Below are 57,671 nucleotides of genomic sequence, written 5' to 3' on the forward strand. Positions count from 1 at the left end.
CCCCAAGGCCCGAACGGATCATCCGAATGGATGCCGCCTCAGTGAGGCTTTCATATATTCCGCAATTTTCCAAGCTATGTTCGCGTTTCCAACTTGGCCTCGCTGGCGAGTTCATTTGGCCGGGGGCGGCCCGTCCGCTTACAGAATATGTCCGTCGAAAGCGGACAATCTGGCGATGCACACCGATAACTGAACGCCAAACAAGGGCACCGTATTTCGATCGAGCTAGTCCTGTTTGAAGGAGATTCGGAAATCTCCAACGAACGAAAATGGCGCCCAAGCGTTAGGGTGAGCGAAGGTGTCCGGGTTGGCATCCCGGCTCCGGTCGTTTCTAATTGCCAACATGGCCCCCCGCACTGCGTCGGCCGCACTGCTATGGGATGTCTCCCGTTGACGCCGGATGGCGTCCACGGTCAGCCGCGCAGCCACATCGTCCCGTACCGGCCAATGCGAAACCAGCAGCGAGCGGGCGCCGGCATAAAGGAACGACCGCGCCAAGCCGGAGAGACCCGGCGCACCTTCCAGACCGTCGCTCCCGGCGGTATTGCAGGCGGACAGAATGACCCAGTCCGCCTGCATTCGTAGCGCCGCAATCTCCGAAGATGACAGATATCCGTCATCGGTGGTCGAGGGGTCCGCAGGTGGTGTCATTACGAGCCCCGGCTCGGTCGCCCCGCGAATCTCCCCTGCCAGAATGCCGTGCGTTGCAAATGCGATCACCGACGCATCCTTAAACGCGGTCTGCTTCACCTTGGCCTCGGTCGCAGCGCCGGCGAGAAATAGTTCGGACGCGCGAGGACCGAATATCTCCGAAATATCGTTCAGTTCGCGAGCCGTTCCCGGGAGGCGATTCATCGAGCGCAAACGCATGATGTCGACCTCGGAGTCTTGGGAACGAAATGAGCCAGGCGCCGGTGTGCGGAAGACGGCCTGCGCCGGGGGGAATCGCATGCGCTCCTTACCCCGCGCCAGCGACCGGCCCTGCAATAGAGGATCGCCGAAGCCGATGAACCTTTGCCGTTCGGAGCCATCCGCACCCGGCGCAGCGCCGCGGATCAGGGCGAGCGATTGAACCGACGGCAGGATGCTGATCGCATAGTCGTCGACGAGCCAAGTCGTGTTTCGAAGCGCCACGGGGTCGGCGTCATCGCCTGCGGGCGCGCGTGTCACGAGCACGGACATCGGTAGGCTGCTGAGCGCACCGCCCTGAACGAAGAAAATATGCTTGCGGCCTTGCAGAATGGCGGACACCGGCTCGATGAGCTCGCGATAGAGCTGCCAGGCGATGCGCCGATGATAGGGAAAGCGATCGCCGTCTTCATTGGCCCAGCGAATTTCGGTTTGCGGGTCGACGGCGACACCGGCGCCCAGATCCCAGAGGAGTCGGTGTATCTGAAATTCAAGCCCCGGCGAGGCGTGCGTCGCCGCTACCCACTTATAACCCTCGTGATTGACCGCGAAAACGTGAGTCTGCCCACCGTCGGGCACCAGCATCACCAACGCCTCGTCGGGCGCCAGCAGCCGCATCGCGTCGGCGACCGGCAGCGCCGCCGGTTGGATGAACGAAAAATAGGCGGGAAACTCGCTTTGCAGCCCTTGGTTTATCTCCTCGAGTTCGGCCCGCGCGGTGATGAAGCGATCGCTGTCGAACGCGGGCCCGCCTGGCAATCTCGCACTTTCGGCAAAGCGGCGGCTCAGCGTCTGGATTTCCTCGCGAAGAAATTCGCGTCGGCGAACCAGTTGTCCGAGATCGTCGGACATCGATCCGGCGACATTTCGCGCCGCGGCCATGGCCTGCGACTTGCTGGCGGAACTGACGAGCGACGCCTGAAGCGCGGCGAAGGCAAGATCGGCATCGGCTTCAACCGGGTCCGACTGTGTGCGATTCTTCAGGAGCGATTGAGCAACGAGACGATAGGTCGGAGCGAGTTCCGCATCGCTCTCCTGGCCCTCCGCCCCCGTCAGTTCGCCCTCCTGCCGGCGTTTCATCTCAGCCGCCTCATAGAGCTGCCGCGCCGTTTCGCCGGCCGTGGGTCTCAGCCTGTCGTTCCGCAATCGATAACGCAGCTGCCGCTGCAGAAAGGGAATGTTCGAATATCCTTCTGCCTTGATCGAGAGGCGCCCGACCGCGGTGAACAACCGGTCCATCCGGTCCGTCCATTCAGGCGCGCGGTCGGTCTTGTCCATTTCCCACAGTTCGAATTTGGAGACGAGGACCTTGAACATGTAAAATCCGTACGGTGAGCCGGGGTCGTCGAGCGTAGCCGCCCGGTCGGCTATCGCCTCCAGGACGTCGCGTTTCTTGACTTCCTCCTTACCCGCCAGTGCGTGATCGAACGCCGCCACCAGCGCCGCGGGATGGTTCGGACCGTCTTTGCGCGCCGTAAGGACCGCAACATACTCGAGCAGCTTCGCCCGCTTGGCGGGAGCCGCTCGTTCGGCCAGGGTCGAGGCGAGCACAAGCGTTTCAGCGGCCTGATCGCCTCGCGCGCGCCGGGTTGCCTGAAACGCTTGACGATACAAGCTGTCCGCTTGCCTCCCGAGCCGTTTCTCTTCGCCTGCCGCAAAGTCTTCCGCCCGATCGCGCGCCTGAAGCCATCCTTCGTACCGACCGGCAAGCCATGCGAGACCGTCGGCGAAAGCGGGATGACGCGGGCCGAAGAGTGCTTTCTCCACGCGCAGCGCCTCGCGGGCGCGCTCGACACTGGCCGCCGCTATCGCAAGGCGGTCATCTGCGGCCGGGCTCTGCGGCTGAGCCAGATCGAGGAAGAACAGGGCAACGGGGTAGCGCGGATCATATGGGCCAGCGCTTTTTTCCAAGCGCTCGACGTACAGCGCCTGCCATTGCAGCGCTTCGGCTTTATTGCCGTGCAGGATGTGAAAAAGGGCCAGTGCGCGCAGGTCTTGCAGCCCTCGGGGTCCGGTTTCTCCGAACTCGCCGCCCTCGGCGACGAGCCGTTGTTTAAGGGCTTGGGAAAGCTCTTCCTTATTGCCGCGACGTTCGGCGCACTCGGCGATCAGTGCAAGAGCACGCTGTGATCCGTCGCTGAGGAAGCCGGTGTAGGAATGGGCCAGTTCCTGCGCTTCTGATGCCGCGACCACGCAGTCCTCGAAGCGCATTTCGCGCAGAGCCAGTTCAGCGGCCGTGATGCGTGCGTTCACGCTCTCGAGAACGATCGCGTGAGACAGCAGCGGTGCGCGGGAATGACGGGCTGGAGGCGACTCGGGGATTGCTGCGAGCGCCGCGCCGCTAGAAAGCATGGCTGCGATACCGAGCAAGAGAACCGATAAATGTCGGCTGCGTCGAAGTGCGAGCAAGATTTTCCCCCGTTGCCCTAATGGCGGAATAATCTGCGAAAATGCACCGGTCAAATTTTGAAATCGTTCCGCAGGCTACTGAAGCTTAGCGGCAAGTGGCCGGTAGCTGCCTGTCGGCATTCAGTGAGCAGACGCTGGATAGCTGACATTACCAACGTCACCCGAAGGTCAGGCTCGTGCCTTGATCGTTCCGCGGCGATAGTCGAAGTGCATGATGTCCTTAGCGCCATTATAGACGCCGCCCCATAACATCCCGACTTCGGCGAGCGCGATCACAAGGTCACGAGGCAGGTCCATGTAGCCTTTCCGCCATGGCGCGGAATGATTTGGGAAATCCCAATATTTGATGACACTGCGGTCCGTCTTGATCCACTTTTGCCACCATTCGAGTGGATGATTGTAGCCCGCCGCACGCGCCTGCAGGACGAGTTGACCAAGCTCGCCGCCCTCGAGATTGTCGGCGAGACTGAGATAGCGCGCGAGTGCCTGCGAGGCTTCGTGGTGGATGTCCCAGGCACGGGCGACCGCGACCGGCCCGCTCCCTTCGACGAGCGGCTTCGGTCCCGCAACTCCGAGCGCGCGACCGTGGATGAGCTGCATGGCGCGATCAATGATATAGGGTGATCGATTATATTCGAACTTCGAGATTTTTTCGCCCTTGGCCCTCTTCGCTTTCTGGTTTCCGATGAACGGGTTCGTGTCGTGGTTGATATCGACGGCCATCCCATAACAGTGCATGCTGATCTGACCACCGCCGGTCGCCTTCTTCGGAGGACGGAGGCCCGCAATATGAGTAATGCCCATATCTTGGCCTAGCTGTTTCGCAGTTTTTCCCGGATATTTGGCGAGCAGCGCCGCCTCTGCCTTGCGCAGAACGGTAAGGAATTCCCGGTGCACGCCGGCAGCGCTGCCGCCACTCGCGCGGATACGGACGCCCAGGAAAGTCGCATCGGGAACCATGCCGCCAAACCATTCGGCAACGCTCGTGCCGTTGGCATGAAGCGCCCGCGCCAGCGCCGCCCGGTCGGTTTCCGATCCCGCACTTTGCGCCTGCTCGATGGCAGCGCCTATTCCGTCCTTACGGCGCGCCTCATGCTCTTCGAGAAATTCAGCCTCGTCGAGCGGCTCAGTCTGATAATCTTCGAATTCTCCGGTCTCGCCGAACTCTCCGGTCTCGCCCATCGCCTCCGACGCGGTCGCATAGGGACGGTCCGGGCTGGGAATGCGCACGTCGAGCAGGGCCTTGTCGCGCGGGGCGGGGCCGCCGGTAAACCAATGCTTTCGCACGCGCACATTTTCAGCCCATTTCGGCGATGATGTTGCCGCCAGAACATCGGCAATGATGTTGAGCTGATCTCTTTCGGTCAGCGACCATGCAGGCAACATCGTCTTCAAGAAAGACAGGCGTTGGTCGATAAGCAGCTGGCGTGTGGGTACCTTCTTGCCGCCCACAACGAACTTCTTCGTCAGCCACCATTGGCCGTGGCTCGAGACGGCATCAAACATGAACGCAAAAGCCATTTCACTCTTGAACCCGAATTTGCGGCAATATTCATCGGCCTTCTTCAGCATTGGGCGGACGAAACGAACCTGGATCCGGCGAAACGCTTCATCCTCTGAAAGCGCCTTGAAATAGGATTTCCAGGGCTCCTTGATCGACCAGACGGTCTTGTGGCCCTTCGACGTTTTCACGACCTTTCGGTCGTTCATCGTCTCGACGGCGAATTTATGCCCAACCTTCTTGTCGGCCTGAACCGCCTTCAAAAAGACGTCGGCATCGCTGCCGAAAATCCGCGCCCAGCCAGCGGACTCTTCTTTCGCAAAAGCGAGGAGCAAAGGCTGCAGACTGCCCGTGCCGATCGTCCAGTTAACCAGGCCGAAGGACAGGCCCTGCCCATCGAAGTTGCCGGTGAGGCCGTAAAATTTATACGGTCCTCCGGTCTCGAGCGTCGCGGTGATTTCGAGCGCTTTCGCCTCGGCGGGGTTCAGACCCATCGCCAGGAACGGCGACGCGCCAGGCGCCTCGTCCTCGAACTCCGTCTCTTCGAAAGACTGTTCACTCTCACTGCTTTCGTCTTCCCACTCCGAATCGCGCATGTCGCCGAATGCGTCGAAGCGGCCGTATTCGTCTTCATCTTCTTCATCGCCGCGTTCGAACTCGCTCGCCGCTTCGAGTTCGGCGAGCAGAGTTTCGTCGAGATATTCCTCTTCGGCATCGGATCCGACGCCGGCCTCGTGCCACACCGTCTCGAAACCGGAATCGACCTGTTCGAGCCACCCTTCGGCTTCGGCCTCTCGCACGGGCGCAGCGGCGCGCGGTACGGTCATCATGTCGAGCGCGAAACAGGCATAGCTGTCGGCGTTGTCGAGCGCCTGACCGGCGGTCAGCCGGTTATATTCAGCCTTCCAGCAATAAGCATGGTCATCGATCCCTTTGTACCGATGTGCAACCTCATGAATGATGATCCGGTCACGCGTGCGTTCGGGTTCCCGATCGAAGCGGCAATGGCCAGGACGCGGATCGAAGCAGACATTGACGGCGCCGAACCCGCCGAACCATTGGCTCGTCGCAGCATAGCCGCACAACTTTCCGCCAGGGTCGGCGGCGCATTCGGTTCGGCATTCGAAGCGGACGCCGTCCTTCAGCGCCTTGCCAATTCCCATGAGATTGGTGAGGATCGTCCTGAGGTCGTCGTGATCGGCCGTATGAAAATGCTTCGCGAGCAACGCCCGCATCTGCGGATGCATCCGGTCGGGGCGGCCATAGGCGCTGCCCACGAAGGCGGCGGCGTTGTTGACGGCCTTCAGCGCTCGGTCGGCGGACGCGGCCAGCACGGTCCGGGCGCCGGCGGGACAATGGGAGAAGCTATGCGCCGGCACTTCATTCTCAAAGGCCGGCTCTTCCCGATCGACCCCGCCTGCCTCGTCGCTCCGGGCGCCGGGCGTCGCCATTTCGCGCAAGAGCAACGGAATATAGATTTTGGGAACATCACAATGCCGGACCTTCGCATGGTTGGCGATCGGCCAGAGCTTGACCCCGCCGCCGGAGGTCGCAGCGGTGAATTTGTCCGTGGGGCTACAGGTCCGGTAGACGATATGGACACCGAGCGCCGGCTTCGATCCGGCCAGAGCCCGATATTTGTCGAGCGGGAAGCTGCCGTAACTCGCATCGAGAGCCCAATATTGTGCGAGGCTGGCGAGCGCGCCGCTCGCCATCGCCGATCGGCCGGCTTCGCTGGCGAGCGGGTTGAGCACGCCAAAAGCCCGCGAATGACCAGCGATTGCGAGCCGGTCGAGGCGGGGCGCAGTGCCGCCGAACTTCTTGCCAACCTCGGCCAGCGCCTCGGCCATGAACGCATTGAAGCGTTCCGCCTTCTCAAGCCCGTGCGCCGACCAGGCCGCGCTGCCCGACTGCTGGAACAAGGGAACGACGAGAATGGTCGGACGCGATGCAGACGTCACGGCATCCGCAAGTTTGAAGAGGCCGCTCGATACGATACCCTGCGGCAGTATCTTGGGCACGCCGCATGGCGAAAGAAGCCCGTGGACGTAAAAGAGGACGTCCGCGTTGCTCTGCCTCTCGGCAGCAGGCGGAACGAAGAGCGCCACCTTCGCCTTCGCGGCCGCCGATGCGTAGCTCCACAGAGTGCCAACGACCGCCGGCGCCTCGCTGGCAAAGCCCAGACTATCATAATGGTCGAACGCCTCGAGGGCCTCATAGCTTTCATCGTCCCCGATGAGCGCTTCCGCTTCATCGCTTTCGCCGACCCACTCATCTTGAGGCGCCTCGTGACGCCCGCAGGGCGCGCCCGAACGGCACCGGCATGACCCGTCGCTGCCGCCGGCCTCCTCTTCAAAATCGAGCCAGGTCAGCGATTCTTCGGGCATGGTTTCGGCAAAGCGAAAGGGCGCCTCGCCATAGTCGAAACGGTCGAAGCCCCCGCCGATGCCGTTCTTGGTCAGCGGTTCGGCCTCGAAAGGGAGTTCGAGACCGAGCGAGTCCACCGCCGCTCCGCGCTCCTGTCTGGGATCGTACATCGCTTGGCCTTCCCTTGCTGTCCTTGCCCGATCGCGAAGCGGCCTATCGGACCGCGACGAGACGCGGCCGATTGCTGTCGACGGGCTTGCCGCGCGCCTTCAAGTCCTTGCCGGTTGCAGCCGCCCATTCCGTGATGACACGGCGGCTTTCGGAGCCGATCGGTTTCGGCGGATTTGCTCCAGCCCCCTGAGGCGGCTGCGAGAGATACAGCGCCCAAGCGTAGTCTGGCCCACTGACGATGCCTGCTTCGATGGCGCGCAGGAAGGTCGACAAATCCGCGGCCATGGCAAAAAAGGACGCCGACTGACTGTGCGCGGGAAGGCCGACGCGATCGCCGATCAACCGCAAGCGATCGCCGGCACTCGTCGCCTGCGCGCGCAGATCGACGATCAGCGGCGAATCGATGCTGACGGTGAGGTCGGCCCAGCCCAAGGCGGTCGCAGCCGCCAGTTCCTCGCGCAGCAGCATGTCCGACTTCCGGCGCGTACCGAGTTCGTAGCGTAGTTGCTCGGCAATGCGATAGATACGATCGTCGTCGGAACTGTTGGCACCCGACGTGTTGCGCTCGTTGCTCATGGCCTGCCACAGTTCGAACAGCAATTCCTCGAACAGCGTCACGAAGCCGGTGTTAGCGGCGTTCGCCTTGACATATTTCGGCGATCCATTGCCTTCGTCGCCGAACGCGAGGTCGAGCCCGAACAGGCGCCAATAGGCATTGCGGCGCACCGCTTCCGGATCGTCGCGGATCGAGCTCGTCGAAAGCCAGGTCGACAGCGGATTGGCCGCTCCGAACAGCAGCGCTTCCGTCGCATTGAGCCATCTTTGTGTACCCGGCGACGGGATGCCGAGCGCCTCGCCTGCCCGATACTCGCGCACCACGCGGCGCAGGATTTGGACCGCCCTCGTATTCTCGAGAACATAGGCATAGCCAAGATGATCCCACGGCAGGCTACCCGCTACGGGCAGGTTCGAGAAGTCACCCGTCGACCAGAGATTCTGGCGAGCAAGGCTGACCTGCGTGATATTGGCCGCGTCCCACACCTGCTCCATCCGCAGCATCAGGTCGAAAGGATCGGCAGAAAGCACCAGCCCGGCTGCATTGTCCCTGGTTTCGCCGCGATCGACGAGGCTCTGCACGAGTTGCAGGATCATGACGCTTGCTCCTTCGCTGACTGATCGTCCGACGCGATCGATTTGGTCTCGTCCAGATTGAAATTGGGCCGATTCAGCGACAGGCGAATGTCGCGCAGGCTTGCGGCGGCCTTTTCGGGCAAGACGGCCCGCACGGGGGCGAGCGCGCGCAGCGGCGCGAGTTTGTCCTCGAGCTGATCCTTGATATCGTCGAACCCCTTGGTGAAGATATGTTCGATCGAACTGGCTTGAGCGAGCTTGCCGACAAACTCCTTGAGATTTTCGAGTTCGCGCCGAAGCTCTGCGTTTTCGCCCTGCTCCGCATATCCCGAACCGTCATCGGTTCCTTTAATGCCTCTTCCTGCCATGTTCACTTCCCTTCGTCGTCATGCAGCTATGGGGACATCCCTCAGCCAGGCCCGCGCCCGATCGATCCAAAGCGTTGCGGTTTCGGGCCGCTCGGCCTCTCGCAGCCCGGCGAGCGCTACAATCCGGATGCCCTCGGCGTCGCGCCAATGGGCCGAGGTCCACAGCGCAGCCCCGGCCCGCCGTTCGAGGTCGGCAAGCCCCGCAGGCGAGACGCGCGCAGGATCGATCACCTCCGACATCGGCCGATCGCCCAGCGCCGGAATTTTCGTCGCGAAGCAGGCGGCAGCGATCCGCGGCATCGCCGCCTTGGAGCGTAAGAGCAAAGGTTGGAGCGTGGCGTCGGCTCTGGCAGCGGGAAAATGCGCTTCCATTGCGTTCTGCAGCGCGTTCCACGGCCCTTCAGCGCCGAAACAGGACCTCGAAAACTGACATCCCAACAGGGTTCGAAGCCAGCCGACCGGATGCGGATCGCCGACCGGCCAGCGCAGGATCGTCCGGGCATCGCCGACGACGTCGTAGAGCGCGGCAACCGAAGCGTAGCCGGTGTGCAGAAAGGCGAAGACATCGGCGGCGATTTCGGACGCCCAGGGCGTCCACATCGCTTGCAACTCCTTGTCGTCCGCCAAAGCTTTGGCGAGAGAAGCGCGAAGGGCCTCGACCCAGCCGGTCAGAAACGCGACTTGATGACCGACTTCGTGGAACAGCGACGTCGGACGATAGAGATTGTGACGGACAATCTTTATCGCCGCGACGGGCATGACGGCCCCAGGCGCCCACAGCCGGACGCCGGCGCGCAGGATCGATGCGCCCGTTCCCTTGTCCTGATAGACCAGCACTTGCGGGATCGGCTTTCCGGCACGCTGCAAGACGGGCGCCATGCTCTGGACGGCCAGGCGGTCGAGGGTCGTCAAGGCCGCCGCCAGAACCGGACTGGTTCTTGAATTGACGGCGTCTCCCAGAAAGTCGAGCGTGGTGTCGACTTGGGTGTACCGATGTCGAAACCGCTGGACGGCCGCGGCCGCCCGCGGGAGGAGGGACGCCTCCTGCCGGGCGCTCGCGACCAGCGCCGCCGTTCCCTCGCCAAGAGCGATCAGCTCCTCGACGACCTTGTGCAATTGCGTCCGAAGCGGGGTCCCGATATCGCGCTCGACCGAGCGCCACGCCCCGATCGAGGCGAATTCCTCCGCGTCGCGAAACGTCCGGGCGGAGGCAAGCCAATGCGCGACCTGCCGTCCCAGATCCGCGGCGACCAGCGCCTGCGTTATCGACACCGGGCTTGTCATGGCCGCTTCTTGCCCGGGTTCACCGTGATTGTGATCGCAGGCGTTCCGCTCGGCACGGCGGCGGCGTTGATCGCCGGGCCAGCGGGCTGGTTCAGACCCGGGACGCCGCTCAATCGCACCCTGATCGTCACCCCCGCGTCGGGATGCGCAACGGCGCGTACGAAGGCTTCGGAGTTTGCGGCAACCCATTTCGAGAGCGCGGGCAGTACCCAGGACCTGATGCGGCGGCGCAGATGCTGGCGTGCGGCGGGCGAGACCTTGTTCGGGCTCGCGGCAAAATCTTCGAAATCCTCGCCGCCCTCGCGCGCGACCATGTTGTTCGCCGGCGCGCCCGACCGATGGCGCCGGATATGTTTAAAGGCGTCGGTGAGCTTTTGCAGCAGCGCAGCCGGTCCCCGCCCTTGCCGGATCGCATCCGCCAGTTGCTGGGCCTCGACCTCGGCGATGTAGAAGCCGACGCTGATGCGCGCCTGCGGCCGGTGGACCGAGATCCACGCTCGGCTAGGAGCAAGCCGGAGCGCGTCCCTTCGGCCGGCAGGGGGCGCCAGCCCGTTTGCACCGCCGACCGGTTCCAGGCGATAAAGCCGTTGTCCCGCCGCGATCCGGTGCCGTGATTTCAAGAAACGCGACGGGACGGCAACGCCGAGGCGCGGTTCGCGCAGCAGCAGCCCTGCAGCATAAGGCGTCAGGGGATGCATGGGCGATGTGCCGCGGACAGCTTTCCGGTCGGTCCGGACCATATTCGGTACCGTTGTCCCGGCCTTTGCCTGATAGACGTGCACGCGCGCCTTGACCGGAAAGGCCGCTCCAGCCGCGCGCATCGCTGCGCCGACGGTGGAGCCGCCGAATGCGGGAAGCTCGTCAGCAACTTGCTCACTCAGCTCGACTTCGGGGATCATACTATATTTGGCATAGGATCGAGCACTGCGCGGATGATGCGAAATGAAGGTGCCTCCGAGCGTCGGCGCCTGCTGGAGATTGGCGCGAACGAATTGCGAGGGGAAATGCGTGGCGACGGCCTGGCCGAAGGCTTCGGCGGCTGCGAGCTGCATCAGCCCCTCATCTTCGAAAACATAATCCTCATTCTCGGCGAGGCGGCGAACCGTGTCTTCGACGACGCTGGCGAGTGCGTTCGAACCGGCGAAGTTCGGGCCGGCCTCGGCGCTATATTCGCTCTCGGCTTCGAGCGAGGCCATCTGCAGTCCGGCGTTGACGATCGCGGCCGAAAGCGGTCCCGACTGCGTGGGGCCGACCCACTTGCCTATGAGCTGCCCCAGATATTTGGCCAGGAAATTGACCACCTTAGGCCGTCCGATCAACTTGATCCCTAGGCGGAGCGCGCCCAATATGGCGGGAATGAACTGCTCGACGACAGGCGCCAGATTTTCGTCTTCGCCTGCCTCTTGCAAGCGATCGACCATTGTCTGGCGGGCTTGGGCCAGCCGTTCAAGTTCGTGGCTTTCGTCGACGGCTCCGCCGCTTTGCGTGTCAAAGCCTTCGTGCTCGAACTCCCCTGACGGGTCCTCGATGATGGCTTCGGCCAGCGCTGTGTCGAACGATTGGGCGATCGCCTCCATGTCGACCGAGCTGGCCGGGGACATCGGCGCCTCTTCCATATCTTCCATCTCGGCTTCGGCCTTTTTCGCGGCCCCGGCAATTTTGTCGGCAAGCTGGCGTGCCGCCGGCTGAAGCAGCGCCGGAAGCCGCCCGATGGCAAAGGACAGGACGCGTTTCAGCAGGGGGTCGATCAAGCCGCGCAGCTTCTTGAGTAGCGGCGCGATGAGCGGACTGGCGACGACAGCGCCGACCTTTTTGGCCGCATTCGCGACCGAGCTCACCGCCTTCTTGGCTTTGCGGATCAGGCCGCCGATGAACTCTTCGCCTGCGGGGGACAAATCGGCGGGAGCCGGATCGAACCGGTCGAGAACTTCGGCAAGACTGTCGGGGGCTAAGGAGCCCAGATCGAGTCCGGCAAGTCCAGTTTCCAGGGCGCTCAAATATTGCTCGGCCTCGAACCCGACCGCCGACAGGTGCGCGGCGGCAAAGCGCTCGCGCTCAGGCGACGAGCCATAAGCCTCACCCGCGAAGCGTTCGGACACATATTGCTCGGTTTCTTCGGCCAGATACGCGACGGCTTCGTCAAATTCCTCGTCGTGGAGTTCGGCTAGGACTTCGGCGAGCATCTGGTCGCTTTCAGTCTCTCCGATCAGATCCTGTTCGCGATCGACGAACGGCGTCAGGCTGTTGTTCCAGGCAGCGAAACCTATGGCCGGTGCCGGTGGCGCCGGACGTTCCAGAAGGAGCTCTGCAAAGGGGTTTTCCACGCGGGAGGCCGGGGCCCATTCCTGCTCATTGACGTCGTCGATCGCTTTCATGTCGCCACTCCGCTGCTGGGAATATGAGTCGCAGCGATTAGAGCAGATGCGCCGTTGCGAACCGTATGCGCGTTCATCGCTTGGGCGTGCCGTTCGCGGCCCTTTCGCGTTTCGCGTTCGGGCATTCCCTGTTCCGGATTTGGCAGCGCGGCATGACCAATGCGTCCACGAGCCGTCCGCCAAACGTCCACAGCGCCGCCGCGCTCCAAAGGACGCGCAAGCGGGCATTGCCGAGATGGTAAAGTCAGCTTGCGGCGAGCGGTACGCGGTCGCAGAACGCCATTCGCTCGACAAGTTCGGCGTTGGGCATAACTCCGAGTTCTTCGTCGAGACGCTTCGCCAGAGCCTTGTAACACAGCATCGCATCGTAGCGGTTACGCTGGGCAAGATGCGCTTCGATCAACGCTTCGACGGCGGACTCGCGGAGCGGCTCTGCAACAACGGCAGCAGAGCCGGCCTGGGTCGCCAGCGCATGCAGGCCTTGTGCCGCCATTGTCCGGCACGCTGCCTCAAGTGCCTGGACGCGAAGCATGCGGAACGCCTCATGTGCGGGCAACACCCATTCCTCGTGCCAACCAGGGAGAATATCGTTCGAGAGGAGCCCGATCTCGTCAAATGTCAGCGCTTCGCCGTTGAGCGCTCGCGCCGCTGCTTGATGGGCCTGCGGCAAGTCGCATTCGGCCTCTAGCATCAACTCGTCCCCAACCGCGGTTACCCAACCACGCGGCAGGTGCCACAGCGAGCGGCGCAGATTGGCGCGTCCGGCGTCCTCGGGTATGTCGGGCCACAATTCCTCCGCAGCGGTGCCGCGCGACACCGACTGGCCGCGTAGCGCCATGTAGGCGAGGATTCGCCGAGCCGGCAGCGACAACTGGACCAGCGGACGAACGCCCAGCCGTCCCACAATCGCCACCATCTGATGAACCGAACCCATGACCGCAAGCCCCCTGAACGCGCATCGAAAAGCGCTTCAGCAACGACGTTTGTTTGTGCCACATCTTTCTGCGGCTACGGCCCAGTCATGTTTTGAAGATCATATGAGCTGAGCCAATTAGCAGCCTTGCGACTCATCCCAAGCAATAGAGGTTATCGAAGGCCCCAACGCTAAGCAAGGCTGCCCATCCCAAAATGATCACTACCGATGAGGTAACTACAATTGCTGACCGGTGCACCCTACGGACACCCGCTTGCGTCATCGCACTATATAAGGTCGCTACGGAACTCGTGCGGAACTGGCCGTTTGGAGACTGTCTGCTTCTAGAGGCAAGTTTCGAGAAGCAGACATCCGTATCTCGATATAGCAGACGATGCCCGAACATCCGATGAATGCGGTTCGCGAAAACAGTTGCCGCCTGCCGCATTTTTTGGCGGCATTGTGGCCGGTTGCGGAACGGCCGTCCGTTGAATCAAATCAGGACGAACTAGCCACGCTGCGAGTCCAGTGCCTCATGCTCCGTGACGACCTGCTGCGCCTTGGCGTAGCTTTCGATGAGGATCTGATAGGGCGGGAAAATCTTCGTATAGATCTCGGTGCGAGCCTGTCATAATGTCCGCGACGATCTGCGCGCAATCCGCAGCGGCATGGAGCTCGGTCCGGTTACGGTCAACCGGCCTTCGCCATTCTGGCGAGATCGCGGGCGAAAGCCGAAAAGCCCGCGGTGAGAATGATCGCCGCGAGCGGCAGCGCGATACCCGTCACCAAGGCGATCGAATAGCGCAGCGCGCCGTCGTCGTCGAAGAGATGATCGGTGAGCAAGGCCATCAGCATCGGCCCGAAACCGAGCCCGGTCAGGTTGACGACAAAGAAATAGAGCGCGGTGACGCGCGCGCGATATTCGTTCGGCGTGATGAACTGCAGCGCCACGGTGCCGACTCCGTGCATCGTCAGCATCGGGAAAGCGAGCGCGAGCATGACGAAGGCGAGCGTCGCGTCCGGCATCAGCGCCGCCGCGAGCAACGGCGGCCCGCCGAGCAGGATCGACAGGCGCATCACGCGCAGATGCGCGTCGGGAACGCCGCGCGCGAACATCCGGTCGGCGAGCGTCCCGCCCATCACGAGCCCCGCCGCGCCGCCGGTCGCCATGATCAGGCCGAACCAGAAACCGGCCTGCGATACGTCCATGCCATAGGTGCGCGCGAAGAAGGTCGGCACCCACGCAATCACGCCGTACATCACGAGCCCGATCAGCGACATGCCCGCGAACAGCGCCCCCAGCGCGGCGCGCTGCGCCTTCAGATGCGCGAGGAAGCCGGGGGCCGCCGCGCCCCGCGTTCCGGCCTGCTGCAGTCCGCGCCGCAGCGGTTCGCGCACGGTCAGCAGCAACAGGCAGACGAGCAGCCCCGGCGCGGCGACCCACAGGAAGATCGTGCGCCACGCCTCGACCGGGCCGATCAGTGGCAGGTCGACCATCGGCGACGCGAGCACCGCCTGCACGACAAAGGACCCGAGAATCATCGCGACGCCCGACCCAAGCGGCACGCCGATCGAATAGACCGCCATCGCGCGCGCGAGCTTGTCGCGCGGGAACATGTCGCTGAGCATCGAATAGGCGGCGGGCGACAGCGCTGCCTCGCCTACCCCGACCCCCATGCGGGCGAGGAACAGCGTCGCATAACTGCCCGCAAAGCCGCAACCCGCGGTCATGACACTCCATAGTGCAACGCCGGCGACGATCAGGTTGCGCCGGTTCCAGCGATCGGCGATCCACGCGATCGGCAGCCCGAGCAGGGTGTAAAAAAGCGCGAAGGCGAGCCCGATGAGCAGGCTGACCTCGGTATCCGAGATATCGAGCGCAGCGCGGATCGGCGCGACGAGCAGGCTGAGAATCATCCGGTCGATAAAGGACAGCGTATAGGCGAGCAGCAGGACGCCGACGACGTACCAGCTATAGGCGGGACGCGGCCAGTCGGGCGATGCGCCTCCCGCTTCGGCGACAGGCACGTCCTGCGATATGACTCCCGCGCGCTCCGTCGCCATCGGTCATCTTCTCCCGAATGCCGCTCGCTCTTGCACCGCAAGTCGGTCTGCTATATACAAACACTTACTTAGATAACTAAGTAATTTTGCAGCCGAGTCAAGCATGATCGGCCACGGATAAAAACAATGTGTTGGGAGACGCGAGATGACCTATTTCCGAAGGAAGCAGTCCGTCCTTTTCCTCACCGGCGCGGCGATCGCCGCCCTGCCTGCGGCAGCCGCCGCGCAGGACGCTGCCGACGATACGAGCGGCGACATCATCGTCACCGCGCAGCGACAGGAACAGCGGCTTCAGGATGTTCCCGTCTCGGTCACCGCCTTCGGCGCCGAGCAGCTTCGCGACAACAGCATCGAAACGGTGCAGGACATCGCGATCCGCACTCCGGGCCTTGCGGTGAGCGCGGTCGACCCGATCAACACCAACTTCGCGATGCGCGGCATCGGCAGCGCGCCGGGGATCAGCCAGAACGCCGGCGGCGACCCGTCGGTGGTCGTCTTCGTAGACGGCGTCTATGCCGGACGCGGTGGCACCCCCGACCTCGACGCGCTCGACCTCGAACGCGTCGAGGTGCTGCGCGGGCCGCAGGGCACGCTGTTCGGCAAGAATGCGATCGGCGGCCTCGTGCAGTTCATCAGCCGCAAGCCGACCGACGAGACCAGCTTCTTTTTCGAGGGCACCTACGGCAATTACGACCGCTTCGGTGTCATCGCGCGCGGCAATATGGCGCTCACCGACAAAATCTATCTGTCGGCGGGGCTGTCGCACAAGCAGCGCGACGGCTTCGAATATAACGAGACGACGGGCAACGACGTCAACGACCTCAACCTGACGACCGGGCGGCTCGCTTTGCGTTTCGTGCCGACCGACACGCTCGACATCGTCCTGCGCGCCGACGTGTCGCATCAGGACCAGAAGGGCAATCCGCGCCACAATAATTGCGACACCAGCTTTCAGGGCGGCATCCACTGCGTCGGCATCAACCCCGATCCGCGCGTCGTGAACGCCTATATCGACGGCGAGGTCAAACGGACGATCCAGACCTATTCGGCCGAGGCCAATCTCGACCTGCCGTTCGGGACGCTGACCTCGCTCACCGCGCTGCGCAAGGTGAAGTTCAACTTCGTCACTCCCTTCTTCAGCAACCCGATCAACCCGCCGGCGCAGATCGAATCGACGAGCTTCGGCGAGGAGGACAACAGCCAGTTCAGCCAGGAACTGCGCCTGTCCTTCGACGCATGGGGCGGCCGCCTGAAGGGTCAGACAGGCGTCTATTTCCTGAAGGAGAATAACGACCGCGTCGAAGGGCAGATCCAGGATTTTCCGAGCCCCGCCAATTCGGGGATCGGCATTTATCCGCAATCGGTCAATGCGCGCAGCATCGCGGTTTTCGGGCAGGTCGATGTCGAGATCGTGCCGTCGCTGACCGCGACGCTCGGCGCGCGCATGACGTGGGAGCGCAAGAGCGGCCGCTTCGCGGGCTTCAAGGCCGACAGCGGTCCCGGCCTGCCGCCGCCGCTGGGATCGCTCGCCGGCTATGACGTGAATGGCAAGAAGAACTGGAAGGCCTTCACGCCGCGCTTCGCGCTCAACTGGAAGGCCACCGACGACATCCTGCTCTACGGCTCGGTCGCGCGCGGCTACAAGAGCGGCGGTTTCCAAGGGCTCTCGGGAACCGCGGCGGGTGCCTCGACCCCTTATGACCCCGAATTCGCATGGGGTTATGAAATCGGCGCAAAGACCGACTGGTTCGACCGCCGTCTGCGGCTCAATGTTGCTGCGTTCCGCACCGACTATTCGGACCTCCAGATTTCGCAGCTCGTCCCGCTGTGCTGCGTCGTCGTCAGCAATGCGGCGAAGGCGCGCATCAAGGGGATCGAAATCGAAGCCGTCGCGCGGCCGTTCGAGGGTTTCCAGATCGACGGCAGCTATGCGTATCTCGATGCGAAGTTCACCGAATATACGATCCCGGGCCTGAACTATACCGGCAACCAGCTGCCGCGCTCGCCGAAGAACAAGTTCAACATCGGCGGCCAGTTCGAAACCCCGGTCGCCGACCTGTCGGCAAAGCTGCGCGTCGACTACAGCTGGGTCGACGACGCCTTTTTCGAGGCGTCGAACATCCCGCAGCAGCTCTGGCCTTCGCACGACAATCTGGATGCGCGCCTGTCGCTCTCGGGACCCGACGATCGTTGGGAAGTCTCGCTGTGGGGCAAGAATCTGACCGACGAGTTGACGCCGACCTATGTTACCTATTTCGGCCCCTTCCGCCAGATCCTGACGCCTTACGCGCCGCCGCGCACCTATGGCGTAACGGTCGCATTCAAGATGTGACCCGCGGGCGCGGCGACACCTCTTTCGCCGCCGCGCCCCTTCCCCTGCATTCATCGAAAGGATGACCGATGGAAGGACCCCGTTTCCGCTATCTTTGTTCCTACAAGGCCAGCTTCACCGAGCCGCAGCAGATGATCGGCAAGGCGCATTTCGGGCGCCGTATGATCGCCGCGCTGACCGGCGGCGAGGTCACGGGCGAACGGCTGCACGGCCGCGTGATGCCGAGCGGCGGCGACTGGGCGACGATCGACGACAATGACACGCTGCGGCTCGACGCACGCATCACGATGGAAACGCACGACGGCGCGCTGATCTATGTCTCCTATCGCGGTGTGCTGCGCCCGCTGTCGGCCGCGCACAAACATGCGCGGGGCGGCGGCCCGCGGACACCGGAGGAAAAGGCCGAGGTCTATTTCCGTACGACGCCGATGTTCGAGACCGGCGACGAGCGTTACCTATGGCTCAACGACATCGTCGCCGTCGGGCTCGGCGCCAGCATCGGCGGCGCGGTACGCTACGATATATTCGAGTTGCTCTAGGAGGGTCCGATCGCCGGCGAAATCGGGCTTCCCGGAGCGAGTAGCGGACCTCGTGGCCGCTCGCCAGAAAACGCAGGCCGACCCTCTCGGTATAAACGAGATGCTCCGCTATGGAGCCGGATCAGGCCGATTATTGCGTGTCGGGGAGCGCCTTCCCCCGTCTGCCACGCTACAGGAATGGCTGGCCAGACAGGCGTTCCTGCCCCGGTTCATGTGGGTCAGATTGAATCTCCGAATGGCGCGCAGCGCGTGAGGGATCGCGAGGAATTCGAGGATGAAGATATCCGACCCGCGCGGGAACGAATAACTCAAGTCGTCCGGGGCCGGCACGCACCGGTCGAGAAGCACCTGGTCGATCTTCCCCTGTGTGAGCGACCCATCCCTCGTCTGATTTCGATCTGTCCAAGAGCAGGCCCAGATGTCCGCTATGAGGCGCAAAGCGGCCGCTAGGGAACACCCCCACTCCTATTCCGCATTCTCGCGCTTCGGGAAACGGCCGGTCACGATCTGCGCTCCTTTGCACAAAACATCGAGGTGATCAGACCAGTGCTGCATCATCTTGACCCGCTCTTCCCAATATTCGCCGCGCGCATAGGCACGGCGCACGCCACCTTCTTGGTGGGCGAGCTGGCGCTCGATTGCGTCAACCGACCAGGTTCCCATTTCGTTGAGCAACGTTGCGGCCGTCGCCCGAAAACCATGGGCAGTCATTTGGCCTTGGCTATAACCCAAGCGCCGCAATGCCGCGTTGATGCTATTCTCCGACATCGGCCGCCACCGGCTTCGGAACGACGGAAATAGATACTTCCCGTCACCGGTCAGAGCATCAAGCTCCTCCAATATTGCCATGACCTGCTTGGACAGCGGCACGCGATGGGGACGCCGCATCTTCATTTTCTCCGCCGGAATCGACCAGACGCACTTTTCGATGTCGAACTCGTCCCATTCCGCCTGCCGAAGTTCGCCAGGCCGAACAAACACGTGTGGAGTCATCCGGAGAGCGAGCAGCGTGATCGCGTGGCCTGAATGGCCCTCAATCGCCCGCATCAACGCACCGACCTCTTTGGCAGTCGTGATTGCGGACAGGTGTTTGGGCTTAGGGGTGATGAGGGCTCCCCGCAAATCGGCAGCGACATCACGCTGGGCACGCGCGGTGGCAATCGCGTAGCGGAACACACGACTTATCACGCTACGCATGCGCCGAGCGCTTTCATAGCGACCTTCGGCTTCTACCTTGCGTAGGGCAGCGAGCACGTCTTGCGCTCCGATCTCATCGATCGCACGATTGCCAATGGACCGATAAGCTTTGGCGAGCAGCCACCGGATTTTCTCCAGCGTGATTTCGGCCAGCCCTTCTCGTTCCTGCTTCTTAACCCACTCCTCCGCAATTATCTTGAAGGTGTTGGCTGCTGCGCCGATCGATGCGGCACGCTCTTTGCGCTTTTCCGCCGAGGGATCGTTCCCCGCAGCAAGAGTTTTTCGCGCCTTGGCTAAAAGATGCCCCGCCTCGTCCAGTTCGACATCCGGCCAAATTCCAAAGGCAACGGTCTTGTGCTTGTTCAGATAGCGATAGTTCCATCTCCACAGCCTCCTGCCATTGGGCTGCACCAGCAGGTAAAGGCCGTCCATATCGGCAAGCTTATAGGGCTTCTCTCTTGGCCGCGCTTCCCTCACGATCCTGTTCGTCAGCGCCACGGTGCAAACTCCAGTCCATCGCGCCGGCAGGATGCCATCAAAAACACCCAAAAGGGTGATGGACGGGTCAGGGTATCGCCTCGAACGGCCCCGGATCCCGGCGGATTTCATTTTGAAGTTATAGCAGAAAAAGCTAGGTTTTTCTAGCGCTTCCGCAGACGCCTCTGGACATCCCCGGAAGAACAAATGGTGCCCAGAAGAGGACTCGAACCTCCACGACCTTGCGATCGCCAGCACCTGAAGCTGGTGCGTCTACCAATTCCGCCATCTGGGCACGGGGTAGGAGCGGGCGCTTAGCGGCGCGCCTAGCGGCTTGTCAACCGCGGCGCGCCAACCGATGCACATTTTATCGCAAAGGCGCCGCTTTGGCATGGCAGGGCCGCCTTCGGCCCTTGCCCCCTTCCCCGCTTCGCGGCATGGGGAACGCGCATGGCGCGCCTCGCGCCAGCCAGAGAATCGACAACAGGCGGACGCGATGCGGAAATTCGACGGACAATTGATCACGGTGCTGGGCGGCGGCGGCTTCCTTGGCCGCTATGTCGTGCAAAGGCTGCTTGCGCGCGGCGCGCGCGTCCGCATCGCGCAGCGCGAACCGCGCGCCGCGACCTTCCTGAAACCGCTGGGCGGGCTCGGCCAGACGCAGTTCGTCGCCGCGGACGTCCGCGACCCCGCCAGCGTCCTCCGCGCGGTGCAGGGCAGCGACGCGGTGATCAACCTCGCCGGTGCGTTCGACGATATGCAGGCGGTGCAGGCCGACGGCGCGGGGCATGTCGCGGCCGCGGCCAAGGCGGCGGGCGCCAGTTCGCTCGTCCATGTGTCGGCGATCGGCGCCGATCGCGCCAGCGCATCGGTTTACGGCCGCAGCAAGGGCGATGGCGAGGCGGCGGTACGCGCGGCCTTTGCCGATGCCGCAATCCTGCGCCCCTCGATCATCTTCGGCCGCGAGGACCAGTTCATCAATCGCTTCGCCGCGATGATCCGCATGTCGCCCGTCGTCCCGGTGATCGCGCCGGGCGCGAAGTTCCAGCCCGCCTATGTCGGCGACGTTGCCGACGCGGTCGTCGCCGCGCTGGAAGACAAGGCCGTGGGCAAGACGTTCGAGATCGGCGGGCCGCAGGTGCTGACCATGGCCGAACTGCTGCGCTGGATCGCCGAAGCGACGGGGCGCAAGCCGCTGTTCGTCGATGTCCCCGACGTCGCCGCCTCGGCGCTTGCGACCGGTTTCGGCTGGGCGCCCGGCGCGCCGATCACCAAGGACCAGTGGCTGATGCTGCAGCATGACAATGTCGTCGCGGAGGGCGCCGCGGGGCTGACCGAACTAGGCGTTACCGCAACCTCGCTGGCGTCGGTCGCCGACGACTGGCTCGTCCAATATCGCCGTCACGGCCGCTTTGCACAGCTCGCCTCGCACTGATGACTATCTGGCTGACCGTCATCATCCTCGGCATCGTCGAGGGTCTGACCGAATTCCTGCCCGTCTCCTCGACGGGCCACCTCATCCTCGCGACCGAGCTGCTCGGTTATGACGCATCGCGCTGGGCGATCTTCAACATCGCGATCCAGCCAGGCGCGATCCTCGCGATCGTCGTGCTGTACCGGCAATTGTTCTGGGACATGTTCACCGGCTTCTTCCGCCGCGATCCGGTGGCGATCGCCTTTGTCCGCAATCTGCTGCTCGCCTTCTTCCCGGCGGTCGTGCTGGGGCTCGCGCTCGGCGACTATATCGAACTGTTGCTCGAAAATGCCGTGGTCGTCGCCTGGGCGCTGATCATCGGCGGATTTGCCATCCTGCTCGTCGAACGCTTCGCCAAGCCGAAGGAGAGCGGCGGCGTCGCCGCGCTGTCGACGCGGCAGTCGATCCTGATCGGCCTCGTCCAGTGCATCGCGATGATCCCGGGCGTCAGCCGCTCGGGCGCGACGATCCTCGGCGCGATGTCGTTCGGCGTCGACCGCAAGACCGCCGCCGAGTTCAGCTTCTTCCTTGCGCTGCCGACGCTGAGCGGCGCAACCGTGCTGCAACTGTTCAAGCACCGCGACGCGATCAGCAGCAACGACCTTGGGCTGATCGCGGTCGGTGCGTTCGTTTCTTTCGTCGTGGCATGGGCGGTGATCAAGGGGTTTCTGGCCGTGGTGACGCGCTATGGCTTCGCACCCTTTGCCTGGTATCGAATCATCGTCGGCGGCGCCGCGCTGATCTGGCTCGCGATGAGATAGGACCAAATCGGTACTAATTTGCGAAAGATAATTGCGCAGAGCGGTTTCGACATCGTTTTGATGTCAATTTAAGGTCAGTAATATTGACCTATCTCGATATTCTTCCGTGACAGGCCGTTTGGCGGCATGCAATTCGCCCTTCAGCGAAGGGGAAATAGCAATGGCTGCCGACAGCATGCTCCAATTTGTGGGGCGTGAACAACATTATCCGGACAAGCGCTCCGCCGAAGACCGCGCGCGCGACTTTCGCGAGATTGCGGAACGCTATGCCGCGCCCGACGCCGACGCGCAGGCCGCGCGCTGTTCGCAGTGCGGCGTGCCCTATTGCTCGGTGCACTGCCCGCTGCACAATCACATTCCCGACTGGCTGCGCCTGACCGCCGAAGGCCGGCTGCGCGAGGCCTATGAACTCAGCAACGCGACCTCGACGATGCCCGAGATCTGCGGCCGCATCTGCCCGCAGGATCGCCTGTGCGAAGGCAATTGCGTCATCGAATTTTCGGGCCATGGCGCGGTCACGATCGGCAGCGTCGAAAAATATATCACTGACACCGCCTGGGCTGAGGGCTGGGTCGAACCGCTGCACCCCGGCGCGGCGACGGGCCAGTCGGTCGGCATCGTCGGCGCGGGGCCCGCGGGGCTGACCGCCGCCGAATATCTGCGCGTCCAGGGGCATGAGGTGCATGTCTATGACCGCCACGACCGCGCCGGCGGCCTCCTCACCTATGGCATCCCCGGCTTCAAGCTGGAGAAGGATGTGGTGATGCGCCGCATCGACCGGCTCGCGACAGGCGGTATCCATTTCCACCTCGGTTTCGAGGTCGGCGGCGACGCGACGCTCGACGAGCTCCGGCAAAAGCACGACGCGCTGCTGATCGCGACCGGCGTCTACAAGGCGCGCGAGATCAACGTGCCCGGCAATGGCGCCGAGGGGGTGATCGCCGCGCTCGACTATCTGATCGCGTCGAACCGCAAGGGCTTTGGCGACGAAGTTCCCGCATTTGACGATGGCCGGCTGAATGCCGAGGGCAAGCATGTCGTCGTGATCGGCGGCGGCGACACCGCAATGGACTGCGTCCGCACCGCCGTCCGCCAGGGCGCAAGGTCGGTCAAATGCCTCTATCGCCGCGACCGCGAGAATATGCCGGGATCGCTGCGCGAAGTGTCGAACGCCGAGGAGGAAGGCGTCGAATTCGTCTGGTTGTCGGCGCCCGAAAGCTTCACCGCCGACAAAAGCGTCAAGCAAGTTGCCGTCGCGGGGATGCGCCTCGGCGCGCCCGACGCGAGCGGCCGCCGCAGTCCCGAGGCCGATCCCGGCCGCAAGTTCGATGTGCCCGCCGACATGGTGATCAAGGCGCTGGGCTTCGACCCCGAGGAGCTGCCGCACCTGTTCGGTTCGCCCGATCTGTCGGTCACGCGCTGGGGCACGCTGCGCGTCGATCACCAGACGATGATGACCAGTTTGCCGGGGGTTTTTGCGGCGGGCGACATCGTCCGCGGCGCCAGCCTGGTCGTCTGGGGCATCCGCGACGGACGCGATGTCAGCGAGCAGATGTCGAAATGGTTGAAAGCGAAGGCGAAAAGCGAAAAGAAGGCAGCATGACCAACAGGGGAAAGATCATGCTTATGCCAAGATGGAAATCCGCGCTGTTCGGCGTCGCACTCGTTGCGATGCCGATTTCGGCGCGCGCCGAGATACCTGCGACTGTCACCCAGCCTACTGCCGAGCGACTGACGGCCGCAGAGCAATTGATGTCGACCATGATGCCTCCCGGACAACGCGATGCCATGGTCGAGCAGATGATAACCGCGATAATGGCCAATTTCACGCCCAGCATCAGAGAGCGCCTCGAGACGGACGGCGCGCTCAAAAATCCTGACGTCGCGAAGCTTTTCGATCGCTTTATCGCGCGTCAAACACAGTTGGCGATCGATCAGCTCAAGGCCCAAATGCCGGAATTGATCGAAGCCATGTCGCGGGCCTACGCGCGACGCTTCACCGCCGCGCAAATGGAAGAAATGCACGCCTTCTTTCGCACGCCGACCGGTCAGCTTTACGTGACGGAATCCACGGGGATCATGTCCGATCCCGACGTTGCCGCATGGCAGCGCAATTCGATGACGAAAAGCATGGAAAAGCTGCCCGAGGAACTGAAAACGCTGCAAGAGGAACTGGAAAAAATATTGGGTCGTCCCATCGAGGAGGAAAAAGCGTGACCACGAAAATCCTGGGAAGGACCCGAGCCATGACCACTCTGAAATCGATACTACTCGCCGGGGCGATCGCGATGCTGCCGCTGGGCGCGCAGGCCTATGCCGCGCCGGAGGAGGCGCCGGTGGCCGAAGCCGTTATCGCAGACGAAGCGCAGACCGAGACCGACAGCGAAGCCTCTGCCGAAGCGTCGAAGGCGAAAATGCAGCGCGAGATGGACGAAGCCGTCGCGCTCATCGAAAAGATGTTCGACACGAACAGCCTGCCGCCGATCGAGCCCGCACGGCTCGCACTCGGGCAAAAAACGATGAGCGCGCTGATCCCCGCCGGCAGCCTCGAGAAGATGATCGACAATCTGTACGGCAAGATGTTCAAGACGATCATGGGCGAGATGGGCGGCCAGTCCGACCTGATGATCTCGATCAACACCGGGGTCGATAATGAAAAGATTTCGGCGCTCGACGAGGCGACGAAGGTCAAGATCGCCGACATGTTCGACCCGCACCGCAAGGAACGTGAGGAGCAGATCACCAAGGTCATCAAGCCGCTGATCAGCGAAGCGCTGGCCGACATGGAAACGCCGATGCGCGACGGCATGGCCAAGGCCTATGCCCGCAAGTTCACCGCGGCGCAGCTCACCGACCTCAACAGCTTTCTCGCGACCCCGACGGGCAGCCTCTATGCCGGCGAATGGATGGCGCTGCAGGCCGATCCCGAAGTGATGGTCGCCGTGATGCGGGCGCTTCCCCCGCTGGTCACCAAATTCATCGATCGTGCGCCAACGATCGAGAAGGACATGAAGGAGCTGCCCAAGGAAAAGCAGCTCTCCGACATGAGTGACAAGGAGCTTTCGAAGCTCGCGAAGCTGATGAAGGTCGATGTGAAGGTGCTGAAAGAACAGCGCGACATGTGGAAAACCGACGCCGTCGAAGCAACCGACGATGCCGCGATGGCGACCGAGGCGGATGCGGCGGATGCCAGCTCGACGGACGATTATGCCGCTGATGCTGCCGCCGAAGCGGCGGATGCCGCTGCCATTGCCGCCGAGGGTGAAGCGATGGACCCCGCCTATGACCGCAGCAACTGGTCGGCCGCCGACCTGAAGCGCGTCGAGGACCTTGAGACTGCATATGAAAACGCGTCGATCGCAGCACAAGAAGCCGCCGAGGAGGCGGCCGCCAACGCGCGCAAGAAGCTGCCAGATTAAAGCCATGCGTCATCCCGGCGAAGGCCGGGATCTCGACGGTCGAGTTAGAACACACCGATGAGATCCCGGCCCTCGCCGGATGACGATCAGGGAAACAGAACCCGACAGGACGAATAAGATGACCCATTATCCCACCCCCGAGCACGCACGGCTTGCCGCCGAAGGCATGTATCGCCCCGACATGGAATCGGATGCCTGCGGCGTCGGGCTCGTTGCGGCGACCGACGGCAAGGCGTCGCGCCGCGTCGTCGAGGCGGCGATCGAGGCGCTGCGCGCGGTCTGGCACCGCGGCGCGGTCGATGCCGACGGCAAAACGGGTGACGGCGCGGGCATCCATGTCGACCTGCCGGTGCGCTTCTTCGACGATGCGATCGCCGCGTCGGGGCACAAGGTGCGCCCGAACCGCCTCGCGGTCGGCATGGTCTTCCTGCCGCGCACCGACCTCGGCGCGCAGGAGGAATGCCGCACAATCGTCGAGGCCGAGATCATCGACGCGGGCTTCACCATCTATGGCTGGCGCCAGGTGCCGGTCGACGTGTCGGTGATCGGCGACAAGGCGCAGCGCACGCGCCCCGAGATCGAGCAGATCATGATCGCGGGGCCCCTGCCCGACGAGCAGTCGCTCGCCGAGTTCGAAAAGCAGCTCTATCTCGTCCGCCGCCGCATCGAGAAAAAGGTCATCGCGGCGCAGATCGCCGACTTCTACATCTGCAGCCTGTCGTGCCGCTCGATCATCTACAAGGGCCTCTTCCTCGCCGAAAGCCTCGCCGATTTCTTCCCCGACCTCACGAGCAAGCTGTTCGAAAGCCGGGTGGCGATCTTCCATCAGCGCTATTCGACCAACACCTTCCCGCAATGGTGGCTCGCCCAGCCGTTCCGCTGCCTCGCGCATAATGGCGAGATCAACACGATCCGCGGCAACAAGAACTGGATGAAGAGCCACGAGATCAAGATGGCGAGCCTCGCGTTCGGCGAGCATTCGGAAGACATCAAGCCGGTGATCCCGGCGGGCGCCAGCGACACCGCCGCGCTCGACGCGGTGTTCGAAACGCTGTGCCGCGCCGGCCGCGACGCGCCGACCGCAAAGCTGATCCTCGTTCCCGAAGCGTGGACCAACGAATGCGACGTGCCCGACAACCACCGCGCGATGTATAGCTATCTCGCCAGCGTCATGGAGCCGTGGGATGGCCCCGCCGCGCTCGCGATGACCGACGGCCGCTGGGCGGTTGCCGGCATGGACCGCAACGCGCTGCGTCCGCTGCGCTACACGCTGACCGCCGACAATCTGCTCGTCGTTGGCTCGGAAAGCGGCATGGTGCTGCTGCCCGAGGCGAGCATCCGCAAGAAAGGCCGCCTCGGCCCCGGCCAGATGATCGCCGTCGACCTCGAAGAAGGCGTTTTGTACGAAGATCTCGCGATCAAGGACAAGATCGCCGACGCGCAGGACTATCGCTCACGCGTCCGGGGCTTCCGCACCATGGCCGACCTGCCCAAGGGCGGAAAGTCGAGCCTGCCCGTCTTCGACCGCAGCGAACTGCTCCGCCGCCAGGTCGCCGCCGGGCTGACCATGGAGGATATGGAACTGATCCTCTCACCCATGGTCGAGGACGCCAAGGAAGCGATCGGATCGATGGGCGACGACACGCCGCTCGCCGTCATTTCGGACAAGCCACGCCACGTCGCGCAATTCTTTCGCCAGAATTTCAGCCAGGTCACCAACCCGCCGATCGACAGCTTGCGCGAACGCCATGTGATGAGCCTGAAGACGCGTTTCGCCAATCTCGCCAACATCCTCGATGAAAAGGGGCAGAGCGAGCATGTGCTCGTCATCGATTCGCCGGTGCTGGTCGGCGACGACTGGGATCGCCTCCGCGCCTATTTCGGCGATGCGGTCGCCGACATTGATTGCACCTTCAAGGTCGGCGGCGACGCGGCGACATTGCGCGAGGCGATCGCGCGCGTCCGCCGCGAGGCCGAGGATGCAGTGCGCGCGGGACGCAGCGAATTATTCCTGACCGACCAGTCGATCGGTGAAGGCCGCATCGGCATGGCGATGGTGCTCGCCGCAGCCGCGGTCCACACCCATCTCGTGCGCAAGGGGCTGCGCAGCTATGCCTCGATCAACGTCCGCTCGGCCGAAGTGCTCGACACCCACGCCTTTGCGGTGCTCGTCGGGGTCGGCGCGACGACGGTCCACGCTTACCTCGCCGAAGCCGCGATCGCCGATCGCCAGGCGCGCGGACTGTTCGGCACCCTGTCGCTCGACGATTGCCGTCTGCGTTTCCGCAAGGCGATCGACGACGGCTTGCTCAAGATCCTCGCGAAGATGGGGATCGCGGTGATCTCCAGCTACCGCGGCGGCTATAATTTCGAGGCGGTCGGCCTCTCCCGCGCGCTCGTCAACGACCTCTTTCCCGGCATGCCGGCAAAGATTTCGGGCGAGGGTTACCAGTCGCTGTTCATCAACGCGACCGAGAAGCATGAGGCCGCCTTCGACAAGCGTGTCACCACCCTTCCCATCGGCGGCTTCTATCGTCAGCGCGCGGGCGGCGAGACGCATGCCTATTCGGCGCAGTTGATGCACCTGCTCCAGACCGCGGTGGCGACCGACAGCTATTCGACCTATCTGCAATTCGCGCGCGGGGTCGCCGACCTGCCGCCAGTCTATCTGCGCGACCTGATGGAGTTCAACTATCCGGCGCAGGGTATCGCGCTCGACAGCGTCGAGGCGATCACCGAGATCCGCAAGCGCTTCGTCACCCCGGGCATGTCGCTCGGCGCGCTGTCGCCCGAAGCGCATGAGACGCTGGCGATCGCGATGAACCGCATCGGCGCAAAAGCCGTGTCGGGCGAAGGCGGCGAAGCGAGCGAACGCTACCAGCCCTATGCCAATGGCGACAATGCCAACAGCAACATCAAACAGATCGCGAGCGGACGTTTCGGTGTCACCGCCGAATATCTCGGCGCGTGCGACGAGATCGAAATCAAGGTCGCGCAGGGCGCCAAGCCCGGCGAGGGCGGCCAGCTTCCGGGCTTCAAGGTCACCGAATTCATCGCGCGGCTGCGCCATGCGACGCCGGGGGTGACGCTCATCTCGCCGCCGCCGCACCACGACATCTATTCGATCGAGGATCTGGCGCAGCTCATCTACGACCTGAAGCAGATCAACCCCAAGGCGCGCGTCTGCGTCAAGCTCGTGTCGAGCGCGGGCATCGGCACCGTCGCGGCGGGTGTCGCCAAGGCACATGCCGACGTCATCCTCGTCGCGGGCAACACCGGCGGCACCGGCGCGAGCCCACAGACGAGCGTCAAATATGCCGGCACCCCGTGGGAAATGGGCCTCTCCGAAGTCAATCAGGTGCTGACCCTCAACGGCCTCCGCCATCGCATTCGCCTGCGCACCGACGGCGGGCTCAAGACCGGACGCGACATCGTCATTGCCGCGATTCTCGGTGCCGAAGAATATGGCATCGGGACGCTCAGCCTCGTCGCGATGGGCTGTATCATGGTGCGCCAGTGCCATTCGAACACCTGCCCCGTCGGGGTATGCACGCAGGACGAAAAGCTGCGCGCCAAATTCACCGGCAGCCCCGAAAAGGTCATCAATCTGATGACCTTCATCGCCGAGGAAGTGCGCGAAATCCTGGCGCGCCTCGGCTATCGCAGCCTCGACGAGATCATCGGCCGCACCGAATTGCTGCGCCAGGTCAGCCGCGGCGCCGAGCATCTCGATGACCTCGACCTCAACCCGATCCTCGCGAAGGTCGATGCGCCCGACAATGAGCGCCGATCCGCCGGGCTGCTCCGCAACCCGGTGCCCGACAGCCTCGACGCGCAGATCCTGAACGACGCCAAGCCGCTGTTCGAACGCGGCGAACGCATGCAGCTGACCTATAATGTCCGCAACACGCATCGCGCCGTCGGCACGCGCCTGTCGGCCGAGGTCACCGCGCGCTTCGGGATGAGCGGTCTTGCCGACAATCATGTGCAGGTTCGCCTGCGCGGCACTGCGGGTCAGTCATTGGGCGCCTTCCTGTGCAGCGGCATCACATTGGAAGTGTTCGGCGACGCGAACGACTATGTCGGCAAGGGATTGTCGGGCGGCCGCATCGTCGTGCGGCCCACGGTCTCCAGCCCGCTCGTCAGCCAGCACAACAGCATCATCGGCAACACCGTCCTCTACGGCGCGACGTCGGGCACGCTGCTCGCGGCGGGTCAGGCGGGCGAACGCTTCGCGGTCCGCAATTCGGGCGCGAAGGTCGTCGTCGAGGGCTGCGGCGCCAACGGCTGCGAATATATGACCGGCGGCACCGCCGTGATCCTTGGCCCCGTTGGCTCGAACTTCGGGGCGGGCATGACCGGCGGCATGGCCTTCATCCTCGACACCGACGGCCAGTTCGAGCGCCGCGCCAACGCCGAATCGATCGTCTGGCAGCGCATCGACAGCGCCCATTGGGAAACGGTGCTGAAGGATCTGGTCGAGGATCATGCGAAGGCCACCGGCAGCAAATGGTCGAGCGAAGTCCTCGCCGACTGGGACCGCTGGCGGGACCAGTTCTGGCAGGTGTGCCCGAAGGAAATGCTCAGCCGCCTCGCGCATCCGCTCAACGATGCCGCGGCCGAGGTGGTTGCGGCGGAATGATCCGTCGCGACGACGATGCGGCCTGTCGCACCGCCGCGCGGCGTTCAGCGCAGCGAAAGCGTTACTTCTTTAAGGATGCGGGCTTTACTGAACCATGCGTCCTTTGAAAGGATGAAGTCATGACCCGCTCGACGCCCCGTTTTGCGCTGATCGCCCTGCCCCTGTTCGCGCTTGCCGCGCCGTTGCCCGCCGCCGCGACCGACAACGAGATGCGCGGCACTGTCGCGACGCTGAACGACCCCGTCGCACAGGATCGGATGGCCGATACCGTAACCGCGATCGTCGCTGCGTTGATGCAGATGAAGGTCGGCCCGCTCGCCGAAGCGGTCGCGCAAGTCGATCCCGAATCCGACGCCGCTTACATCCCGCCCGATGCTACGCTGGGCGAGGTTGCGGGCCGCGATCCCGAATATGCGAAGCGAATGGGCGACGATGTCCGTGCCGGCACGCGGATGGCGGGCCATGCCGCCTCGGCGCTCGCGGCTTATGCCCCCGTGCTCAAGGATATGGCGCGCGATCTTGCCGCGCAGTGGGAAAGAGAGCGCACCGCGACCCGCCGCTGAGAGCCCCTCTTTCTTCGTCATCCCGGCCCTTCGACTGCCTTGGCAGGCGCTCAGGATAAACTTCCGCCGAAGGCGGAAGGCCGGAATCTCAACCTAATGAAATGCCGCATCGGCGAGATCGTGTTTCAGAGTCACGTGCCTCTGAACACCCTTCGCCGGGATGACGTGGGTAAGTTAAATCCCCGATGCCGCGTGCCATAGGCGTTGCGCGCGAAGCCCCGCTGCCGCTATGTCGAGGCCATGTGGCAACTCTATCAATTCCCGCTTTGTCCCTTTTCGCGCAAGGTCCGCCTTTTGCTGGGCGAAAAGGGCGTCGGTTATGAATTGGTGCGCGAATCGCCGTGGGAGCGGCGCGACGAATTCATCGACATCAATCCCGCAGGCCGCACCCCGGTCATGGTCGATCAGGCGCGCGGTCAGGTGCTGATGGACAGCATGGCGATCGCCGAATATTTCGAGGAAACCGTCGAAGGCAAGGCGATGATCAACGGCACGGCGGCAAACCGCGCCGAGATCCGCCGGCTGACCGCATGGTTCGACCATGATTTCTATTATGAAGTCACCGGCCCGCTGCTGTTCGAGCGGATGCAGAAGCGCATTGTCCACCGCCAGCCGCCAGACGGCGGCGCGCTGCGCGAGGCGATGAAGGCGGCGAACAATCATCTCGATTATGTCGATTATCTGATCGACCACCGCACCTGGCTCGCCGGCGCGACGATGAGCCTCGCCGACCTGACCGCTGCGGCGCATATCTCGGTCGCCGATTACCTCGGCGGGATCGACTGGACGGGGCACGAGCAGACGAAGGGCTGGTATTCGGGCCTGAAGTCGCGCCCAAGCTTCCGTCCGCTGCTCGCCGAGCGGATGGAGATCGTGACGCCGCCGAAATATTATGAGGATGTCGACTTCTAGCGGCGCCCGTTTTTTCGTCATTCCGGCGAAAGCCGGGACCATCTTTGATAGCAGTTTTGGCCGATAGCGGCCTGTCTGCTTTGGGTGCGTAACGCGAAGCGACCTTCGCAAATTTCTCCCGCTTTGCCCGGCGCTGGTCAGGGACGGTAAGGGATAGAGTCCGGCAATGCGACGCCGACACGCTCGGCATAGTCCGTCCAGGCCGCGGCAAGTGCCGCTCGCCGATCCGGATCGGCCAGCGACAGGTCGCGCGTTTCACCAGGATCGCGAGCGATGTTGAACAGGCGCCATGTGCCGTCACCAATATCGGTCAGCTTCCAGTCGCCTCGACGGAAAGCCCGCGAACCGAAGAGCTCCGACCCGATTCCCTCTTCCGCGTCATAAACGCGCGCGTGCGGCTCGCGGAGCCAGCGCGTCCAGGAACGGCCAGTGATCGGCCGAACGATGCGGCCGCCGATACGCGTCGCCGAAGGATCGACCCTCGCCAGTTCGAGGAAGGTCGGGGCGACGTCGGCAACCGAAAGATATTGCGTCTCGGCAGCCCCGCGCCGCGGAATGCCGGCGCCGCTGATGAAGGCGACCGCGCGCGTGCCGCCCTCGCTCTGATAGCCTTTGGTCAGCCACGACGGCGCGGTCGCGGCCTGCGCCCAGCCCGCGCCATAGGTCACGTAGGACGAGGCCGCGCCGCGGTTGGCGAAGCTGTTGTCGGCGCCCTCGAGCCGCTTGGCGAGCATCCCGGCGCCCGTCGTTTCGACATCGAGCGCCTCGGCGCCATTGTCGGCGAGGAAGACAATCACCGTATTGTCGAGCTCGCCCGATGCGCGGAGCGTCTCGATCACGCGGCCGACATTCTGGTCGAGCCGGTCGACCATCGCTGCATAGATTTCCATGTTGCGGGCAGCGACGCGCTGCTGCTGCGCGGTCAGCGAATCCCAGCTGCCGTCGCGGTTGCGCGGCGTGTGCGCCGCGACATCGGCGGCAAGGATGCCAAGCTCGCGCTGACGCGCAAGCCGGCGTTCGCGCAGCACGTCGAAGCCTTCGTCATATTGCCCACGATAACGCGCAACATCCCCGGGAGGCGCTTGAAGTGGCCAGTGGGGCGCGGTGAAGGCGAGATAGGCGAAGAAGGGGTGCTCGCCCGTCCCTGCCGCGGGTCGCTCGCCGAGAAAATCGATCAGGCGGGTCGCAAAATAGTCGCTCGAATAGAAATCGGCGGGCAGGCGCGTGACCCGCTGGCCATTTTCGCGATAGGTCGCGCCGTTCGGCGGCTCGAGGCCGGCGTCGGTTCCGAAATGATTGTGCCCGCCTTGCGCCAGCGAGAAGCTGCGCTGGAAACCGCGCGCGTGTGGATCCTGCTGTTCGGTCAGGCCAAGATGCCACTTGCCCGAAAAGAGCGTCCGGTAACCGCCGGTCGAAAGACGCTCGGCAAGCGTCGCGACATCGCCGCGCAAATAGCCCTCATAGCCCGGCTTGCCCTTCTGGTTCGGCCGGATCATCTCGGCCATCGTGCCAAGGCCCGCGAGATGATTGTCGGTGCCCGAGAGCAGCATCGAGCGCGTCGGCGAACAGGTCGGCGCAGTGTGGAAGCCCGCAAGACGAATGCCCGAGAGTGCGAGCCGGTCGAGGTTCGGCGTGCGGATTTCGCCCCCGAACGCCCCGATGTCCGAATAGCCGAGATCGTCGGCGACGATGATCAGCAGGTTCGGCCGCCGCTCCTTCGCCTGCGCCGGCACGATCGCGGTCAGGATCATCAGAGCGAGAAGCGAGGCGAAGCGGATCATGCGGACATCCTTACAGGAAAGAAGGGCGGCGCGCCGCGGGCGAATGAAACCCGGGCACGCCGCAGTCTGGACCGGCGCAGTCACAGGAAGGGAGGAGAGTCAGAAGCGCCGGCCGATTTCAATCAGGCGGGTTCGTACTGAACCGCCTTGTCCTTGCGCACCGTGCGGCTTTTGCGCCCGTCGATCGCGACCGGGATTTCGCCGGCGATTGTCGCGCGGCGGAGCGTCCGGCGTTGCAGCCCGAAATCGGCCGTCGCGCGGTGCTGGGTCGCCTGATTGTCCCAGATCGCGACGTCGCCTTCGCGCCACCGCCAGCGCACGACATTCTCGGGCTTGGTGATATGGTCCTGCAACGTCTGGAACAGCCGTGCCGAATCGGTCGCGTTCAGCCCGACGAACTGCTTGACGAAATGGCCGAGCAGCAGGCTGCGCTGGCCGCTGACCGGATGCACGCGCACCACCGGATGCTCGGTTTCATAGACGGTCGAGGCAAAGACGTTGCGATGCTCGTTGATCCGTTCGCGCGCCGCATCATTATCGGGTGCGCTCTGCAGGATCGATGCATAATCATAGAGGTTGGTGTGCGTCGCCCAGAGGTTGTTGACGAGTTGGCGCAGCACTTCGGGCAGCCCCTCATAGGCGGTTTCGCCATTCGCCCATTGTGTGTCGCCGCCGGCCTCGGGGATAGTCAGCGCGCGCAGGATCGACGCCTTGGGATAGGCGTCGACGAAGGTGACGTCGGTATGCCAGCTCGATGCCGCATAGCCTTCGCGGCTGTCGAGCTCGAGCAGATAGCGTGATCCCTTGGCAACCGGCACCGTCGGATGCGCGATCGGATCGCCGAGCAATGCGGCGAAATCTTCATGCTCGGCATCGGTCAGATGTTGCTGGTCGCGAAAAAACAGCACCTTGTGCCGCACCAGCGCAGCCTGGATCGCCTGCACCGTCGCCGCGGGCAGGTCACCCGATAGCTGCACATTATTGACGATCGCGCCGATGGTTCCGGTCACGGGGGTGACGTCGAGGTCGATATTCTTGTCGCGGGCATTGGCATATCCGTTGTGAAGGTCCGTCATGATCAGTCTCCTAAATATTTGGACGGCGGGGCTATTCGGCGAAGGCATAATCGGGCGGTCCCGGATCGAGCTGTCGGCGAATTTCGGCGTGCGCCGCCTCGTCGAGCGGAAAGCGCGCGATGAGGGCGGCGGAAAAGGCGTGAGCGATGGCCGGGCCAAGGCCGAAGACCAGGAGCAGGCCGTTCAGCGCTTCGGGGCTGTTCGCCGCCTTCGGATCGAAGCCGAGCCAGCTGACAAGCGGCAGCGCGATGCCCACCGCAACCGCGGTCGCGGTCTTCCCGGCGAGACTGAACACCGAATAATAGAGCCCGGTGCGGTCCTCGCCGCTGTCGAGGCGGTGCTTGTCGGCGACATCGGCGACGATCGCGCGCAGCATTAGATTGCCCGATCCCTGTGCGAGGCCCTGCGCGAGCGTCAGCGCGAGCAACAACGGGAAAGTGTCGGGGGTGACGAGCAGCAACGACAGGTTGATTACGACCTGGACCAGCTCGCCCGCGACCGCGGTGCGGTGCTTGCCATAGCGGCGCCCGATCTTGAGCCAGATCGGCCCGGCGAAGATGCCGAAGACGAACTGGAACAGGAACAATCCGCCCGCCCATTCGGGACGCCCCATGTAAAAGGTGACGAAGAAGACGATCAGCGCGGCGCGGATATTCTGCGCCAGCGTGACCGCAAAATCCGAAGCCAGCACGCGCAGCAGCAGCGGTTCGCCGGTGATCGCACGGATCGTTTCCTTGAGGCTGGGCTTGCCGACCGGCAGCGGTGGCAGCGGCGGTTCGCTGAGCGCGGTGAGCGTCAGGACCAGCGCGGGGACGATCGACAACAGGACCAGCCCGCCCATCAGCGACAGCTGCAGATGCCCGTCGCCCGGGCGCAACTGGTCGGCGATCGTCGGCAGGACCAGCGTCAGCAACAGCGCGCCCGAGGTCACGACGGTCTGGTAGGTCGCGATGCGCGTGCGCTGGTGATAGTCGCCCGACACTTCACCCGACCAGGCCTGGAACGGGATCTGCACCGCGGTCCAGCCAAGGTAGAAAAAGAAGAGGATGATGCCGAGCGACAGCGGCGTCACCCCGAAGGGCGGAAAGAAGAGAAAGATCGACGACAGGCCGAACACGACGCCGCCCGCCGCGATCCACGGCTTGCGGCGACCGTAGCGGCTGCGCGTGCGGTCGCTGAGCGATCCCATCACCGGATCGGCAACCGCATCCCACAATCGGCCGAGCAGGAAGATGACGCCGATCACCGTCAGCGACAGGCCATAGTCGCGCGCGTAAATGGCGGGAAGATAGACGCCAAGCGGCAGACCGGCGGCGGCGAGCGGCACGGCGACCGCAGAAAAGCGGGCGAGCTGGCCGGCGGTGGGGGGCGGAGCGCTGCTCATCACAGCTTCGTCCGCAGCGTCGCGCCGATCGTGCGCGGTTCACCGATCAGCGCGGTGACGATGCCGGTGTTCTGGGCCGACAGCGTCTGGAAATAATCCTTGTCGAACAGGTTACGCGCCCAGATCGACACGTCGAGCAAGCCCTCTTCGGTGCGAATGCCGATACGTGCATTGGCGATGCCATAAGCAGGGACATTGGCGTAGCGGCTGTCGCTCGACGAGGTGTTGAAGGTCGACCGGTGCGAATAATCGGCGTGCCCGTAAAGCGACAGGTCGCGCCCGCCGAGATTGCCGAGCGGCGCCGACACATCGCCGCCGAGCGTGTAGGTCAGCTTCGGCACGCCGGGCAGTTGCTCGCCGGTCAGGTCCTGGATCCCACCCTGATTGAGCCGCTCGGGCGCCTGCGGCGCGGTCCGATAGTCGCTGTAGGTCGTGTCGGCATAAGCGACCGAGGCATAGAAGCTCGCGCGCTCTGACGGCGCGAAGCTCAAATCACCCTCGACCCCGCGCGACCACACCCGGGAATGTTCGCGATATATTGGCGGACGTTGACCGTATTCGGCACCTGCTCGGTGATCGCGGTCTGATAATCGCGGATCTCGGTCCAATAGCCCGCGACATTGAGCGTAACCGCCTTGTCGAACCATTGCGACTTGATCCCGAGCTCGTAGCTGTCGACCTTTTCGGGCGCGACGTCGGGATCGATCCCGGCCGGCAGATTGGTGAGGTTGAGCCCGCCCGACTTGTTGCCGCGCGAATAGGTCGCATAGGCGAGCGCATCGTCGCTAAACTGCCACGACAGCGTCGCGAGCCCCGACAAGCTGTTGTCCGTAAAACCGGTCGAATAGCTGGTGACCGGATTGAATTGCACGCGGAGCGCCGCCGCCTGCGCCGCGATTCCGGGCGGCAGCGTCGATAGGTCAATCCCCGCGACATGGATTTGCGTGAACGATCCGCTCTTCTTCTCGTGCGTGTAGCGCAGCCCCGCGGTCAGCGTCAGCCGGTCGGTGAATTTCCAGTCGAGCTGGCCGAACAGCGCATAGCTTTTGGTCCGCGGGTCCGAGGTGGAATTCGCCTCGAAGCCACCCAGCGCGGCATCCCAAGCGGCGAGCGGGATCGGTGAGGTCGCGGGCCGATTCCATAGTCCGGCGGCGGGACCATAAGCGCTCGCACCCTTGCCGCGGATCACTTGCCAGAAATAATAGGCGCCGACGACATAATCGATCGGCCCGTCGCTGTCGGACGCGAGGCGGAGTTCCTGGCTGAACTGGCGCTGGCGGTTCGCCTGCTGCGCCTTGACGATCACGGGGAGCGACGTCGAATCGCCGTCGTTGGCGGGGTTCCAGTCCCACCAGCGATAGGCGCTGATCGAGGTCAGCTTGGCGGCGCCGATGTCCCAGTCGACCTGCCCCGACACACCGTAGCCGTCCATGTTCGACTGATAATGGCTGTCGGCTTCGCCGCGCCGCGCGAAGGGGGCGATCGTCGGGAAGCTGTAGCCGGGGAAGCGCGCCGCACGCTCGGCAAAGCTGTTCGGGATCGCCGCGCCATTGTCATAGGTGCCGAAATAATCGGCAAAGACATTCAGGACGTGATTCTGCTTCTGCCGCGCAAAGTCGCCGATGATGCGAACCTCGAGATCGGCGGTCGGGGTGAACAGCAACTGCCCGCGCACGCTCCAGTTCGAATAATCCTGCGCGCGTTCGTTCTGCGTGTCGTTGTAGAGGAAGCCGCGCCGCTGGGTCACCGAGCCGCTGACGCGCACCGCGAGCAAATCGTCGATCAGCGCCCCCGATGCCGAGCCGCGCAGCTGGTAATAGCCATAGTCGCCGACGCTCGCCTCGCCCGAAAATTCGGGGTCGAAGCTCGGCTTGCGCGAGGTGATGTTGATCGCCCCTGATGTGGTGTTCTTGCCGAACAACGTCCCCTGCGGCCCGCGCAATACTTCGATCTGCTGCAAGTCGACCAGGTCGAACTGCGATTGGCCGACGCGTCCGAAATAGACATTGTCGACATAGAAGCCGACGCCATTCTCGAGCCCGTCGTTGGTCAGCGCGACATTGCTGCCGAGCCCGCGGATGTTGATGTTGGTGTTGCGCGGGTTGAAGCTGAACACCTGCAGGCTCGGCACGATCTGCTGGATCTGGGTCAGCGTGTAATTGCCCGTCGCCTCGAGCTGCGAGGCGCCGACGACCGACAGCGCGATCGGCACGTCCTGCGCGCTTTCGTCGCGACGGCGCGCCGACACGATGATTTCGGCGCCGTCGTATGACGCGGCAGAGGTGGCCGCCGCCGCTACGCCGGCGGCTTCTTCTTCGACCGCGACGCCCTCAGCAGACGCGCTGGTCTCGTCGGCGGTGGTTTCGGCGGCGAAGGCTGGTGCCGCTGGCAAAAGCAGCGCGGCACCGAACAAAAGCTTCAAACGATGATCGGGAGAGAAACGGTTCATTATATTGGGTCCCCGGGCGGCGATCCCGCCCCCTTTTTGATGTGATGGATGGTGGCGCGGTGCGCCGCGCCCGATCGGGCAGCCGCCAGATCCGCCCCCCACAGCGCACGGGCGGCGCTGCGCAGGGACGCAGGATAGCGGGCCAGATCCGACAGGTCGGATTGGGTCAGCAAAGGCATGATGTTCCCCGCGCCGGCGCACAGAATGCGCCGGACGTTTGGCCGCGGACGTCTCGCGTGAGGAGGCGCGACTGGAGAAGGATGAGGCGCCGCTGCGCGGAACGGGATGCGGTCGGTCCGCTATCCCACGCGCAGGATCGGCGATGATTTAAATAATGGTGCTACACATGCGCATCGCAATACCCCTTCAGGGGGAACGCAATGCCTGGCGCTGTCGCCCGAGCATCACGCGCTTTAGCCGTTGGTAACGCGGAGCAAGCTGCTTTCCCGTTCAAAAGCCGCGGGTCGAGGGGAGAGCCTGTCGCGCGTCTCGACCGGTTCCGAGCGACAAACTCAACTTAAAAGATTGATATTGGATTCGTCAACCACTGCGGCACTCATTTGCGACGAAGAAAATCTTTCGGACGGTGAGGCGCGGCTAGCTGTCTGGGCTAACGTGATCGGCCCCTCATTCTGCGCCGGAATCCGTGCGATCAGGGCCGCGTCGGCAGCGCATAGGCGATGACATAATCTCCGCGATGGGCGATTGGCGCGAGCCGCCCGCGAAAACAACGACGAACTGCCTGCCGCTTGCGGGCGAGATATAGGCCATCGGCGTGGTCTGTGTTCCCGCGGACAGCCGACTTTTCCAGACCTCGATGCCATTGGCGACGTCGAATGCGCGGAGATAATAATCGAGCGTTCCCGCATAGAAGACGAGCCCCGAACGCGTCGCCATCGGGCCGCCCACCGTCGGCATGCCAACCGGGATCGGCAGCCCCATCTTGATCCCGAGCGGGCCGGTATCGCGCACCGTGCCGAGCGGAACCTGCCATGCGATCTTCTTTGTCGCGAGATCGATCGCGGTCAGCGTGCCATAGGGCGGACGCTGGCACGGGATGCCGAGCCGCGAGAGGAAGGTCGTCTTCGCCGCGCCATAAGGCGTGCCCGATTGTGCCGAGAGCCCGTCATGCGATCCGCCGGCGCCGGCCCTGTCGGCTTCGGTCCGCGGGACGAGCTGAACGCGCTGGCCCGATCGCGTGTCGTTGACGATCAGATAGCCGGTGCGCTCGTCGATCGCGGTGCTGCCCCAGTTCATTCCGCCGAAATATCCCGGCCATTGCAGGCTGGGGGTCAGCCCCGGCGGCGTGAATTCGCCCTCATAGCGCAGCTTGCGGAACGCGATGCGGCAGGCGAGCTGGTCGAAGGGCGTCGCGCCCCACATCGCCGCCTCGTCCAGCCGGTCATTGCCGATCGCGGGCATGCCCGTGGAATAGGGCTGGGTCGGCGCGGTCCAGTCGCCCTTGGCCGCTGCCCTGACGAAACGCCTCAAATTCACGGGCCGCCAGCGGCTTGGAGTAAAGCCATCCCTGCGCGAACTGGACACCTGCGCCGCGAAGATAATCTTCCTGTTCCGGCGTCTCGACCCCTTCGGCGACGATATGGAAACCCAGGCCATGCGCCATGTCGATGATATGCGACGTCACCACGCTGATCGCGGCGTCCTTGGCAATGGCGTCGACGAAGGATTTGTCGATCTTCAAGGCGTCGAGCGGCAGGCTTTCGAGCAGGGACAGGCTGGAATAGCCGGTGCCGAAATCGTCGATCGTGACCATATGTCCGGCCGCGCGCGCCGTCGCGACCGCCGCCGTCGCGGCGTCGGCACGCATGAAACCCCGCTCGGTGACCTCAAGCCAGATTTGCGACGCCGCGACCCCCGATCGCTTCAGGGCCTGCGCGAGGACGGGAAGGAAGCGCCCGCTTTCCATATCACCGGCGGAGATATTGATCGATATGTGAAGATCGGGGTTGGAACGCAACGGACGCGCCATATCTTCGACCACGCGGTCGATCATCAGATCGGTCAGTTCCGCGATAAGGCCGGTTTCTTCGGCCAGCGGGATGAAGCTATCGGGCGGAATCCATCTGCCGTCGGGGTCGCGCCAGCGCAGCAGCGCTTCGGCGGCGACGCAGCGGCCCGTCGCAAGTTCGATGATCGGCTGGTACTGCACGACGAACTTGCGCTTACGGATGGCGATGGCCAGTCCCGTTGCCGGAGATAGCCGCTGCCGCGAAACCCAGACCACCATGCCGATCAGCAACGCCGAAAGGGCAAGACCGATCGAAAACAGGACGACATAGTCGTCGCCGTTCTGGCCCAGCGCCTGGTCGCGGTCGCCGATCGCAAAGGCGATCAGATCGGGACTGCGACGCGACGCGAAAATATGCCGATCGTCCTCTCCCGCCATTACGGGCAACGACAATCTGTGGAGCAACTCGGCGTCGACCGGTCCGGACAAGGCGATCGGCCGCCCCGCCGCGGTCGCGATGCCAAGCGTCATATGGCTGTTGGTCAGCACGTCGATCAATTGCCCGGGCTGGATCAGGGCAACGTAATCGCCATGCCCGAGCGCCATCATCGGCTGGCTTTCGAATGACTGCGGTTCGATGCGTAGCGCGAGGGTGAACCCGCCGGACAGTTTCGCGTCGGGCGTCGGCCGCGCAATCGGGCGGTCGATCATCCCCAGACTCGTGCAAGCCAGGCGACCATCGCGGAAAAAGCCGATGTCCTTTGCATCCTGCGCGTCCATGACAATGGTCCGCATCTGGGCGATATGTTCGCGCGAACAATCCCGCCGGCTCAGCGCTTCCGCCCTCGTGAGGATATTCCGGACATCGGCAAGCGTCCGGTCGGCCCGCGTGAGCGTCCATTGGGCATATTCATCAAGGTGCAGTCGCTGCGATTCCACCGCGCGCACGCGTAGCAGGTAGGAAATGGCGATCGGCGGCAACAACCCGGCGAGGACTGCAGCGCAGATGGTGACAAGGAATATCGTCCGTCTTCGCATCCAGTGTCCCGTTCCCGCGAACGCCGGAATCCCATCCTTGCGTTTTGAAGCGCCGCTCAGATCCCGCCGACGCCGGGATGACGGAAGTGTAAGAGCATTTTAGCAGCCCTTATACTTCCAATTCCGCTCCTTGCCCTCGGCGACCTGCGCGACGATCGTTTCGATGCGCTTGGCGCGCGTTTCCTCGCGTTTCGCCTCGATCACCCATTCGATATAGTCGCGCCGTTTGCCAGGCGAGAAGGCGTCCCAATGGCCCTGCGCCGCGGTATTGGCCTTGAGCGCTGCTTCGAGATCGAAGGGCAGGTCGAGCGCCGGCTTGGCCTTCGGTGGCGGGCGCTTCGGCTTGCCTTCGGCACCGAGCGCCGCCGCCTTGGCGATCATCGCCGCCATCGCCGCGTCGCCCGGCAGGTCGGCGAGTGAGGCGAGGCGCCCCATGCTGCCCATCGCGCCCTTGTTGCGCGGCGAGCCCGTGACTTCCTCGTCGCGCCAGAAGCCGAAGGTCGCATGATCCTTGAACGCCGCCATCCCGGCGAGATTCTGGCCGTGGAGCACGAAATGCGGCACGCCCCATTTCAGCGTCTCTTGCGCGCCCGGCGCATGTTTGTGCACCAGTTCGCGCAAATGGGTCAGGATCGGCTGCGCAAAGGGCTGCGCCTTCGCGATATAGGCGTCGACACGCGGGTCGCGGGCTACGCCGGCCACCGCGCTGCGACCAGATAGTTCAGCGCCTCGCTGCCACCGAGCTTGAAGCCCTTCGCCGGCGACGGCGACAGGCCGGTGCGGTCGATGACCTCCAGCCCCGCGCCTTCGAGCAACGCGGTCAATTCCTCGGGGCGCAGGAACTGGTCCCAGTCGTGCGTCCCGCGCGGCACCGCGCCCACCCGCTCGGCCGCCTCGACCAGCAGCAGCTTCGACAATGTCGTGCGGTTGGGCGTCGAGAGGATCATCAGCCCGCCGGGCGCGAGCCGCGCCGCGAGCTCGCCGATGAAGGCGGCAGGATCGGTGACATGCTCGACGACCTCCATCGAGGTCACCAGATCGAAGGTCGCGGGCGGCAGCGCGGCGAGTTCGCCGGCATGATAGGTGATCGCCAGCCCCTGCCCCGCGGCATGTGCCTGCGCGGCGGCGATATTTTCGGGCGCGGCATCGACGCCGGTGACCTTCGCGCCCATGCGCGCCAGCGGTTCGGCGAGCAGCCCCGCACCGCAGCCGACATCGATCGCGGTCCGCGCCGCCAGCGCATAACGCTCGCGCGCATCGACATGCCAATGCGCATCGACCTGGTCGCGGATATAGGACAGGCGCACCGGGTTGAGCTTGTGCAGCATCGCCGACGACCCGTGCGGGTCCCACCAGTCGGCGGCGAGCGCGCCGAAATGGGCGGCTTCGTGCGGATTGATCGTTGCAGCGCTCATGCCCTGCGATGTGGCACTCCGGTTTCCACGCCGCAAGAAAATTTATCCCGACGGGATAATCGCCGCCCTTGCCATCGCCCTCCCCCTTCCGTAACGACGCGAGCGCCGCAGAAATGCTTGGAAAAGTTGCGGCCGAAACCAGTTCAGGAAAGCGGGGCGACATGGCGCGGATCGTGATGAAATTCGGGGGCACGTCGATGGCGGGCACCGAGCGGATTCGCACCGTCGCGAAACTCGTCGCGCGCGAAGTCGCCAATGGCAACGAGGTCGCGGTCGTCGTCTCGGCGATGGCGGGCGAGACCGACCGGCTCGTCAATTTCTGCCGCGAGGCGAACCCGCGTTACGACCCCGCCGAATATGACGTCGTCGTCGCCGCCGGCGAACAGATCACGTCGGGCCTGCTCGCGCTCACCTTGCAGGCGATGGGCACCCCCGCGCGCAGCTGGCTCGGCTGGCAGCTCCCGATCCGCACCGAAGAGGCGCACGCCCGCGCACGCATCGCCGACATCGACACCGGCGCGCTCGGCGCCGCGATGGCCAAGGGCGAGGTCGCGGTGATCCCGGGATTCCAGGGCCTGATGGACGATGGCCGCATCTCGACCCTCGGCCGCGGCGGGTCGGACACGAGCGCAGTCGCTGTTGCCGCGGCGCTGAAGGCCGATCGCTGCGACATCTACACCGACGTCGACGGCGTCTACACCACCGACCCGCGCATCGTCGCGCGCGCGCGCAAGCTCGATTTCGTCACCTATGAAGAAATGCTCGAACTCGCGAGCGTCGGCGCCAAGGTGCTCCAGACCCGCTCGGTCGGGCTCGCGATGAAAGAGGGCGTGCGCGTGCAGGTCCTGTCCAGCTTTGTCGAAGGCGACGAAGCCCCCGCCACCGGCACGATGATCGTCAGCGACGAGGAAATAGAGGAACATCAGATGGAACGACAGCTGATCACCGGCATCGCCCACGACAAGAATGAAGCGAAGATCATCGTCACGCGTGTCCCTGACAAGCCGGGCGGGGTCGCGAACATCTTTGGCCCGCTCGCGGCGGCCGGGATCAACGTCGACATGATCATCCAGAATGTCGGCCGCGAAAAGGGCGAGACCGACGTGACCTTCACCGTGCCGGGCGCTGACCTCCTCCGCTCGATCGACCTGCTCGAAAGCGCGAAGGAAAAGATCGGCTTCAACCGCATCATCAGCGACGACAAGGTCGCGAAGATCAGCGTTGTCGGCGTCGGCATGAAGAGCCACGCGGGCGTTGCAAGCACAATGTTCCGCGCATTGGCCGACCGCGGCATCAACATCCAGGCGATCTCGACCAGCGAGATCAAGGTCAGCGTGCTGATCGACGAGGACGAAACCGAACTCGCGGTGCGCGTGCTGCACACGGCGTACGGTCTCGACGCCGAGTAAGCTATTCGGCCGCCAGTGGTTGCAGCTCGCCGCCCACGCGGCGGCGCAGCCGCGCCTGCCCGATGAAATGCACTACCGCGATGTGGACCGCGAACAGGCCGAATTTCGACGCCAGCGGGAATATCCCGATGAACAGCGGCCACCAGGCGGTGAAGAAGAGTGCGATAACGAGGTTGAGGCCCGCGCTCGTGAACATCAGCACCGCCCAGATCATGCCGAACCGGTCCATGACATCGCCGACCAGCGCCAGCTGTTCGGGCAGGATATAGCGATTGAGCCAGCCGCGACGCAGCATCACCGTGCCGACGATCAGATAGACGATCGTGGGCTTTGCCATCACGAAACGCGGATCACCGGTGAAGAGCGTCGCCGCGGCAGTGAGGAGCACCGAGGCCAGGCTGATCCACTGCAGTGCCGCAACCTTCTTGCCACGCGCCAGTTCATAGCCGACGACCGCGATCGCAACCGCGGTACCTGCAATCGTTGCGGGCACGATCCCCGCACCGGCGACCAGCAGCACCGCAAAGACGATGACGCCCAGCGAGTCAAACAGCATCGGCCCGAGAGCATAAAGCAAGGTTTTCATCCGCCCGTCCTTTCCGACTCAATGTTTCCACTGTCAATATCAAAGGCGTGGCAGCCGGAGTCAAGCATTAAATTGACAGCGTCAACATTGCAGGGTTAAGCGGTGGCATGACCAAGCCCTATCATCACGGCGATCTGCGCGCCGCGCTGCTCTCCGCCGCCGAAGAAATCGTCAACCGCGACGGCATCGCCGGCCTGACTTTGCGCGGTGTGGCACGCGACGTCGGCGCCTCGCACGCGGCGCCCAAAAATCATTTTGATGATCTGACCGGGCTGGTCAGCGAACTCGCGGCGGTCGGCTTCAACCGCTTCGCCGATCGCATGCAGACCGCCGCCGCCGCGCAGGCGTCACCGACGGACAAGCTCAACGCCATTGGCCGCGCCTATGTCGAATTTGCGCTTGCCGAGCCCGGCCTGTTCCAGCTGATGTTCCGCGGCGAACGGCTCGACAAGACACGGCCAGCGCTGCGCGAAGCGATGGAGCGGGCCTTTGGCACCTTGACGGGTTCGGTTGCCGCCACGCATGCGGGCGATCCCGATGCGGCCCGCGCAACACGCGCCCACGCCGCGCGCGCGTGGAGCATGGTGCATGGCTATGCGATCCTGCTCCTCGACGACCGCCTCAACCCGCTGCTGGATAAGGACGCCCCAAGGGCCGATGCAATGGCGCTGCTCGACGACATGCTGATGCAGGGCTGAGAAAAGGACCCGCCCCCGGGCCCATGTTCCCAAGGGCGGGTCCGCGACCCGTCGTCTTTGCGGTCACCGCTGCTCGCACGGCATGATGCGCGAACAGCGGCGCCAGAGATCAGGCGAGGTCGAACCGGTCGGCGTTCATCACCTTGGTCCAGGCCTTGACGAAGTCCTTCACGAACTTCTCCTCATGGCCCTTCTCGGCATAGACTTCGGCCGTCGCGCGGAGCTGCGAGTTCGAGCCGAAGATCAGGTCGGTGCGCGTCGCGCGCCAGCGCTCGGTACGCCCGCCGCGATCATAACCGATGAACTCTTCGTCGGCGCTGGTGTCGACGACTTCCCACAGGGTGTCCATGTCGAGCAGGTTGACGAAGAAGTCGTTGGTCAGCTGGCCGACACGGTTGGTGAACACGCCTTCCTTCTTGCCGCCCTGGTTCGCGCCGAGGACGCGGAGGCCGCCGACGAGCACGGTCATTTCGGGAACCGACAGGCCGAGCAACGACGCGCGGTCGAGCATCAGTTCCTCGGTCTTCACACTATGCTTGGTCTTCAGATAGTTGCGGAAGGCGTCGGCCTGCGGCTCCATCACCTCGAAGCTGTCGGCATCGGTCCATTCCGCGGTCGCGTCGCCGCGGCCGCCGGCGAAGGGCACCGAAACGTTGAAGCCGGCGTCCTTCGCTGCCTTTTCAACCGCCGCGCTGCCCGCGAGGACGATCGCGTCGGCCATCGACAAATTGCCGCGCAGTTCGTCAATCTTGGCGAGAACCCTCGACAGCTCGGCGGGATCATTGACCGCCCAGTCCTTTTGCGGCGCGAGACGCACGCGCGCGCCGTTGGCGCCGCCGCGATGATCGGACTTGCGATAGGTCGAGGCCGAGGCCCACGCCGCCTTGACGAGTTCGCCGACGCTGAGGCCCGAGGCGAGGATCGCGGTCTTGAACGCGCCGACATCGGCATCGGACGGCTTGATGCCGGCGGGAACCGGATCCTGCCAGATCAGGTCTTCGGCGGGCACTTCGGGGCCGAGGTAGCGGGCCTTGGGCCCCATGTCGCGATGGCAGAGCTTGAACCAGGCGCGCGCGAAGGCGTCCTTGAACGCTTCATGATCGTTGCGGAATTTTTCTGAAATCACCCGGAATTCGGGATCGACCTTCAGCGCCATGTCGGCGGTCGTCATCATCGTCGGCACCTTCTTGCCCGGATTATGGGCGTCGGGGGCCTTGTCCTCGTCCTTCTGGTTCACCGGCTGCCATTGCTGCGCACCCGCCGGGCTCTTCACCAGCTCGTAATCATAGTCCAGCAGCAGGCGGAAATAATTTTCCGACCATTCGGTGGGCGTGTTGACCCAGGCACCTTCGATGCCGCTGGTGATCGCATGCGCACCGACCCCGGTCTCGAAGCTGCTCGTCCAACCGAGGCCCTGGAGCGCGATGTCGGCGCCTTCGGGTGCATCGCCGACCAGGCTCGCATCGCCCGCGCCATGCGCCTTGCCAAAAGTATGGCCGCCCGCGGTCAGCGCCACCGTCTCCTCATGGCTCATCGCCATGCGTTCGAAGGTGATCTTGATGTCGCGCGCCGACGCCAGCGGGTCGGGGTTGCCGCCCGGACCTTCGGGATTGACATAGATCAGCCCCATCTGGATCGCCGCGAGCGGGTTTTCGAGGTCGAGGTCCTTGTCGGGGTCGATACGCGTCTGCACGCCCTGGTTGACCCACAATTCCTCAGCGCCCCAGTAAATGTCGCGCTCGGCCTCATAGACGTCGGCGCGGCCGCCGCCGAAGCCGAACACCGGTCCGCCCATCGATTCGATCGCAACATTGCCGGTCAGGATGAACAGGTCGGCCCAGCTGATCTTGCTGCCATATTTCTGCTTGATCGGCCACAGCAGGCGGCGCGCCTTGTCGAGGTTGCCGTTATCGGGCCAGCTGTTGAGCGGCGCGAAGCGCTGCTGCCCGCTATTGGCGCCGCCGCGTCCGTCGGCGGTGCGATAGGTGCCCGCGGCGTGCCATGCCATGCGGATGAAGAAGGGACCATAATGGCCATAGTCGGCGGGCCACCACGGCTTGCTGTCGGTCATCAGCGCGGTGAGATCGTCCTTCAGCGCCTGATAGTCGAGCAGCGCGAACGCCTTGGAGTAGTCGAAATCCTCGCCCATCGGGTCGGGCGATGCGCCGCCCTGGTGCAGGATTTCGAGCGGCAGCGCGTCGGGCCACCAGTCCTTGTTCGTCCGGCCGAGCAGGCCGCGGAACCGGTCCTTGCCTACCGGGCAGCCTTTTGCGGGATCGATGGGGGTGGGGTCGTTCATGCAGTCTCTCCTTTTATGGTTTGGGATTATCATGTTCGGGTCGTCGCCCCTGCGAAGGCAGGGGCCGTCGTCGTTTTACACCGCCATGGCAGTTCGAGACCGCCAGCGGCCCCTGCCTTCGCAGGGGCGACGTGCTTCTTTAAGACGGCAAGTTATCGAGTCGATGACACCATCCTTTCGCTCTGACTGGGGGAGGATAGGGCCCACCTCCCCATCGACCTAACCGAATAAGCTGAATTCAGTGATTGAGCGATCCGATTACAAACGCCCAAAACCGGGCGAACGTTCGCCGCTTTCATCGCAGAACGGCCACACCCCGGCGAAAGGTCACCGCGAACCGGAACATTGCGGCGGCCCGGCGAGTTTCTCCGACGCCGCATCATGATGTGATGCGCGGCAAAAGGAGATGGAAAGTGGCTAACACCCCCAACCAGCAGAACGAGAAAAAACCGCAGGCGGACCGCGACGAAGAGCAACGCCGCCAGCAACAGCAGCAGGGCGGCCAGAACCGCCAGCCCGGCAGCGACCAGCGTCCCGATCAGGGCCGCCAGAACCCGCAGCAGCGCTGACCCAGCCTGCATGAGAAAGGGGCCGCCCGCGGGCGGCCCCTTTTCATTTGGGCAGATTGTCTTCGGATCAGAAGCTGGCCTTGATCGTCCCGCCCCAGGTGCGCGGATCACCCGGCAGGCCGACGATCAGCCCGGTGTTACCCGGCCCGACGCTCAGCTGTTCGAGGTAATTCTGGTCGAACGCGTTGCGGACCCAGCCATAGATGTCGAGGCCATTCTCGGTCCGGAAACCGGCGCGGAAGTTCGACAGCGAATAGCCCTCGATCCAGGTGTAGGCCGACGGCGACGGGTTCGACGAGAAACTCGACCGATAGCTGCCATCATACCCCAGATAGAATTGGCCGTCCTGCCCGAACAGCTTGGATTCGGCGTTCGCCTCGGCCCCGAACGAGAACGCCCACTTCGACACCCCCGGCAGGCGCTGGCCCGAAATGTCGCAGTTCGCGGGGCTGAGGCCGGGCACGCCCGGCGCCGCCGGCGTCTGTCCCGCACCGACCGTCGTACCCCCCGAAAGTTCGGGAGGGCATGGCGCATCGACGAAGCGCTTGTATTTGGCATCGGTGTAGGCGCCGTTGACATAGGAGCGGAACCGCTCGCTCGGACGCGCCGAGAAGTCGAATTCGACACCTTGCGTGCGCACCTTGCCCGCATTGGCGAGATAGCCGCGCAGCACACCGAACTGGCCATTGTTCACATTGGCCTGATAATTTTTGATGTCGGTGCGGAAGGCGGTGAGGTTCAACGTCACCTCGCGGTCCAGGAATTCGGCTTTCACGCCCGCTTCATAATGGTTGACCGATTCGGGCTTCACCGTTGCCGCGTCGAGGATCGGATTGTTCGCGGCGTCGCTCGGCACGCCATTCTGATTGATGCCGCCCGATTTGAAGGTTTTGGCATAGGTCGCATAGAACAACAGGTCAGGCGTCGCCTTGTAAGTTGCGGTCAGGTCGTAGCTGAAGTTCCAGTCGCTGAACGAGGGCGAGATTTCTTGCGGCGCAAAGACGCCGAGACGCGCCACGGTGATCGCGTCGGTCGGGCCGAAGACGACGGGCGTTCCGTCGCCGGCAAAGACGCGGCGCTGATAGAAGCCGTCCTTCTTGTCATAGTTCAGCCGCACGCCCGGCTGGATCGTGAACTGGTCGGTGACCTTCCAGCTCACCTGCCCGAACAATGCCGCGCTGGTGTTCTTCAGATATTGGGTATTGATCGCGGTCAGGCCGTCGAGCACCGCCGGATTGTTCGCGAGCGCGCTCGTCGGATTGAGCGTCCAGCGGCTCGACGCCGGGCCGTGCGCTTCGGTGCCCTGTGTGTCGATGCGCTGGTAATAATAGAAGCCACCCACCACGAAGTCGAAACGGTCGCCGGTGTAATCATAGCGCAGTTCCTGCGTGTACTGGTCCTGCTGCGACGGGTTCTGCGACTTGGTGACGATCGGCAGGCCGGTGAAGTCGCGGTCGTTTTCGGGTTGCCAATCCCAATAGCGCCACGCGGTGACCGAGGTCAGCGTGCCGGGGCCGACATCCCATTTGATGCGCAGCGCGGCGCCGCCGATCTCGTTCCCGGCGTTGAGGTTTGCATCGAGGTCGGTCAACCGGTCGTAGGGATTGGTGCTGGGTACGACATAGCTCTGCGCCGCGGCGAGCGCCGCATATTGGCGGCTCAATGGCCGCTGCGTCGCGCCGGTGCGGACGAAGACCGAGCTGCAGCACACCGCTTCCTGCTTGTTCCAGTCGCCGCTGAGCGTGACACTCAAGTCATCGTTCGGTTGCCACAAAAGCTGCCCACGGATGCCGATATTGTCCTGGCTCTGGACCCGGCGATCGCTGGTGACATTGTAGATGGTGCCACGGCGACTGGTCGACGACACCGCGATGCGCGCCGCGAGCGTGTCGGACAGCGGGCCCGAAATCGCGGCCTTTGCCTGCTTGAAGCCCAAATTGCCGATGCTGACCTCGGCCTTGCCCTCGAAATCGAAGGTCGGCTGGTTGGTCGTGATGTTGATCGCGCCCGCGGTGGTGTTCTTGCCATAGAGCGTCCCCTGCGGCCCGCGCAGCACTTCGATCTGCGCGACGTCGAGGAAGTCGAAGGTCGAGGAGGCGACGCGCGAATAATAGACGTCGTCGACATAGATGCCGACGCCCTGTTCGATGCCGTCGTTGGTGAGGCCGAACGGCGCGCCGATGCCGCGGATGTTGACCGCCGTGTTGCGCGGGTTCGACGAATAATATTGCAGCGTCGGCGTCAGCTGCGTCAGGCGGCCGACGTTGAAGCTGCCGGTATTGTCGATCTGTTCGCCGTCGACGACCGAGATGGCAATCGGCACGTCCTGTGCGGTTTCCTGGCGGCGGCGCGCGGTGACGATGATTTCGCCGCCATAGCTGCCGCCCTCGACTTGTGCGGCGGTCTCGTCCGCGGCGGCTGCCGACGCTGCCGCCCCGGCATCGTCGGTCGCGGCGGCCTCAGTGGCAGCGGCGGGCGTCGCGGCGAACGCGAGCAGGAATGAAAGCGTTAGCGAGGATGTCTGCACGCGGCGGCGGACGGACGGGTATTTTGCGGTCATGACAATTTCCTGTTGCAAAGAAAATTGCCACATCCGGTGGTCCGGTCTGCGGCAGGATGAGGGGGAGAGCCCTCTTGGGAGCTGTTGAAATCAGTTGGGGTAGCGGTGGCGCTCGGTAATATCGACCTGCACCAGCCGTCCCTCGTGGACGGTGAGCTGGATCGCGCCGAATTTCAGCTTTTCGAGGGCCTCGAGCACGGTCTGAACCGCGCGGGGCACCTGCTCGGAGCCGCCTGTCGCGGCCTCCCGTGAGGAGCTCATGTCAATTCCTTTCCCTGATGGATTCGTGGGGCAAGCATATGCCAAGTGATTTAGTTGACAATGATTGATTTGCTTTCTGCGCCAAAAGGTTCGGTTGTCGCGCCGAACCGACTCGGCTGCACGGCAGGCGGATCGGGGATTATCGCAGCGCATTGCGCCCGCGCGCATCAACTGGCAAAGGCGCTCTCAATGAGCAAAATTAATGATCTGATGGCCCGCGGGACCGAGCTTCTCGGCAGCGATTACGCTATCCTCTGCGGCGCGATGAGCTGGGTTTCCGAACGCCACCTCGTCAGCGCGATCAGCAATGCCGGCGGATTCGGCGTGATCGCGTGCGGCGCGATGACGCCCGACCTGCTCGATACCGAGATTGCGGCGACCAAGGCGCTCGCGACGCGCAATTTCGGCGTCAACCTGATCACCATGCACCCACAGCTGTTCGACCTGATCGACGTGTGCGCGAAACATGGTGTCGGCCATGTCGTGCTGGCGGGCGGGCTCCCGCCCAAGGGCAGCCTCGAGGCAATCAAGGCCTCGGGCGCAAAGGTCATCTGCTTCGCCCCGACCCTCGCGCTCGCGAAGAAACTCGTCCGGTCGGGCGTCGATGCGCTGGTGATCGAGGGGATGGAGGCCGGCGGCCATATCGGTCCGGTGTCGACGAGCGTGCTGGCGCAGGAAATCCTGCCGACGCTGGCCGACGAGGTTCCGATCTTTGTCGCCGGGGGCATCGGCCGCGGCGAGGCGATCGCCGGCTATCTCGAAATGGGCGCATCGGGTGTCCAGCTCGGCACGCGCTTCGTTTGCGCGACCGAAAGCATCGCGCATCCCAATTTCAAAAAGGCCTTTCTCCGGGCCTCGGCGCGCGAGGCGATCGCAAGCGTCCAGATCGATCCGCGCCTGCCCGTCATCCCCGTCCGCGCGCTCAAGAATGCGGGGACCGAAGCCTTTACCGCGAAGCAGCGCGAGGTTGCGAACAAACTCGACACGGGCGAGGTTGACATGATGGCGGCGCAGCTTGAAATCGAGCATTATTGGGCGGGCGCGCTGCGCCGCGCGGTGATTGACGGCGACGTCGAAAACGGCTCGTTAATGGCAGGGCAATCTGTCGGTATGGTATCCGAAGAAGAGGGTGTCGCCGATATTATCGCAGCTTTGGTGCAGCAGGCCGAAACGGCGTTGCACGCGCGGGGTTGACGCCGCATGTTTTTGCGGTTGGGGAGTGGATCATGAATTTGTCGCGCAAGATCATCGTCGCCGGGCTGCTCGCGAGCGTCGCCGCCTGTGCGCCCAAGCCGCCACCGCCGCCACCGCCGCCACCGCCGCCACCGCCGGTCATCGTTGTGCCGCCGCGGCCGCTGCCGCCGGGCAATGCCGCGGTGACGCAGATCCTGCCCGGACGTGGGATCGACGGCCGCTTCGTCACGGCGAACAGCAACGTCACCGGCGATCGTGCCTTCTGGCAACTCAAGATCGGATTGAATGTCGCCGCCATCGGTTGCCGCGGCCTTGAGGAAACGACGCTCGTTTCGGCCTATAACAATATCATCAAGGCCCACGGCAAGGTGATCCGGTCGACCGAAAAGACGGTGATCAAGGACCTCGGCAAGGAAAATGGAACCAACGGCACCGCCGCGCGCGACCGCCTGTCGACGCAGCTGTTCAACTATTTCGCCCAGCCGCCGGCGCAGCGCGCTTTCTGTGCGCGCGCCAACGAAATCGCGCAGCTCGTCTCATCCACACCGACCGCGCAGGTTATCGAACAATCGCCCACGCACCTCGCGCGGCTCGACCAGCCGTTCCATGATTTCTACGAAGCCTATGCCCGCTATCAGTCCGACGCTGTTGCGTGGGATGCCAAATATGCCCCGCCCCCGCCGATCATGAGCGCGCCCGCTCCGCTGGCACCGATCGGCCCGACCCAAACACCGACTGCGGCCACGCCGGCGCCGCCGGCCTCGCCCGTCGGAGGCTGACCCCCGGCACGGCAGCGCGGAAGCAGTGTGGCTTCCGCGCAACGCTCGGCGGTGACGATATTCCATTCATCGCATTTTGCCCGGAGGCCCCCTTCGGGCGGGTGACGTCATGCCGCCCCTCGTGCCGCTGCGACCCGGGATTGCTGCACCAAATCTCTGCCGCGAGCGGCATTTCAGTCGATCCCCGGCGCGCCCGAAAATGGTCAAGGCGATATTGCCGAAAGCGGTTTCCAATCCGTTCATGATGAATTCCCGCTAACAACTCGATTCCCCGCTTCGCCTTATCCTCCCATCAGCCGGGACGTCCGGCGAGTCCCGAAAGGGCATGGGGGAATAGGGAACATGACCAGATGGATCGGAGTCGTCGCCGCGATTGCGGCGCTCAATACTGCTGTGCCCGCTTCGGCACAGAGCCTGCCGGAGGAACCGCAGGCGCCGGGCTTTGCCGCACCGAATCTTCGCCTGCCGCCGCGCAACGCGCACGGCGACTATCTGACGCCGAACCGCGACCTTGCAGGGCATGATGCGTTCTGGAACCTGCGTATCGCACTCAATGTCGCGGCGATCGGCTGCCGCGGCCCGGCATCCTATCAGCTGATTGCCGACTATAATCGCATCATCGCCCGCCATTCGCCGCTGATCCGCAGCGCAGAGACGGCCGTGATCGCACGGCTCGGCCGCGAAACCGGAACGAACGGCATCAGCACGCGCGACAAGGTGTCGACCCGGTTGTTCAACTATTTCGCGCAGCCGCCAGCGCAGCGCGAATTCTGCCGCGTCGCGGGATCGATCGCGCAGCAGGCAGGCGCAATGGAGGCGGCGCCGCTGCTGTCGATGGCGCCTGCCATGCTCGCGCAACTCGACCAGCCGTTCGTCGATTTCTATCACGCCTATGAGCGCTACGAGGTCGAACTGGTCGCTTATCGTAGCGCGCGAGACTTTCGCGAGCGCGGCCAAGGCGGGACGATGCTGGCAGCGGCGAAGCCGTGACCGATTTTCGTGCCGGGCAATAGCAACGGCGCCAAGCATCTGTTAGCAGGGTGGAGCGATGACCAATGCTCCACCCCCACCCTCTACCGCGGCGCAGTCGGCGCGCACCATCCTGACCCGATTACACGAAGTGATGGCCTCGCGCGCGAACGCGCAGGGCAAGCTCAACCAGGTCGTCGGCATCATCGGCGAATGCCTCGATAGCGAGGTCTGCTCGATCTACCTGCTGCGCGACGGCGCGCTCGAACTTTATGCGACGCGCGGGCTGAAGCAGGAAGCGGTGCACGTCACCCGCCTGGGCCTCGGCGAGGGGCTGGTGGGCATGATCGCCGACCAGATCGAAACGCTGAACCTCGACGAGGCGGCCGCGCATCCCGACTTTTCCTATCGCCCCGAAACCGGCGAGGAATTGTTCCACAGCTTTGCCGGTGTGCCGATCATCCGCCGCGAACGCGCGGTCGGCGTGCTCTGCGTCCAGCATAGCGATCCGCGCCGTTATGACGATATCGAGATCGAAACGTTGCAGACCGTCGCGATGGTGCTGTCCGAACTCATCACCAACGCCGACCTTGTCGACACCGCGGCGCGCACCGACGCCGCGGCGACCGACCAGTCGGCGCAGCGCCTGAACGGACAAAAGCTCGTCGACGGTATGGGCGCCGGGATCGCGGTGTTCCACCAGCCGCGCATCACCATCGAGCATACGGTCGCCGACGATACCGAGGCCGAGCGTCACCGCGTCTATGCCGCGTTCGACAAGATGCGCGAGCAGATCGACCGCATGGCGAGCCAGGCCGATTTCGGCGTCGGCGGCGAACATGAAGAGGTCATCGAGACCTACAAGATGTTCGCCTATGACGAAGGATGGTCGCGACGCATCAACGAGGCGATCGACAGCGGCCTGACCGCCGAGGCGGCGATCGAGCGCGTCCAGCAGCGCACCCGTATGCGCATGCGCCAGATCGACGATCCGTTGCTGCGCGACCGCATGCACGACCTGGAGGATCTGTCGAACCGGCTGATCCGCATCGTGTCAGGACAGATGGGCACCGCGGCGCAAATGGGGGGGCTGCGACAGGATTCGATCCTGATCGCGCGCAACCTCGGCCCTGCCGAGCTGCTCGAATATGACCGCCGCCGCCTGAAGGGCGTCGTGCTCGAGGAAGGTTCGCTCACCGCCCACGTCATCATCGTCGCGCGCGCAATGGGTGTTCCGGTGCTCGGCCGCGTCAGCGATGTGCGCGCCTCGATCCGCGAAGGCGACCTTCTGCTGCTCGACGCCGCGGCGGGTGCGCTGCATGTCCGCCCAACACAGGCGGTGCAGGATGCGTTCGATGCCAAGCTCGAGATTTCGCAGAAGCGCCGCGCCAACCTCGCGTCGCTGCGCGACCTGCCCGCGGTCACCAAGGACGGCGTGCCGATCGAGCTGATGATCAATGCGGGCCTCCGTGAGGATGTCGCCGCGCTCGACCTGACCGGCGCGCGCGGAATCGGGCTGTTCCGCACCGAATTCCAGTTCCTCGTGTCGGCGACTTTGCCGTCGCGCGATCGCCAGCAGCGGCTCTATCGCGACGTGCTGGACGCCGCGGGCGACCGGCCGGTGATCTTCCGCACCGTCGACATCGGGGGCGACAAGGCGCTGCCCTATATGAATGTCGGCGACAGCGCGCAGGAGGAAAATCCGGCGATGGGCTGGCGTGCGCTGCGGCTCGCGCTCGAGCGCGAGGGGCTGCTGAAGGTTCAGGCGCGTGCCTTGATGGAAGCGGCGGCGGGCCGTACGCTCAACGTCATGTTTCCGATGGTGTCCGAACCCTGGGAATATGAGGCCGCGCGCGACCTGTTCGTCGGGCAGCGGGCATGGCTCGCGAGCCATAACAAGAAGCTGCCGGTCGCGATCCGCTATGGCGCGATGCTCGAGGTTCCGGGGCTGGTCGAGACGCTCGACCTGATGCTGCCGCACCTCGATTTCCTGTCGATCGGGACCAACGACCTGACGCAGTTCCTGTTCGCCGCCGACCGCGCGCATCCGCGGCTCGCGGAACGCTATGATTGGCTGTCGCCCATCGTCATGCGTTACCTGGCACGCGTGGTGCGGATCGTCTCGGGAAACAAGGTCGCGCTCGGCGTGTGCGGCGAGATGGGCGGACGCCCGCTCGAGGCCATGGCGCTGCTCGGTGTCGGCATCGAACGACTGTCGATCACCCCGGCAGGCGTCGGCCCGGTGAAGGCGATGATCCGGTCGCTCGACCTCGGCGCGCTGCGCGCCGACATGCCGGCGATGCTCGCCCAGCCTTCATCCGACCCGCGCGGCCAGTATCAAGCCTGGGCCGAGCGGCATCACGTCGATCTGGGCGATTGACGCTCGAGGTAATTGCGCCGCCGATGATGTTTATGTTATGTTCTCCTCAATTGGAATGAGGAGAGCAAGCATGAATGATTCGACTCCGCGCGCGACCGGCCAATGCCATTGCGGCGCCATTCGCTATTCGATGTCCACCGCGGTTCAGCATCATGCGCTTTGCCATTGCAGCGATTGCCGCCGCCATTCGGGCGCACCGATGGTGGGCTGGGGGCTGGTCGGGCAGGACGAAATCGACATCAGCGGCACCGCCAAAATCTATGCGTCGTCGGAACACGGCCGCCGCCATTTCTGCGACACTTGCGGCACCGGGCTCTTCTATACCAACGACGCCATTTTCCCGGGCCAGATCGACGTCCAGACCGCAACGCTCGACGATCCCGACCTGATCCCGGCACAGGCGCAAATCCAGACCGCCGAACGCATCGGCTGGATGGAAAAGCTGGGCAGCCTCCCCACCTTCGAGCGCTACCCGCCCTTCGAATAAGCGGTTATGCCGCTGGCAAGCGGACGGATGGAAGTCGGCTTAGGGGTGGAAAGCGGACGTCGCGACCCGGCCTTAGATCGTCCTCCATCCCCGCGCGTAATTGGCGAGCATTGAAGACGCCATCCATTCCGTCCACGAATAAAATTCACTTCCATCTTGCCCTCTGACCCGACGCGCATATCCGAGCTGCACAAGTTCACCCATTAGCGATTTCAAATTTTCCAAAATCGCACCGGTTACGGGTTCCCCGAATGATGGAACGCCTAAGGGAAGCTCGAACGGGTCAGGCGTTTCCGGCAGAAGATTATTGTAGATCGTCGTCGAAACCAGCGCGCCAAGAACCCCATCAAACGGTGCCAACTGATGCAGTATATCAGCGCAACGATCGAAGTCTGGCTCAATTAATCTCCATCGAACCCAACCGCCCTCAAGCACCCCGAAATCGGCAAGAAAATTCATTGGGTTCTGGTCGTGGCTGGACACCGAATAGAATCCCAAGCGGCCGTCATCGTCGAAAACCTCAAGCGTGTTGTTATCCAGCTCTAATAGCAACCGGATTA

40 protein-coding genes, 1 tRNA gene and 1 pseudogene (1 of these 42 running past the window's edge) are annotated in these 57,671 nt (G+C 64.0%); 19 read left to right on the top strand and 23 right to left on the bottom strand.

All coding sequences use genetic code 11. The features are described from left to right. Positions 1 to 225: 225 nt before the first annotated feature. From V6M50_RS17450 to V6M50_RS17480, 7 genes are all read right to left on the bottom strand, one after another. Positions 226 to 3,162 carry a CHAT domain-containing protein gene (locus tag V6M50_RS17450; RefSeq protein ID WP_332819855.1) on the bottom strand — a complete coding sequence of 979 codons (2,937 nt, stop codon included), beginning with the start codon at positions 3,160 to 3,162 and terminating at the stop codon, positions 226 to 228. Between the two features lie 324 nt (positions 3,163 to 3,486). Continuing rightward, positions 3,487 to 7,356, bottom strand: a complete 3,870-nt coding sequence (locus tag V6M50_RS17455) for a M35 family metallo-endopeptidase (RefSeq protein ID WP_332819856.1) — start codon at positions 7,354 to 7,356, stop codon at positions 3,487 to 3,489. Between the two features lie 43 nt (positions 7,357 to 7,399). Further along, on the bottom strand, positions 7,400 to 8,509 hold the full coding sequence (locus V6M50_RS17460) for a hypothetical protein (RefSeq protein ID WP_332819857.1): 1,110 nt from the start codon (positions 8,507 to 8,509) through the stop codon (positions 7,400 to 7,402). Further along, on the bottom strand, positions 8,506 to 8,856 hold the full coding sequence (locus V6M50_RS17465) for a hypothetical protein (protein ID WP_332819858.1): 351 nt from the start codon (positions 8,854 to 8,856) through the stop codon (positions 8,506 to 8,508). Before V6M50_RS17465 ends, V6M50_RS17460 begins: the two co-directional genes overlap by 4 nt. 18 nt (positions 8,857 to 8,874) lie before the next feature. Further along, complete coding sequence (locus tag V6M50_RS17470) at positions 8,875 to 10,140, bottom strand: hypothetical protein (RefSeq protein ID WP_332819859.1); 1,266 nt, start codon at positions 10,138 to 10,140, stop codon at positions 8,875 to 8,877. After that, a complete protein-coding gene (locus tag V6M50_RS17475) occupies positions 10,137 to 12,515 on the bottom strand; it encodes a hypothetical protein (protein WP_332819860.1) in 2,379 nt (792 codons plus the stop codon). Before V6M50_RS17475 ends, V6M50_RS17470 begins: the two co-directional genes overlap by 4 nt. 244 nt (positions 12,516 to 12,759) lie before the next feature. Continuing rightward, on the bottom strand, positions 12,760 to 13,449 hold the full coding sequence (locus V6M50_RS17480; protein WP_332819861.1) for an AfsR/SARP family transcriptional regulator: 690 nt from the start codon (positions 13,447 to 13,449) through the stop codon (positions 12,760 to 12,762). Positions 13,450 to 13,822: 373 nt separating this feature from the next. Between V6M50_RS17480 and V6M50_RS17485 the strand changes: the two genes are divergently transcribed. Continuing rightward, positions 13,823 to 14,062 (top strand): hypothetical protein, encoded by a 240-nt coding sequence (locus tag V6M50_RS17485; protein WP_332819862.1) that lies wholly within the window; start codon positions 13,823 to 13,825, stop codon positions 14,060 to 14,062. A gap of 56 nt (positions 14,063 to 14,118) precedes the next feature. On the opposite strand, the gene V6M50_RS17490 is transcribed toward V6M50_RS17485, so the two are convergent. Beyond that, the gene (locus tag V6M50_RS17490; RefSeq protein ID WP_332819863.1) at positions 14,119 to 15,456 is read right to left on the bottom strand and encodes a spinster family MFS transporter; all 1,338 of its coding nucleotides are present in this window, start codon (positions 15,454 to 15,456) and stop codon (positions 14,119 to 14,121) included. Between the two features lie 181 nt (positions 15,457 to 15,637). Here V6M50_RS17490 and V6M50_RS17495 point away from each other — a divergent pair, with 181 nt between their 5' ends. Together V6M50_RS17495 and V6M50_RS17500 are read left to right on the top strand one after the other, a co-directional pair. Continuing rightward, entirely contained in the window at positions 15,638 to 17,824 is a 2,187-nt protein-coding gene (locus tag V6M50_RS17495; RefSeq protein ID WP_332819864.1) for a TonB-dependent receptor, read from the top strand. A 68-nt stretch (positions 17,825 to 17,892) separates the two neighbouring features. Further along, positions 17,893 to 18,363 carry a DUF3237 domain-containing protein gene (locus V6M50_RS17500; RefSeq protein WP_332819865.1) on the top strand — a complete coding sequence of 157 codons (471 nt, stop codon included), beginning with the start codon at positions 17,893 to 17,895 and terminating at the stop codon, positions 18,361 to 18,363. A 465-nt stretch (positions 18,364 to 18,828) separates the two neighbouring features. Here V6M50_RS17500 and V6M50_RS17505 read toward each other — a convergent pair whose 3' ends face one another. Both V6M50_RS17505 and V6M50_RS17510 read right to left on the bottom strand, forming a co-directional pair. Continuing rightward, positions 18,829 to 20,058, bottom strand: coding sequence for a tyrosine-type recombinase/integrase (locus V6M50_RS17505; RefSeq protein ID WP_332819896.1), 1,230 nt, complete (start codon positions 20,056 to 20,058; stop codon positions 18,829 to 18,831). Positions 20,059 to 20,245: 187 nt separating this feature from the next. Next, positions 20,246 to 20,332 (bottom strand) — tRNA-Leu (locus V6M50_RS17510). A 201-nt stretch (positions 20,333 to 20,533) separates the two neighbouring features. Between V6M50_RS17510 and V6M50_RS17515 the strand changes: the two genes are divergently transcribed. From V6M50_RS17515 to V6M50_RS17550, 8 genes are all read left to right on the top strand, one after another. Next, complete coding sequence (locus V6M50_RS17515) at positions 20,534 to 21,472, top strand: complex I NDUFA9 subunit family protein (protein WP_332819866.1); 939 nt, start codon at positions 20,534 to 20,536, stop codon at positions 21,470 to 21,472. Next, entirely contained in the window at positions 21,472 to 22,272 is an 801-nt protein-coding gene (locus V6M50_RS17520) for an undecaprenyl-diphosphate phosphatase (RefSeq protein WP_332819867.1), read from the top strand. Before V6M50_RS17515 ends, V6M50_RS17520 begins: the two co-directional genes overlap by 1 nt. A gap of 160 nt (positions 22,273 to 22,432) precedes the next feature. Continuing rightward, positions 22,433 to 23,875 (top strand): NAD(P)-dependent oxidoreductase, encoded by a 1,443-nt coding sequence (locus V6M50_RS17525; protein ID WP_332819868.1) that lies wholly within the window; start codon positions 22,433 to 22,435, stop codon positions 23,873 to 23,875. Continuing rightward, a complete protein-coding gene (locus V6M50_RS17530) occupies positions 23,833 to 24,489 on the top strand; it encodes a DUF2059 domain-containing protein (RefSeq protein ID WP_332819869.1) in 657 nt (218 codons plus the stop codon). Before V6M50_RS17525 ends, V6M50_RS17530 begins: the two co-directional genes overlap by 43 nt. A 29-nt stretch (positions 24,490 to 24,518) precedes the next feature. Continuing rightward, on the top strand, positions 24,519 to 25,691 hold the full coding sequence (locus V6M50_RS17535; RefSeq protein WP_332819870.1) for a DUF2059 domain-containing protein: 1,173 nt from the start codon (positions 24,519 to 24,521) through the stop codon (positions 25,689 to 25,691). Positions 25,692 to 25,809: 118 nt separating this feature from the next. Next, a complete protein-coding gene (gltB, locus tag V6M50_RS17540; protein ID WP_332819871.1) occupies positions 25,810 to 30,333 on the top strand; it encodes a glutamate synthase large subunit in 4,524 nt (1,507 codons plus the stop codon). Positions 30,334 to 30,452: 119 nt separating this feature from the next. After that, positions 30,453 to 30,896 (top strand): hypothetical protein, encoded by a 444-nt coding sequence (locus V6M50_RS17545; RefSeq protein WP_332819872.1) that lies wholly within the window; start codon positions 30,453 to 30,455, stop codon positions 30,894 to 30,896. A gap of 240 nt (positions 30,897 to 31,136) precedes the next feature. Further along, entirely contained in the window at positions 31,137 to 31,808 is a 672-nt protein-coding gene (locus V6M50_RS17550) for a glutathione S-transferase family protein (protein ID WP_332819897.1), read from the top strand. A gap of 137 nt (positions 31,809 to 31,945) precedes the next feature. Here V6M50_RS17550 and V6M50_RS17555 read toward each other — a convergent pair whose 3' ends face one another. The 8 genes and pseudogenes from V6M50_RS17555 to ubiG form a co-directional block, all read right to left on the bottom strand. After that, the gene (locus V6M50_RS17555; protein ID WP_332819873.1) at positions 31,946 to 33,589 is read right to left on the bottom strand and encodes an arylsulfatase; all 1,644 of its coding nucleotides are present in this window, start codon (positions 33,587 to 33,589) and stop codon (positions 31,946 to 31,948) included. 122 nt (positions 33,590 to 33,711) lie between these two features. After that, positions 33,712 to 34,665, bottom strand: a complete 954-nt coding sequence (locus V6M50_RS17560) for a TauD/TfdA dioxygenase family protein (RefSeq protein ID WP_332819874.1) — start codon at positions 34,663 to 34,665, stop codon at positions 33,712 to 33,714. Positions 34,666 to 34,696: 31 nt separating this feature from the next. Continuing rightward, on the bottom strand, positions 34,697 to 36,049 hold the full coding sequence (locus tag V6M50_RS17565) for an MFS transporter (RefSeq protein ID WP_332819875.1): 1,353 nt from the start codon (positions 36,047 to 36,049) through the stop codon (positions 34,697 to 34,699). Next, a pseudogene (locus V6M50_RS17575) lies at positions 36,049 to 38,498 on the bottom strand (TonB-dependent receptor). Before V6M50_RS17575 ends, V6M50_RS17565 begins: the two are co-directional and overlap by 1 nt. Before the next feature lie 627 nt (positions 38,499 to 39,125). Further along, entirely contained in the window at positions 39,126 to 39,995 is an 870-nt protein-coding gene (locus V6M50_RS17580) for a quinate/shikimate dehydrogenase (pyrroloquinoline-quinone) domain protein (protein ID WP_443030540.1), read from the bottom strand. Then, the gene (locus V6M50_RS17585) at positions 39,901 to 41,505 is read right to left on the bottom strand and encodes an EAL domain-containing protein (RefSeq protein ID WP_332819879.1); all 1,605 of its coding nucleotides are present in this window, start codon (positions 41,503 to 41,505) and stop codon (positions 39,901 to 39,903) included. Before V6M50_RS17585 ends, V6M50_RS17580 begins: the two co-directional genes overlap by 95 nt. A gap of 99 nt (positions 41,506 to 41,604) precedes the next feature. After that, positions 41,605 to 42,207 (bottom strand): YdeI/OmpD-associated family protein, encoded by a 603-nt coding sequence (locus V6M50_RS17590; RefSeq protein ID WP_332819880.1) that lies wholly within the window; start codon positions 42,205 to 42,207, stop codon positions 41,605 to 41,607. Then, on the bottom strand, positions 42,195 to 42,920 hold the full coding sequence (gene ubiG, locus V6M50_RS17595; RefSeq protein ID WP_332819881.1) for a bifunctional 2-polyprenyl-6-hydroxyphenol methylase/3-demethylubiquinol 3-O-methyltransferase UbiG: 726 nt from the start codon (positions 42,918 to 42,920) through the stop codon (positions 42,195 to 42,197). The genes V6M50_RS17590 and ubiG overlap by 13 nt, the downstream gene beginning before the upstream one ends. Positions 42,921 to 43,081: 161 nt before the next feature. On the opposite strand from ubiG, the gene V6M50_RS17600 reads away from it, so the two are divergent. Next, entirely contained in the window at positions 43,082 to 44,329 is a 1,248-nt protein-coding gene (locus V6M50_RS17600; protein ID WP_332819882.1) for an aspartate kinase, read from the top strand. Position 44,330: 1 nt separating this feature from the next. On the opposite strand, the gene V6M50_RS17605 is transcribed toward V6M50_RS17600, so the two are convergent. Further along, positions 44,331 to 44,915 (bottom strand): inner membrane-spanning protein YciB, encoded by a 585-nt coding sequence (locus V6M50_RS17605; RefSeq protein WP_332819883.1) that lies wholly within the window; start codon positions 44,913 to 44,915, stop codon positions 44,331 to 44,333. A 107-nt stretch (positions 44,916 to 45,022) separates the two neighbouring features. On the opposite strand from V6M50_RS17605, the gene V6M50_RS17610 reads away from it, so the two are divergent. Then, the gene (locus V6M50_RS17610; RefSeq protein ID WP_332819884.1) at positions 45,023 to 45,613 is read left to right on the top strand and encodes a TetR/AcrR family transcriptional regulator; all 591 of its coding nucleotides are present in this window, start codon (positions 45,023 to 45,025) and stop codon (positions 45,611 to 45,613) included. A 109-nt stretch (positions 45,614 to 45,722) separates the two neighbouring features. Here the strand turns inward: V6M50_RS17610 and katG are convergent, their stop codons facing one another. Beyond that, positions 45,723 to 47,912, bottom strand: coding sequence for a catalase/peroxidase HPI (katG, locus tag V6M50_RS17615; protein ID WP_332819885.1), 2,190 nt, complete (start codon positions 47,910 to 47,912; stop codon positions 45,723 to 45,725). 413 nt (positions 47,913 to 48,325) lie between these two features. Here katG and V6M50_RS17620 point away from each other — a divergent pair, with 413 nt between their 5' ends. After that, entirely contained in the window at positions 48,326 to 48,481 is a 156-nt protein-coding gene (locus tag V6M50_RS17620; protein ID WP_327452348.1) for a hypothetical protein, read from the top strand. 67 nt (positions 48,482 to 48,548) lie between these two features. On the opposite strand, the gene V6M50_RS17625 is transcribed toward V6M50_RS17620, so the two are convergent. Both V6M50_RS17625 and V6M50_RS17630 read right to left on the bottom strand, forming a co-directional pair. After that, on the bottom strand, positions 48,549 to 51,041 hold the full coding sequence (locus V6M50_RS17625; protein WP_332819886.1) for a TonB-dependent receptor: 2,493 nt from the start codon (positions 51,039 to 51,041) through the stop codon (positions 48,549 to 48,551). Positions 51,042 to 51,131: 90 nt separating this feature from the next. Continuing rightward, entirely contained in the window at positions 51,132 to 51,302 is a 171-nt protein-coding gene (locus V6M50_RS17630) for a YezD family protein (protein ID WP_332819887.1), read from the bottom strand. A 189-nt stretch (positions 51,303 to 51,491) separates the two neighbouring features. Between V6M50_RS17630 and V6M50_RS17635 the strand changes: the two genes are divergently transcribed. The 5 genes from V6M50_RS17635 to V6M50_RS17655 all read left to right on the top strand — a co-directional run bounded on the left by V6M50_RS17635 (position 51,492) and on the right by V6M50_RS17655 (position 57,111). Further along, complete coding sequence (locus tag V6M50_RS17635) at positions 51,492 to 52,496, top strand: NAD(P)H-dependent flavin oxidoreductase (protein ID WP_332819888.1); 1,005 nt, start codon at positions 51,492 to 51,494, stop codon at positions 52,494 to 52,496. 32 nt (positions 52,497 to 52,528) lie between these two features. Continuing rightward, positions 52,529 to 53,275, top strand: coding sequence for a hypothetical protein (locus V6M50_RS17640; RefSeq protein WP_332819889.1), 747 nt, complete (start codon positions 52,529 to 52,531; stop codon positions 53,273 to 53,275). A gap of 342 nt (positions 53,276 to 53,617) precedes the next feature. Continuing rightward, positions 53,618 to 54,265 carry a hypothetical protein gene (locus V6M50_RS17645; RefSeq protein ID WP_332819890.1) on the top strand — a complete coding sequence of 216 codons (648 nt, stop codon included), beginning with the start codon at positions 53,618 to 53,620 and terminating at the stop codon, positions 54,263 to 54,265. 58 nt (positions 54,266 to 54,323) lie between these two features. After that, positions 54,324 to 56,624: a phosphoenolpyruvate--protein phosphotransferase gene (ptsP, locus tag V6M50_RS17650; RefSeq protein WP_332819891.1), complete on the top strand. Its 2,301-nt coding sequence runs from the start codon at positions 54,324 to 54,326 to the stop codon at positions 56,622 to 56,624. Positions 56,625 to 56,694: 70 nt separating this feature from the next. Then, positions 56,695 to 57,111, top strand: coding sequence for a GFA family protein (locus V6M50_RS17655; protein ID WP_332819892.1), 417 nt, complete (start codon positions 56,695 to 56,697; stop codon positions 57,109 to 57,111). Positions 57,112 to 57,183: 72 nt separating this feature from the next. Here V6M50_RS17655 and V6M50_RS17660 read toward each other — a convergent pair whose 3' ends face one another. Further along, on the bottom strand, positions 57,184 to 57,671 hold the 3' portion of the coding sequence (locus V6M50_RS17660) for a hypothetical protein (protein WP_332819893.1). Its footprint extends 61 nt past the window's final position; only the last 488 of its 549 coding nucleotides appear in the window; the start codon falls outside the window, past its right edge — the gene reads right to left on this strand; its stop codon occupies positions 57,184 to 57,186.

Source organism: Sphingopyxis sp., from assembly GCF_036675685.1.
GTDB lineage: Bacteria > Pseudomonadota > Alphaproteobacteria > Sphingomonadales > Sphingomonadaceae > Sphingopyxis.

What these genes read in the sequence shown, in the direction of transcription:
- V6M50_RS17600 (WP_332819882.1), top strand. Translation starts at nt 43,082, where the DNA reads ATGGCGCGGATCGTGATGAAATTCGGGGGCACGTCGATGGCGGGCACC.
- V6M50_RS17500 (WP_332819865.1), top strand. Translation starts at nt 17,893, where the DNA reads ATGGAAGGACCCCGTTTCCGCTATCTTTGTTCCTACAAGGCCAGCTTC.
- V6M50_RS17625 (WP_332819886.1), bottom strand. Translation starts at nt 51,041, where the DNA reads ATGACCGCAAAATACCCGTCCGTCCGCCGCCGCGTGCAGACATCCTCG.
- V6M50_RS17530 (WP_332819869.1), top strand. Translation starts at nt 23,833, where the DNA reads ATGGTTGAAAGCGAAGGCGAAAAGCGAAAAGAAGGCAGCATGACCAAC.
- V6M50_RS17565 (WP_332819875.1), bottom strand. Translation starts at nt 36,049, where the DNA reads ATGAGCAGCGCTCCGCCCCCCACCGCCGGCCAGCTCGCCCGCTTTTCT.
- V6M50_RS17485 (WP_332819862.1), top strand. Translation starts at nt 13,823, where the DNA reads ATGCCCGAACATCCGATGAATGCGGTTCGCGAAAACAGTTGCCGCCTG.
- V6M50_RS17525 (WP_332819868.1), top strand. Translation starts at nt 22,433, where the DNA reads ATGGCTGCCGACAGCATGCTCCAATTTGTGGGGCGTGAACAACATTAT.
- V6M50_RS17560 (WP_332819874.1), bottom strand. Translation starts at nt 34,665, where the DNA reads ATGACGGACCTTCACAACGGATATGCCAATGCCCGCGACAAGAATATC.
- V6M50_RS17555 (WP_332819873.1), bottom strand. Translation starts at nt 33,589, where the DNA reads ATGATCCGCTTCGCCTCGCTTCTCGCTCTGATGATCCTGACCGCGATC.
- V6M50_RS17455 (WP_332819856.1), bottom strand. Translation starts at nt 7,356, where the DNA reads ATGTACGATCCCAGACAGGAGCGCGGAGCGGCGGTGGACTCGCTCGGT.
- V6M50_RS17460 (WP_332819857.1), bottom strand. Translation starts at nt 8,509, where the DNA reads ATGATCCTGCAACTCGTGCAGAGCCTCGTCGATCGCGGCGAAACCAGG.
- V6M50_RS17480 (WP_332819861.1), bottom strand. Translation starts at nt 13,449, where the DNA reads ATGGGTTCGGTTCATCAGATGGTGGCGATTGTGGGACGGCTGGGCGTT.
- V6M50_RS17545 (WP_332819872.1), top strand. Translation starts at nt 30,453, where the DNA reads ATGACCCGCTCGACGCCCCGTTTTGCGCTGATCGCCCTGCCCCTGTTC.
- V6M50_RS17635 (WP_332819888.1), top strand. Translation starts at nt 51,492, where the DNA reads ATGAGCAAAATTAATGATCTGATGGCCCGCGGGACCGAGCTTCTCGGC.
- V6M50_RS17535 (WP_332819870.1), top strand. Translation starts at nt 24,519, where the DNA reads ATGACCACTCTGAAATCGATACTACTCGCCGGGGCGATCGCGATGCTG.
- V6M50_RS17475 (WP_332819860.1), bottom strand. Translation starts at nt 12,515, where the DNA reads ATGAAAGCGATCGACGACGTCAATGAGCAGGAATGGGCCCCGGCCTCC.
- katG (WP_332819885.1), bottom strand. Translation starts at nt 47,912, where the DNA reads ATGAACGACCCCACCCCCATCGATCCCGCAAAAGGCTGCCCGGTAGGC.
- V6M50_RS17465 (WP_332819858.1), bottom strand. Translation starts at nt 8,856, where the DNA reads ATGGCAGGAAGAGGCATTAAAGGAACCGATGACGGTTCGGGATATGCG.
- V6M50_RS17645 (WP_332819890.1), top strand. Translation starts at nt 53,618, where the DNA reads ATGACCAGATGGATCGGAGTCGTCGCCGCGATTGCGGCGCTCAATACT.
- V6M50_RS17585 (WP_332819879.1), bottom strand. Translation starts at nt 41,505, where the DNA reads ATGCGAAGACGGACGATATTCCTTGTCACCATCTGCGCTGCAGTCCTC.
- V6M50_RS17655 (WP_332819892.1), top strand. Translation starts at nt 56,695, where the DNA reads ATGAATGATTCGACTCCGCGCGCGACCGGCCAATGCCATTGCGGCGCC.
- V6M50_RS17630 (WP_332819887.1), bottom strand. Translation starts at nt 51,302, where the DNA reads ATGAGCTCCTCACGGGAGGCCGCGACAGGCGGCTCCGAGCAGGTGCCC.
- V6M50_RS17515 (WP_332819866.1), top strand. Translation starts at nt 20,534, where the DNA reads ATGCGGAAATTCGACGGACAATTGATCACGGTGCTGGGCGGCGGCGGC.
- V6M50_RS17495 (WP_332819864.1), top strand. Translation starts at nt 15,638, where the DNA reads ATGACCTATTTCCGAAGGAAGCAGTCCGTCCTTTTCCTCACCGGCGCG.
- V6M50_RS17550 (WP_332819897.1), top strand. Translation starts at nt 31,137, where the DNA reads ATGTGGCAACTCTATCAATTCCCGCTTTGTCCCTTTTCGCGCAAGGTC.
- V6M50_RS17470 (WP_332819859.1), bottom strand. Translation starts at nt 10,140, where the DNA reads ATGACAAGCCCGGTGTCGATAACGCAGGCGCTGGTCGCCGCGGATCTG.
- ubiG (WP_332819881.1), bottom strand. Translation starts at nt 42,920, where the DNA reads ATGAGCGCTGCAACGATCAATCCGCACGAAGCCGCCCATTTCGGCGCG.
- V6M50_RS17605 (WP_332819883.1), bottom strand. Translation starts at nt 44,915, where the DNA reads ATGAAAACCTTGCTTTATGCTCTCGGGCCGATGCTGTTTGACTCGCTG.
- gltB (WP_332819871.1), top strand. Translation starts at nt 25,810, where the DNA reads ATGACCCATTATCCCACCCCCGAGCACGCACGGCTTGCCGCCGAAGGC.
- V6M50_RS17520 (WP_332819867.1), top strand. Translation starts at nt 21,472, where the DNA reads ATGACTATCTGGCTGACCGTCATCATCCTCGGCATCGTCGAGGGTCTG.
- V6M50_RS17610 (WP_332819884.1), top strand. Translation starts at nt 45,023, where the DNA reads ATGACCAAGCCCTATCATCACGGCGATCTGCGCGCCGCGCTGCTCTCC.
- V6M50_RS17640 (WP_332819889.1), top strand. Translation starts at nt 52,529, where the DNA reads ATGAATTTGTCGCGCAAGATCATCGTCGCCGGGCTGCTCGCGAGCGTC.
- ptsP (WP_332819891.1), top strand. Translation starts at nt 54,324, where the DNA reads ATGACCAATGCTCCACCCCCACCCTCTACCGCGGCGCAGTCGGCGCGC.